This is a genomic window from Paenibacillus tepidiphilus (genome assembly GCF_008635795.1).
GTDB classification, from domain to species: Bacteria; Bacillota; Bacilli; order Paenibacillales; family Paenibacillaceae; genus Paenibacillus_AQ; species Paenibacillus_AQ tepidiphilus.
The window spans coordinates 1-57,671 of the sequence record NZ_VWRQ01000018.1; the positions used below are offsets into that span (position 1 = coordinate 1).

The 57,671-nt window shown below is 53.8% G+C and carries 50 protein-coding genes and 1 pseudogene (1 of these 51 running past the window's edge); 41 read left to right on the plus strand and 10 right to left on the minus strand.

Going from position 1 to position 57,671, the window contains the following annotated elements:
* Nucleotides 1–603 precede the first annotated feature (603 nt).
* Entirely contained in the window at nt 604–2,010 is a 1,407-nt protein-coding gene (locus F1379_RS20935) for a transposase (RefSeq protein ID WP_150273566.1), read from the plus strand.
* A 547-nt stretch (nt 2,011–2,557) separates the two neighbouring features.
* On the opposite strand, the gene F1379_RS20940 is transcribed toward F1379_RS20935, so the two are convergent.
* On the minus strand, nt 2,558–3,427 hold the full coding sequence (locus F1379_RS20940; RefSeq protein ID WP_150273568.1) for a YitT family protein: 870 nt from the start codon (nt 3,425–3,427) through the stop codon (nt 2,558–2,560).
* Between the two features lie 158 nt (nt 3,428–3,585).
* Between F1379_RS20940 and F1379_RS20945 the strand changes: the two genes are divergently transcribed.
* The 23 genes and pseudogenes from F1379_RS20945 to F1379_RS21060 all read left to right on the plus strand — a co-directional run bounded on the left by F1379_RS20945 (nt 3,586) and on the right by F1379_RS21060 (nt 26,749).
* A complete protein-coding gene (locus F1379_RS20945) occupies nt 3,586–3,915 on the plus strand; it encodes a nucleotide pyrophosphohydrolase (protein WP_150273570.1) in 330 nt (109 codons plus the stop codon).
* A gap of 59 nt (nt 3,916–3,974) precedes the next feature.
* Nucleotides 3,975–4,502, plus strand: coding sequence for a tetratricopeptide repeat protein (locus F1379_RS20950; protein ID WP_150273572.1), 528 nt, complete (start codon nt 3,975–3,977; stop codon nt 4,500–4,502).
* A gap of 32 nt (nt 4,503–4,534) precedes the next feature.
* Nucleotides 4,535–5,338 carry a 4-hydroxy-tetrahydrodipicolinate reductase gene (gene dapB, locus F1379_RS20955; protein WP_150273574.1) on the plus strand — a complete coding sequence of 268 codons (804 nt, stop codon included), beginning with the start codon at nt 4,535–4,537 and terminating at the stop codon, nt 5,336–5,338.
* A gap of 16 nt (nt 5,339–5,354) precedes the next feature.
* Entirely contained in the window at nt 5,355–5,780 is a 426-nt protein-coding gene (gene mgsA / locus F1379_RS20960; protein WP_150273577.1) for a methylglyoxal synthase, read from the plus strand.
* Nucleotides 5,777–6,472, plus strand: coding sequence for a bacillithiol biosynthesis deacetylase BshB1 (gene bshB1, locus F1379_RS20965; RefSeq protein WP_150273580.1), 696 nt, complete (start codon nt 5,777–5,779; stop codon nt 6,470–6,472). The genes mgsA and bshB1 overlap by 4 nt, the downstream gene beginning before the upstream one ends.
* 194 nt (nt 6,473–6,666) lie before the next feature.
* A complete protein-coding gene (gene bshA, locus F1379_RS20970; protein ID WP_150273581.1) occupies nt 6,667–7,824 on the plus strand; it encodes an N-acetyl-alpha-D-glucosaminyl L-malate synthase BshA in 1,158 nt (385 codons plus the stop codon).
* Nucleotides 7,825–7,838: 14 nt separating this feature from the next.
* A complete protein-coding gene (locus tag F1379_RS20975) occupies nt 7,839–9,170 on the plus strand; it encodes a CCA tRNA nucleotidyltransferase (RefSeq protein WP_150273583.1) in 1,332 nt (443 codons plus the stop codon).
* Nucleotides 9,157–9,948: a biotin--[acetyl-CoA-carboxylase] ligase gene (locus tag F1379_RS20980; RefSeq protein ID WP_150273585.1), complete on the plus strand. Its 792-nt coding sequence runs from the start codon at nt 9,157–9,159 to the stop codon at nt 9,946–9,948. Before F1379_RS20975 ends, F1379_RS20980 begins: the two co-directional genes overlap by 14 nt.
* A gap of 352 nt (nt 9,949–10,300) precedes the next feature.
* Entirely contained in the window at nt 10,301–11,167 is an 867-nt protein-coding gene (panB, locus tag F1379_RS20985; RefSeq protein ID WP_150273588.1) for a 3-methyl-2-oxobutanoate hydroxymethyltransferase, read from the plus strand.
* A gap of 1 nt (nt 11,168) precedes the next feature.
* Nucleotides 11,169–12,059, plus strand: coding sequence for a pantoate--beta-alanine ligase (panC, locus tag F1379_RS20990; RefSeq protein WP_150273590.1), 891 nt, complete (start codon nt 11,169–11,171; stop codon nt 12,057–12,059).
* On the plus strand, nt 12,052–12,435 hold the full coding sequence (gene panD, locus F1379_RS20995) for an aspartate 1-decarboxylase (RefSeq protein ID WP_150273592.1): 384 nt from the start codon (nt 12,052–12,054) through the stop codon (nt 12,433–12,435). Before panC ends, panD begins: the two co-directional genes overlap by 8 nt.
* Before the next feature lie 112 nt (nt 12,436–12,547).
* Nucleotides 12,548–13,195, plus strand: a complete 648-nt coding sequence (locus tag F1379_RS21000; protein ID WP_150273594.1) for a hypothetical protein — start codon at nt 12,548–12,550, stop codon at nt 13,193–13,195.
* Nucleotides 13,196–13,305: 110 nt separating this feature from the next.
* A pseudogene (dinG, locus tag F1379_RS21005) lies at nt 13,306–16,166 on the plus strand (ATP-dependent DNA helicase DinG).
* Between the two features lie 136 nt (nt 16,167–16,302).
* Nucleotides 16,303–16,968, plus strand: a complete 666-nt coding sequence (locus tag F1379_RS21010; RefSeq protein WP_150273597.1) for a redox-sensing transcriptional repressor Rex — start codon at nt 16,303–16,305, stop codon at nt 16,966–16,968.
* Complete coding sequence (locus F1379_RS21015) at nt 16,943–18,244, plus strand: amidohydrolase (RefSeq protein WP_150273599.1); 1,302 nt, start codon at nt 16,943–16,945, stop codon at nt 18,242–18,244. Before F1379_RS21010 ends, F1379_RS21015 begins: the two co-directional genes overlap by 26 nt.
* A 93-nt stretch (nt 18,245–18,337) precedes the next feature.
* Nucleotides 18,338–18,856 carry a cell wall elongation regulator TseB-like domain-containing protein gene (locus tag F1379_RS21020; RefSeq protein ID WP_150273601.1) on the plus strand — a complete coding sequence of 173 codons (519 nt, stop codon included), beginning with the start codon at nt 18,338–18,340 and terminating at the stop codon, nt 18,854–18,856.
* A 212-nt stretch (nt 18,857–19,068) separates the two neighbouring features.
* Nucleotides 19,069–19,845 (plus strand): aminoglycoside adenylyltransferase domain-containing protein, encoded by a 777-nt coding sequence (locus F1379_RS21025; RefSeq protein ID WP_150273604.1) that lies wholly within the window; start codon nt 19,069–19,071, stop codon nt 19,843–19,845.
* A 569-nt stretch (nt 19,846–20,414) separates the two neighbouring features.
* Nucleotides 20,415–20,957 carry a hypothetical protein gene (locus F1379_RS21035; RefSeq protein ID WP_150273606.1) on the plus strand — a complete coding sequence of 181 codons (543 nt, stop codon included), beginning with the start codon at nt 20,415–20,417 and terminating at the stop codon, nt 20,955–20,957.
* Nucleotides 20,950–22,452 carry an AAA family ATPase gene (locus tag F1379_RS21040; RefSeq protein ID WP_150273609.1) on the plus strand — a complete coding sequence of 501 codons (1,503 nt, stop codon included), beginning with the start codon at nt 20,950–20,952 and terminating at the stop codon, nt 22,450–22,452. Before F1379_RS21035 ends, F1379_RS21040 begins: the two co-directional genes overlap by 8 nt.
* A gap of 132 nt (nt 22,453–22,584) precedes the next feature.
* Entirely contained in the window at nt 22,585–23,457 is an 873-nt protein-coding gene (locus tag F1379_RS21045) for a 3-hydroxyacyl-CoA dehydrogenase family protein (protein WP_150273611.1), read from the plus strand.
* On the plus strand, nt 23,454–24,662 hold the full coding sequence (locus tag F1379_RS21050; RefSeq protein ID WP_150273613.1) for an acetate/propionate family kinase: 1,209 nt from the start codon (nt 23,454–23,456) through the stop codon (nt 24,660–24,662). Before F1379_RS21045 ends, F1379_RS21050 begins: the two co-directional genes overlap by 4 nt.
* A 24-nt stretch (nt 24,663–24,686) precedes the next feature.
* Nucleotides 24,687–25,982, plus strand: coding sequence for an asparagine--tRNA ligase (gene asnS, locus F1379_RS21055; protein WP_150273615.1), 1,296 nt, complete (start codon nt 24,687–24,689; stop codon nt 25,980–25,982).
* Between the two features lie 20 nt (nt 25,983–26,002).
* Nucleotides 26,003–26,749, plus strand: coding sequence for a DnaD domain-containing protein (locus tag F1379_RS21060; RefSeq protein ID WP_150273617.1), 747 nt, complete (start codon nt 26,003–26,005; stop codon nt 26,747–26,749).
* A 139-nt stretch (nt 26,750–26,888) separates the two neighbouring features.
* Here F1379_RS21060 and proC read toward each other — a convergent pair whose 3' ends face one another.
* The 3 genes from proC to proB are packed head-to-tail and all read right to left on the minus strand — an operon-like array spanning nt 26,889 to nt 30,195.
* Nucleotides 26,889–27,749, minus strand: coding sequence for a pyrroline-5-carboxylate reductase (gene proC, locus F1379_RS21065; protein WP_275262630.1), 861 nt, complete (start codon nt 27,747–27,749; stop codon nt 26,889–26,891).
* 16 nt (nt 27,750–27,765) lie between these two features.
* Complete coding sequence (locus tag F1379_RS21070) at nt 27,766–29,013, minus strand: glutamate-5-semialdehyde dehydrogenase (protein WP_150273619.1); 1,248 nt, start codon at nt 29,011–29,013, stop codon at nt 27,766–27,768.
* A 33-nt stretch (nt 29,014–29,046) separates the two neighbouring features.
* The gene (gene proB / locus F1379_RS21075) at nt 29,047–30,195 is read right to left on the minus strand and encodes a glutamate 5-kinase (RefSeq protein WP_150273621.1); all 1,149 of its coding nucleotides are present in this window, start codon (nt 30,193–30,195) and stop codon (nt 29,047–29,049) included.
* 423 nt (nt 30,196–30,618) lie between these two features.
* On the opposite strand from proB, the gene F1379_RS21080 reads away from it, so the two are divergent.
* On the plus strand, nt 30,619–30,819 hold the full coding sequence (locus tag F1379_RS21080; RefSeq protein ID WP_150273623.1) for a hypothetical protein: 201 nt from the start codon (nt 30,619–30,621) through the stop codon (nt 30,817–30,819).
* Between the two features lie 137 nt (nt 30,820–30,956).
* Here F1379_RS21080 and F1379_RS21085 read toward each other — a convergent pair whose 3' ends face one another.
* Entirely contained in the window at nt 30,957–31,862 is a 906-nt protein-coding gene (locus F1379_RS21085) for a LysR family transcriptional regulator (protein WP_150273625.1), read from the minus strand.
* A gap of 167 nt (nt 31,863–32,029) precedes the next feature.
* Here F1379_RS21085 and F1379_RS21090 point away from each other — a divergent pair, with 167 nt between their 5' ends.
* Complete coding sequence (locus tag F1379_RS21090; RefSeq protein WP_150273628.1) at nt 32,030–32,752, plus strand: hypothetical protein; 723 nt, start codon at nt 32,030–32,032, stop codon at nt 32,750–32,752.
* Between the two features lie 143 nt (nt 32,753–32,895).
* Here the strand turns inward: F1379_RS21090 and F1379_RS30705 are convergent, their stop codons facing one another.
* Nucleotides 32,896–33,186, minus strand: a complete 291-nt coding sequence (locus F1379_RS30705) for a DUF5316 family protein (protein WP_162551230.1) — start codon at nt 33,184–33,186, stop codon at nt 32,896–32,898.
* Between the two features lie 204 nt (nt 33,187–33,390).
* On the minus strand, nt 33,391–34,584 hold the full coding sequence (locus tag F1379_RS21095) for a site-specific integrase (protein ID WP_150273642.1): 1,194 nt from the start codon (nt 34,582–34,584) through the stop codon (nt 33,391–33,393).
* 249 nt (nt 34,585–34,833) lie between these two features.
* Between F1379_RS21095 and F1379_RS21100 the strand changes: the two genes are divergently transcribed.
* The 3 genes from F1379_RS21100 to F1379_RS21110 all read left to right on the plus strand — a co-directional run bounded on the left by F1379_RS21100 (nt 34,834) and on the right by F1379_RS21110 (nt 37,512).
* A complete protein-coding gene (locus F1379_RS21100) occupies nt 34,834–36,054 on the plus strand; it encodes an IS701 family transposase (protein ID WP_150273644.1) in 1,221 nt (406 codons plus the stop codon).
* Nucleotides 36,055–36,258: 204 nt separating this feature from the next.
* Nucleotides 36,259–37,161, plus strand: a complete 903-nt coding sequence (locus F1379_RS21105; RefSeq protein ID WP_150273646.1) for a hypothetical protein — start codon at nt 36,259–36,261, stop codon at nt 37,159–37,161.
* Nucleotides 37,162–37,248: 87 nt separating this feature from the next.
* Nucleotides 37,249–37,512 (plus strand): hypothetical protein, encoded by a 264-nt coding sequence (locus tag F1379_RS21110; protein WP_150273648.1) that lies wholly within the window; start codon nt 37,249–37,251, stop codon nt 37,510–37,512.
* 226 nt (nt 37,513–37,738) lie between these two features.
* On the opposite strand, the gene F1379_RS21115 is transcribed toward F1379_RS21110, so the two are convergent.
* The 3 genes from F1379_RS21115 to F1379_RS21125 all read right to left on the minus strand — a co-directional run bounded on the left by F1379_RS21115 (nt 37,739) and on the right by F1379_RS21125 (nt 38,849).
* On the minus strand, nt 37,739–38,161 hold the full coding sequence (locus F1379_RS21115; RefSeq protein ID WP_150273650.1) for a type II toxin-antitoxin system HicB family antitoxin: 423 nt from the start codon (nt 38,159–38,161) through the stop codon (nt 37,739–37,741).
* A gap of 51 nt (nt 38,162–38,212) precedes the next feature.
* A complete protein-coding gene (locus tag F1379_RS21120; protein WP_150273652.1) occupies nt 38,213–38,410 on the minus strand; it encodes a type II toxin-antitoxin system HicA family toxin in 198 nt (65 codons plus the stop codon).
* An 88-nt stretch (nt 38,411–38,498) separates the two neighbouring features.
* Nucleotides 38,499–38,849, minus strand: a complete 351-nt coding sequence (locus F1379_RS21125; RefSeq protein WP_150273654.1) for a hypothetical protein — start codon at nt 38,847–38,849, stop codon at nt 38,499–38,501.
* A 500-nt stretch (nt 38,850–39,349) separates the two neighbouring features.
* On the opposite strand from F1379_RS21125, the gene leuC reads away from it, so the two are divergent.
* From leuC to F1379_RS21185, 12 genes are all read left to right on the plus strand, one after another.
* The gene (leuC, locus tag F1379_RS21130; RefSeq protein WP_150273656.1) at nt 39,350–40,774 is read left to right on the plus strand and encodes a 3-isopropylmalate dehydratase large subunit; all 1,425 of its coding nucleotides are present in this window, start codon (nt 39,350–39,352) and stop codon (nt 40,772–40,774) included.
* A 28-nt stretch (nt 40,775–40,802) separates the two neighbouring features.
* Nucleotides 40,803–41,405, plus strand: coding sequence for a 3-isopropylmalate dehydratase small subunit (gene leuD, locus F1379_RS21135; RefSeq protein WP_150273658.1), 603 nt, complete (start codon nt 40,803–40,805; stop codon nt 41,403–41,405).
* Nucleotides 41,406–41,579: 174 nt separating this feature from the next.
* On the plus strand, nt 41,580–43,130 hold the full coding sequence (locus F1379_RS21140) for an N-acetylmuramoyl-L-alanine amidase family protein (RefSeq protein ID WP_150273660.1): 1,551 nt from the start codon (nt 41,580–41,582) through the stop codon (nt 43,128–43,130).
* A gap of 161 nt (nt 43,131–43,291) precedes the next feature.
* On the plus strand, nt 43,292–44,725 hold the full coding sequence (locus F1379_RS21145) for an N-acetylmuramoyl-L-alanine amidase family protein (RefSeq protein WP_150273662.1): 1,434 nt from the start codon (nt 43,292–43,294) through the stop codon (nt 44,723–44,725).
* 113 nt (nt 44,726–44,838) lie between these two features.
* Nucleotides 44,839–45,507 (plus strand): GerMN domain-containing protein, encoded by a 669-nt coding sequence (locus F1379_RS21150; protein WP_150273664.1) that lies wholly within the window; start codon nt 44,839–44,841, stop codon nt 45,505–45,507.
* 78 nt (nt 45,508–45,585) lie between these two features.
* The gene (locus F1379_RS21155; RefSeq protein WP_150273666.1) at nt 45,586–48,345 is read left to right on the plus strand and encodes an S-layer homology domain-containing protein; all 2,760 of its coding nucleotides are present in this window, start codon (nt 45,586–45,588) and stop codon (nt 48,343–48,345) included.
* A 136-nt stretch (nt 48,346–48,481) separates the two neighbouring features.
* Nucleotides 48,482–49,192, plus strand: coding sequence for an endonuclease III (gene nth, locus F1379_RS21160; protein ID WP_150273668.1), 711 nt, complete (start codon nt 48,482–48,484; stop codon nt 49,190–49,192).
* Nucleotides 49,193–49,194: 2 nt separating this feature from the next.
* Nucleotides 49,195–49,461 (plus strand): NAD/NADP transhydrogenase alpha subunit, encoded by a 267-nt coding sequence (locus F1379_RS21165; RefSeq protein WP_150273670.1) that lies wholly within the window; start codon nt 49,195–49,197, stop codon nt 49,459–49,461.
* A gap of 2,040 nt (nt 49,462–51,501) precedes the next feature.
* The gene (locus tag F1379_RS21170; RefSeq protein ID WP_150273672.1) at nt 51,502–55,161 is read left to right on the plus strand and encodes a dynamin family protein; all 3,660 of its coding nucleotides are present in this window, start codon (nt 51,502–51,504) and stop codon (nt 55,159–55,161) included.
* Nucleotides 55,162–55,365: 204 nt separating this feature from the next.
* Complete coding sequence (gene purT, locus F1379_RS21175; protein WP_150273771.1) at nt 55,366–56,550, plus strand: formate-dependent phosphoribosylglycinamide formyltransferase; 1,185 nt, start codon at nt 55,366–55,368, stop codon at nt 56,548–56,550.
* Nucleotides 56,547–57,011, plus strand: a complete 465-nt coding sequence (locus tag F1379_RS21180) for a GNAT family N-acetyltransferase (RefSeq protein WP_150273674.1) — start codon at nt 56,547–56,549, stop codon at nt 57,009–57,011. The genes purT and F1379_RS21180 overlap by 4 nt, the downstream gene beginning before the upstream one ends.
* 273 nt (nt 57,012–57,284) lie before the next feature.
* A protein-coding gene (locus tag F1379_RS21185; protein ID WP_150273676.1) for a response regulator crosses the window boundary here: on the plus strand, nt 57,285–57,671 show its beginning. 1,263 nt of this gene lie beyond the right edge of the window; 387 of the gene's 1,650 nt are visible here — the first part of the coding sequence; its start codon is at nt 57,285–57,287; the stop codon falls past the right edge of the window.

The following is a 57,671-nucleotide window of genomic DNA, read 5'->3' on the forward strand; positions in this document are numbered from 1 at the left end:
TATCCTACACAGTCTGCTGAATAACTCTTGGTGGGGGAGGCCTCCCCCACCAAGAGAACCATCTCACCGATGTCCCAGAAGAATACTTTTACTCTATTACACAAACTTCTTGACGCTACCGTAATGGTCAACAAACAGCCATATTAAGTGTCAATTTTCCAACTAGACCTGTAAAAATCATCAAATAGGCGAAATTAGGTTGCGATTTTCCAACTATGTTGAGCTGGCTTTAGCAAGCTATGCCGCAGGCAGCGGTAATATCAGTAATCCGGGATCAGCCAGCAACTAAGGCGAGCATTTTAAGGAATTCACTTTCCGGCCTGATCTGGTAGAACATAAGCTTTATTTCAAAAAAGGCTTAGTTGCACTTTCTGCAACTAAACCCTTCAATAATTACACAATTGAGTATATAGCTGCATTTTGGAGACAATTTCATAATTCAAAACCCTTGCTATACCTGGTTTTTTTGAGCATAGAAAAAGGAGTACCTCCCCAAATTCTCGAAGTTATAGGCGACGAAACCAACACCCGAGAAGAAAAGAGGTAATCCCTATCTATTCTATTCGACAAGAAGAACTGTTTTCCTTTGAGGAATTGCTCCAAATGAGTCCGGAAGATAAATACAGCCAAATCTTTGAACACTTAAATGTAGCTCCAGTTCTGTTCGCACTGGGGAAAAAGAGCCATCGCGGACGGCCTGAAACATTAAACGTACCTGCCATGATCTACTCGCTGCTGATTGCCAAAATGGAGAACATCGAGTTTATCTCTGCCTTGGTCCGGCGACTGATTCATAGCAACGAATTTCGAGCACAGTGCCGGTTTACGGGCTCGGACAAAATTCCAAGCCAGTCCTCCTATTCTCGTTTGATTCATGCACTAGAGCAAACGGGAATGCTTGAACAACTTCAGGATCGTCTAGTAACGTCTGCCCTAGAAGAAGGCTTTGTGCGCGGCACTCATCTTGCTGTCGATTCCTCCATGGTCGAGGCGTGGGATTGCCAATTTAGCGAATCGGCCTCCAAACGCCGCGCGGCTCGCCGGGGGCAAAAGAAAAGCGAAGCTCCGGTGGCCGAACAACTTCAGCTCGAACATCCCGAGCCTGAGCCTAAGACGGTGAACCAGCCGCTGAAGAAACCCAGGTACAGCAAGCGAGGTCGTCCTTCCCAGGCGGAAAAGGAATGTCGGCGCGAGGAAATGGAAGCCTATGAACAAAGTCTCGGACCGTTCCAAAAAACCATTGAAGCGATGTTGCCTTACACGTACGATGAACTGCTGACCGCGTTGCCCCGGCAAGCCGCGCGTTGTGACAAGAAAAATACGAAGGGCCGAATGACCAGCTATTACGGGTTCAAGGCGAATCTGCTTGTCGACACGGATAGTCAGTATATCCTCAGCGGCCTCTTTAGTTCGGCAAATCCAAATGACCAGCGTATGGCGGTCGTCCTTCTCAAAGGCCTACTCCTGAAGTTTCCTGGGCTTAAGGTCAAGCATATCTTGGGCGACAAAGGATACGACTGCGCGGCCATCTACCAGTTGATTCATTCGCTCGGCGCCTATCCTGCAATTCCCCTGATTCACCACAAGGATCCGCCACCGGGAATGAACCTGGATTACACTCCGGTGTGCACTCAAGGGCATGCGTACCGTTACGACAGCTGGGATGCCAAGTATGAGACCCTAAAGTACACCCGGCCTAGCGAATGCAAAGGCTGTGCGCTTTCCGGTTCCGATTGCCAAAAAGTGTTTAAAATTCGCATACAAACGGATTTACGTTTGCACACCTATCCCGCGAGAGGCAGCGAAAGGTTTACCACGCTGTACAACAAGCGTACGGCAGTGGAGCGTGTGTTTGCCTATCTCAAAGAGTATTTCGGGATGAAACGCACACGTCACCGTGGTGTCCGGGCAAGCGTCGATTTCCAGCTCAGTACGCTAGCGTACAATTTGAGTAAGTTTGCGTTAGACAAGTTGAACCAGCAGTTGAGAACCTCCCAGCAAATCGCTTAATCTTTTTTAAAATATGACCTTAGATTTTGGCCCAATCTTGCTATTTAACAAATTGAATTATGAAATTGTCTCTTTTGTACAACTATAAACCTTCATTTCCTGCTGCACCCTGCTTTAACGGAGTTTTAGTTGCATAGAGTGCAGCTATTCCATATAAACGGCATATTTACTCGAAAATAGATGTACGGAATGCAGTTATGTCCATTGACCGTGAATTCTGATGAGCCGTCGAGCCACCGAGCTGCTAGGCCAAGGGGCTGCCAAGCCATCGAGCGGTTGAGCTGCAGATCCACCATGCGACCGACGGCTGTACCATGGAGTTGCCAGGGCACAAACTGTCGATACATCGAACAACTAGCTGCAGAGTTGCAGGCCACAAACTGCCGAGACATCGAACCACAGAGGCGCTGAGCTGCCAAACCAGCGAGTTGCCAAACCAGCGAGTTGCCAAGCCACGAGCCACGAAGGGCCGAGGCCCCACCCCGCCTTCTTCCCCCAAAAAGACAGCCATAAATTCAGCCAACGCTTTTTAAAGGAACATCTACAATTAGCCTTCCCGGAAGCCTTCGCCGTGGACGTCGTGGACATCGCTGATAATAACGAATGCCCGGGGATCGACGGATTTGACCAGCTGGCTCAGACGGCGGATTTCCTGGCGTGAGACGATGCAATATACCATATGCTTCGCCTGCTTGGAATAGGCGCCGATGGCCGGAATCAATGTGACTCCGCGTTCCATCTCCACGGTAATGAGGTCGGCGATCTTGGGCGCCTCGTCACTGATGATGGTGAAGGCTTTGGCGGCGTACGCCCCCTCCTGAATGAAATCAATCATTTTGGAGGCGATGAATACCGCGACCAGGGTGTACAAAATCTTTTCGCGGGGAATATAGAGCAGGGAGACTCCGATAATAATGAAGTCGGCGGCCAAAATAACCTGGCCCATGCTCCAGCCAAATTTGCGGCCGAGGATTCTCGCTACAATATCAATCCCGCCGGTTGTTCCGCCGAAACGGAAGACGATGCCAAGGCCGAGGCCAAGCGTGACCCCTGCATAGAGCGATGCCAGGATAAAGTCATGCTCTGTGCTAAAGGGCGTAATCCAGCCGGAGGCGATCAGCTGCTCAAATACCCAGAGAAAAAAGGTCAGTGACCCGATGCCAACACCGGTATAGGCAATTTGTCTCGACCCGAGCATTTTCCAGCCGAGCAGGAAAAGCGGAAGATTAAGCACCAGATTGGATAGGAAGATCGGGACATCGAACGCATAGTTTAAAAGAATGGTAATCCCGGTAACTCCGCCCTCCATTAACTGGTTCGGTACAATGAAGTACAGCAGGCCGAAGGCATAAACGGCTGTACCCAGCAGGATGGCGGCGAAAACTTTGCCGTTGTTAAACAGTTTGGATGAATTCATGTTATCCCTCACCTGTGCCCCGAATGGGCCGAATATAAGAAGATTGTTTTGCCCGGCGAAGCCGCCGTCTGCAAAAAAGATTTGTCTTCAAAACGTCTTTACGATAACATAGGGGCAAACAGAAGGCAAGAACTCACAGGGGGCGAAGAACACAAAAAATGGATAAAAGTCTTGGCGATATTCAGCGTGAAGTCGACGAATATATCTCGCAGTTTAAAGAAGGATACTTCGGCCCGTTGTCCATGATGGCCCGGATGTCCGAGGAAGTGGGAGAGCTCGCTCGCGAAGTCAATCACCGGTTCGGTGAGAAGCCGAAAAAAGCCGATGAAGCGGAAAATTCAATCGAGCTTGAATTGGGTGATATTCTCTTCATTACTGTATGCTTTGCCAATTCCCTTGGCATCGACCTGACGGAAGCGCATAATAAGGTAATGCATAAATTCAATACACGCGACGCTGGCAGGTGGACACCCAAAAACACCGATTAGGCTTCATTATCATATGCTGTACCAAACTAACGGAATTTAGCCGTGGGGATGGTGTGCAGATGAATCCTAACGAACAGAACGAATACGTCAAGGCGGCGTACCGCTCCATACTGCGCAGTGATTTTGCCGAAGCAATCAAGTATTTCGAAGCGGCGATAGCGGCAAGCCCGGACGATGCTGAAGTCAGGTACCGCTGCTCCATCACCTATGCCCGCAGCGGGATGCTCGACAAGGCGCTTGAGCATGCACTGGCGGCGGTGAAGCTGGAGGAGAAGCCGGAATACCGGCTGCACCTGCAGCATTTGCAGGCGCTCCGGCTCGTACAGGAGGCTAAACGTCTGCTCGAAGACGAGCAGGAGGGGAAGCATAATCCGTATCGGCCGATTACCTTGCTGCGTGAGGCCATTGTGCTGGACCCTTTGTATGGAGACGCCTATGTGTGGCTTGCCATTGCGCACAGCCGGATGAATGAGCATCTGCAGGCGATATCCGCCCTAAAAGAGGTTATCGCACTGCATCCCGATGATGCCGGACTGCGGCAATTGATGAAAGACCTGCAACGGTCATTGCAGAAATATATCCAATAACGTATGAACCAGGACATAGAGGAGGAACCAAGGTGAGCGACAAGATCAGAGTGATCGTCTCCGGTGCAGGAGGCAGAATGGGCAAGGAAGTAGTTAAGCTGGTGCTGGAAGACGACAGCCTGGAGCTGGCGGCAGCGGTAGACCGTTCCGCCGGCGGAATGGATGCCGGACGGCTGGTAGGGCTTGAAGAATGCGGAGTTACCGTTACCTCCGATCTGGAAGCAGCCTTGAGCGAGCGCGGCGGAGATGTGCTGGTTGATTTCACCATCCCGCAGTCTGCCTATGACAACACTGCCCTGGCGGTCAAATACGGGGTGCGTCCGGTGATCGGGACAACCGGTTTTACACCGGAGCAAATTCAAGATCTGGACAAGCAATGCCGGGAACAGGGGATCGGCGGGCTCATTGCGCCCAATTTCTCCATCGGGGCGATTCTGCTGATGAAATTCGCTGCACAGGCGGCCAAGTACTTCCCGCATCTGGAGATTATCGAATATCACGGCGACCAGAAGCTCGATGCGCCGTCGGGGACGGCGATCAAGACGGCCGAGATGATTTCTGAGGCACGTGAAGAGCTGCGCCAGGGGAACCCTGAAGAAGAAGAAGTGATTGAAGGAGCACGCGGCGGCTATTACAATGGCTTCCGGATTCACAGCGTCCGTCTGCCGGGTGTATTCGCCCAGGAGGAGGTTGTATTCGGAGGGTTCGGCCAGTCGCTCAAAATAAGGCATGATTCGTATGAACGCGCCGGATATATGCCGGGCGTAAAGCTCGGAATCCAGAAGGTTATGGGGTATACGGGGCTGATTTACGGCTTCGAGCATTTTATAGAATAGACGGGGGAGAAACAGGATGTTACAAATTGCTTTTATCGCGCATGACCGCAAGAAAGATGAAATGGTTAATTTCGTAACGGCTTATGAACATGTATTCGACGGACACGAGCTGTATTCCACTGGAACAACCGGACAGCGGATTATGGAGGCCACGAGCTTGACCATTCACCGTTATATGTCCGGACCGCTGGGCGGGGATCAGCAGATCGGGTCGATGGTGGCGCAGGATGAGCTGGATCTGATTATATTTTTGCGCGATCCGCTGATGGCGCAGCCGCATGAACCGGACATTACGGCTCTGCTGCGGCTCTGCGATGTATACGGGATTCCGGTGGCTACCAATATCGCTACTGCGGAAATTCTCGTAAAGGCCATTGACCGCGGCGATTTCGGCTGGCGGGAGCTGGTACATAAATACAAACCGGGTGTTGATACACAATGAAGCTGGATATTCTGGTGTTCGGCGCACATGCCGACGACGCCGAAATCGGCATGGCTGGAACGATTGCCAAGCATACGGCAGCGGGCAAGCAGGTGGGAATCTGTGATTTGACAGAAGCCGAGATGTCCTCCAACGGTACGGTGGAGCGGCGCAAGCAGGAGGCGCAGGCGGCTGCGGAGGTGCTTGGAGTCTCGATGCGGAGCAATCTCGGTCTGCCGGACCGCGGCCTGTATGGTGACGAACGGCAGCTGGCGGCAGTGACGGCAGAAATCCGCCGCTATGCCCCCGATATCGTCTTCGCTCCATACTGGGAGGATCGCCATCCCGACCATATTGCCGCCAGCAAGCTGGTGGAAGCAGCCGTATTCAACAGCAAGCTGCGCAAATATATGCCGGAGCTGCCGGCGGTGGCTGCGCCGCTGCTTTATTTTTACTTCATCAATGATCTGGGCCGTACGGATCTCATCGTTGATGTGACGCAGCAGTATGCCGCCAAGGAACAGTCGCTGGGCTGCTACCGCTCGCAGTTTGAGAAGGCGCCGGGTGAAGATGTCGTCTCTACGCCGCTCAATGAGGGCTATATCGAACGTGTCCGGGCACGGGACATGCTCCTGGGGCAGCGGAAGCTGATTCCTTTTGCCGAAGCATTCGCCTGCCGGGTGCCGCATACGGTCGATTTGTTTGAAAAATAATAGTGAATAGAGAGAAACGGTTGCTTAGCCAGTATGGGACATGAGCGGCCGTTTCTTCTTCTCTTGCCGTAAACCTGCTTCCTTGGGCAGAACGAGTGTTGCCACCGCTTTATTATTGGGTAAGGAACCACTATAATAAATTCATGTCATTACATGAAGTAATAATAATTTGTAAGAGGTAAGGGGACGGAGCTATGCAACGCTTAAAAATCGGCATCACCTGTTATCCGTCTCTCGGCGGCTCGGGCGTTGTGGCGACAGAGCTTGGCAAACTGCTGGCCGAGAAAGGCCATGAAGTCCATTTCATTACACACAGCATCCCGTTCCGGCTCGGAACGTTTCAGAAGAACATTTTTTATCATGAGGTAGAGGTCAACGATTATTATGTGTTCCGCTATCCGCCGTACGATCTGGCCCTGGCAACAAAGATGGCCCATGTAGCCAAAATGCAGAACCTGGATCTGTTCCATGTCCATTATGCGGTGCCGCATGCCGTCTGCGCTTATCTGGCGAAGCAGATGCTCGGTAACGATATCAAGGTAGTCACCACGCTCCACGGTACCGATATCACAGTTCTGGGGCAGGATGAATCACTTAAGGACCTGATCCGTCTGGGCATTAACGAAAGTGACGCAGTCACTGCGGTGTCGGAGGATCTGATCCGGGAGACGCGGCGGGCGCTTGATATTACGCGGGATATTGACCTGACGTATAATTTTATTGATAAAAGAGTGTATTATCCGCGTGATGTGTCGGATTGGCGGGGTGATTTTGCGGCTCCGCACGAGAAAATCCTGATGCATATCAGCAATTTCCGTCCGGTCAAGCGGGTCGGCGATGTCGTGGACATCTTCGCCCGGGTGAACCGTGAGGTGCCTTCGCGGCTGCTCCTGGTCGGCGAAGGACCGGAGCTGCCGAAGATTCAGGCCAAGATCGGCGAGCTGGGCCTGGAGGACCGGGTGCGCTTCCTCGGCAAGCAGGATGAAATCGCCCAGGTGATCTCCCTGGCCGATCTGCTGCTGCTCCCGTCCGAGAAGGAAAGCTTCGGACTCGTGGCTCTGGAGGCGATGGCCTGCGGCGTGCCGACGATCGGCTCGCTAACCGGAGGCATGCCGGAGCTGATTGTGCACGGCAAGACCGGCTTCCTGGCTCCGATCGGCGATACCGCTGCGATGGCCAAGCACGCGGTGCGGCTGCTGTCGGACGATCATCTGGCCGAACAGTTCCGCAAGGCCTGTCTGGAGCGTGCCTGTGAAGGCTTCAGCCGGGACCGGATCACCAACCAGTATGAGGATATTTATTATCGTGTACTCGGTCAAAAGGTCCTCGGGCTGGACAAAATCCGGGGTTAAAGGGGCGGCTTCATATGAAATGGAATATGGCGCCTGCCGGAATGGCCGCCGCCGGGGATCAGGTGATGGCCGTACTGGCCGCCAGCGGCCGCGAAGCTTATTTCGTGGGCGGCTGTATCCGCGACGAGCTGCTGGGCCGGCCGGTGCATGATATCGACCTGACCACTTCCGCGCTGCCGGAGGAGATTATGGAGGCTTTTCCGCGTTGTGTGCCGACCGGTCTGGCCCACGGAACGGTCACGGTGCTGCAGGGCGGCTTCAGCTTTGAAGTGACTACATACCGGACGGAAAGCGGCTACGCCGATCACCGGCGGCCGGAGCATGTCGCCTTCGTGAGCGATGTGAAGGAGGACCTGCGCCGCCGTGACTTTACCATCAACGCGATCTGCTGCGGCATCGACGGCCGGCTGCTGGACCCGTTCGGCGGGGCAGAGGATCTGCAGCGCCGGCTGGTCCGCTGTGTCGGCGCTGCCGAGGAGCGCTTCGACGAGGATGCGCTGCGCATGCTGCGCTGCCTGCGGTTCGCGGCGGTGCTGGATTTCCGCATCGCCAAGAACACCTGGCGCGGCCTGCTGCGCCAGCGGGACAAGCTGGCGCACATTGCAGTGGAGCGTATGCGCTCCGAAGTCGAGCGCATCGTGGAGGGGCCGCATCCGGGGCGCGGCCTGGCCCTGATTGCGCGCAGCGGCCTGCTGCCGCGCGGCAAAGCCCCGTTCCCCTGGACCGGCGCAGAGCTGGCGGCAGCCGCCGCCCAGCTGGCCGGGATCGGGGAACTGCAGAGCGCCCACCTCAGGTGGGCGCTGCTGCTCCATGCCCTGGAGCAATCGGCCGCTTCGGCCGATGAGCTGCTGCGGGCATGGACGTTCCCGGGGGCGACGCGCAGCGCCGTCGCCGGGGTGCTGCGCGCCCGCGAGGCGTGGCACGCGGCGCTGGCGGAGGTGCCGCCGGGCCCGGGCGGCACGGAGCAGCTGCGGCGGCGGTGGATCGCCGCCGTGCTGGGCATAGGCCGCGCAGCCGCCGAAGGGTGGCTGGCGGTGGCCGATGCGTCTGCGGCTGAGTCCGCCGCAGACGTGGCCGGGCAGCCCGGCGATGCAGCCGGTAGTGCATACGCACCGCCGGACACCGCATGCCTGCGCGCCTGGATCGCGGCTATGCCGGTGTATACGCTGGCCGAGCTTGCGGTGACGGGCGGAGAGCTGGCCTCGGCGCTGGAGAAACGGCCGGGGCCGTGGGTCGGCGAGGCGCTGAAGCGTCTGCTGCTTGAGGTGGCGGCGGGCACGCTGGATAATGACCCGCAAATACTGCTGGAGCAAGCGCAAAGGATGGTTGGACATGAAGAGCAATGAGGCAACGCCGCACCTGCACCTGGAGTACAAGGAACCTGAGTGGCCGGAACGCCTCCGGCGGCTGGGTACCGTACTCTCCACGCAAGAGGAAGCCAGGAAGCTCGCCGAATGCGATGCCCCTGAAGGCACCACCGTCATGGCGGAAGAACAGACCGGCGGCCGGGGCCGGATGGGCCGCAAGTGGCACTCACCGGCCGGCAAAGGCATCTGGATGAGCATCGTGCTGCGGCCCGAGCTGCCGCTGGCGGCGACCCCGCAGCTGACCTTGCTTGCCGGCGTGGCCGTATGCACGGCTATCCGCCGGGAGACCGGAGTGGAGGCCGGAATCAAGTGGCCTAACGATCTGCTGGCCGGCGGGCGCAAAATTTGCGGCATCCTGGTGGAATCGGCTCTCCGTGAAGGCGGATTGCATTACGCCATCGCCGGTATCGGCATCTCGGCGAATCTGGCTGTAGACGATTACCCGGAGGAGCTGCGCAGTGTCGCCACTTCTCTGCTGATTGAGAGCGGGAAGCAAGTCGACCGCACGCGGCTGGCGGAAGCTGTACTGGCTGAACTGGAAGCCTGGTACAGGCTCTACCTGCGGGAGGGGTTCGCACCTGTGCGCGAAGCCTGGCAGTCGCTTTCGGTGACGCTGGGACGGCGGATTCTGTGCGGAACACCGGAGAACCGGGGGGAAGGCCTGGCCGTGGGACTCGACGAGAATGGTGCTTTACTGCTGCAGAATGAAGATGGAGAGATCGTCAGCGTGCTGTCCGGAGAAATCAAGATCATCTAGATATTCAAGATAATTATCAGTTTGTCGTTTACCGAATCCGATTCATGATTGCATTACTGTGTGACAGGGCCTCCATGCCTTGTCACATTTTTGTGGTGTAATTAAGCGTTGAATTTGTTATACTAGGGCAGAAGACGGTATCGGGAACCGAACTGTACTTCGCCAGCTTTACCTTCATAACTGGATTGACGGTTACGTTGGATTCTGCTCTGAGCCGTAAGGACCGAGACAGAAGGGACGATCGCAAGTGACTCTTTTTTGCCCTTCGGACCTTTTTAGCGGACATGCTAAAGGGTTTTTTTGTTTGCGCATTTTTGGCGCAAAGACTAACACGAAAAGGGGAACGGGAGCAATGGGAAGCAAACAGCCACTCAACATTGTAAAAATGAAAAAAATGAAAGGTGACCGGGTCCCGCTGAGCATGGTGACCGCCTATGATTATCCCTCGGCCATGCTGGCCGAGGAAGCCGGTGTCGACATGATATTGGTCGGTGATTCACTCGGCAATGTGGTGCTCGGATACGACACCACTCTGCCGGTGACGATTGACGATATGGTCTATCACACCCGCTCGGTGGTACGCGGAGCACCGAATACGTTCGTCGTGGCGGATATGCCGTTCATGACGTATCACGGAAGCATTGACGAGACGCTGCGCGGCGTGCGCCGCCTGATGCAGGAAGGCCGGGCCCACGCTGTAAAGATGGAAGGCGGGCTGGAAATCTGTGAAGCCGTCAAGACGGTGGTTGGCGCCGGCGTGCCGGTTCTCGGCCATATCGGCCTGACGCCGCAATCGGTCAACATGATCGGCGGCTACCGCATCCAGGGCAAAGATGCCAAGGATGCCGAGCGCCTGCTGGAGCAGGCCAAGGCGCTGGAAGCCGCCGGCGCCTTTGGTGTCGTACTGGAGCTGGTCACTGAAGAAGTGGCCGCTGAAATTTCCAAGGCCCTTACCATTCCGACTATCGGAATCGGGGCCGGGCGGCATTGCGACGGCCAGGTGCTGGTCTTCCACGATGTGCTGCGCTATGACGCGAATTACCGGGAGAAGCGGTTCGTCAAATCGTATGCAGATGTGGGCAGCCTGATCCGCGAGGGCATCAGCAGCTATGTGCGCGAGGTTAAGGAGCGCAGCTTCCCGGCGGAAGAGCATGTGTTTAAAGCAGATGAAAGCGTGCTGGCCAACCTGTACGGCGGCGCCGGAAAAGGAGTGGAGTAAAATGAGAGTCATCAGAACCATTGAGCAATTACGCGAAGCGCTGGAATATTTGCGCGGCGGAGGCCACACACCGATCGGCTTTGTTCCGACGATGGGTTATTTACACGAGGGGCACGCGAGCCTGCTGCGCCGCGCCGCCGAACAGTCCGGCACCGTAGTGATGAGTATTTTTGTCAATCCGCTGCAGTTCGGGCCGAACGAGGATTTCGCCGCTTATCCGCGGGATGAAGCGCGTGACCTGGCCCTGGCGGAACGCGAAGGCGCGGACATCGTATTTATGCCCTCCGTCGAGGAGATGTATCCGCAGGCGATTCGCACCACCGTGTCTGTCTCGGTGCTGACCGATCGGCTGTGCGGCGCTTCCCGTCCCGGCCATTTCGAGGGGGTGGCGACGGTGGTCAGCAAGCTGTTCGGCATCGTGCAGCCGGACTATGCCTACTTTGGATTAAAGGACGCCCAGCAGGTGGCTGTGCTGCGCCGGATGGTCTCCGATCTCAATATGAATGTGAAGATAGTCGCCTGTCCGATTGTCCGTGAGAACGACGGGCTTGCCCTCAGCTCGCGCAACGTTTATCTGAGCGAAGAGGAACGCCGCCAGGCACTGGTGCTTTCACGCTCCCTGCGCGAAGTACGCGCGGCTCTTGAGGAAGGCAAGGTGCGGACGGTTAATGAAGCCAAAGCAATGCTGCAATCGGTCATTTCCTCCTCCCCGCTCGCTGTAATTGATTATGCGGAAATCCTGACGTTCCCGGCACTGGAGCCGCTGGAAGGAAACTCCCGCTTGCTGGAAGCGGACGGAGAGCTTATAATCGCTCTTGCCGTGAAGTTCGGCAGAACACGCTTGATCGACAATAACGTATTTACAGCCAAGGAGGTACACGCCCTTGTTTAGACATATGATGAAATCGAAGATTCACCGCGCTACGGTGACGGAAGCGAACCTGAATTATGTCGGCAGCATTACAATTGATGAGGATCTGATGGAAGCCGCCGACCTGCTTGAGAATGAAAAGGTCCAGATCGTCGACAACAACAACGGCTCCCGGCTGGAGACCTATGTCATTCCGGGTCCGCGGGGCAGCGGAGTGATTTGCCTCAACGGAGCGGCCGCCCGCCTGGTGCAGCCAGGGGATACGGTGATTATTATTTCCTACGCCATGCTCTCGTCGGAAGAGCTTGCCGGACATAAGCCAACCGTCGTGTTTGTGGACGAAGGCAACAAGCCGGTCAAGCTGGCGGATCATGAGATCCATGCCACCATTGCCTGAGCCTTGCGGCATCAGGCAAGCAATCAATGGCAGGGATGAACTATCCCCCGTCTGCGAACAATGAAGTCAGGCAAGCGATGCTGATTTCATTTTCAGTGGGGAGGGAGTTCCCGTGTTTCAACATTTATTTGCTGAAATGAACAAAATGCTGCTGGAAATCTCCGCCGATTTCCCGGCTTCCGAGGGTAGCCGCCGGAATGACCTGTTATGCAAGTACAATATGCTGCACAGGCTGAGCGATGAGATCATGGACGAATGGCTCGCATTTGCGGAACGCTTGAGCGCATTCCGCGAGAGCGCGGATTTCACAGACCCTCCAGGCCTGGAGAAGCCGCAGGAGCCGGAAGCGGCGCCGGAGCTGGCTATGGACAGCTTTGTCAGGGGACAGGGGTACTACAAGCTGTTCATGTACAGCAAATGCATCGAGCAGTTTAATGAAGTGATCTCCCGGTATCCCGACAGTCTCGCCGGCCGCCTGTATCTGGGAATGGCCCATTTGCAGAATGGAAACGCGGAGTCAGCATGGCAGAACCTGGAGCATATGCTGGGTCTGACCCGGGAGCGTCAGCTTAAGGCCATGCTGCTTAACGCGCTGGGCTGTATCCGGGCTTCCCAGAAGCGGTTCGGCGAAGCCCGTGAGCTGTTCGCCCTCTCGCTCATGCACGATCCGAACCTGAAGGAGCCGAATCTCAACCTTGAGGTCTGCGCCGGGGGCGAAGGCGAGCTACAGTTCAGCAATCAGCTTGTTTCGCTGTTGTAATCATAGCCCATTTTCAAGCGATGCATGCTCCACCGGGGTGTGCATCGCCTTTTTTCGTAACTTCTGTTATGCTGATAAAGAGTCTCAAGTGAAAGGGAATAGAGTGGAACATGAAATTTGCCGTGCTTGATTTTGAAACGACAGGAACCCAATCTGTGGGTGAGATTATTCAGGTTGGCCTTGCCATCATAGAGGAAGACCGGTCCATCTCCAGGGTGTATGGCTCCTTGGTCAAGCCCGGAACGCCGATTCCGCCTTTTATTACAGGCCTTACCGGTATAACCGACGAGATGGTACAGGATGCGCCTGAACTGGACGATATGATGATGGAGCTCGTACCGCTCCTTGACGACGTGGTGCTGGTGGGGCACAACGTCGCGTTTGACTTTCATTTTCTGCAGAATGCGCTGGACCGCTGCGGCTACCTGCCGTTTCAGGGCCGCATTCTGGATACGATTGATTTTCTCAAAATATGCTTTCCATCGCTGACCACCTATCAGCTCGGTGCAGTCAGCAGCCATTTCGGGCTTCAGCATGACCGTCCGCATCAGGCGGACAGCGATGCGCTCGCCACGGCGCTCGTTCTGCTGGAATGTCTGGAGGAGCTCTACAGCCTGCCGCTCATTACAATCCAGCGTCTGGCCGAGCTGTTCGCCGGCGAGGACAGCGATCTGGCCTGGTACTTCGACGGGCTGCAGCGCGAGCGTGAGCTGGAGCCGTTCCAGCCAGAAGGCGAGCTTACGTTTCACCGGCAGCTTGCGCTGGCCGTCTCGGATTGGACCGAACTTCTTCCCCCTCGGGAAGAAGGGGACAGCAATCCTTTGGAGAATATATCCTTTACGGAATATATAGCGGAAGTTACCCGCAGGCTTAAAGACACGTTGCCGCAATATGAGACCCGTGAAGCCCAGGATATAATGATCGGTGAGGTGATGACGGCGCTTTCGGAGGACAAGCATCTGTTGATTGAGGCGGGAACGGGCACCGGCAAATCGCTGGGGTACCTGCTGCCTGCGATCTATCAGAGTGTAAAGACCGGACAGAAGGTAATGGTCAGCACGCATACCATCAATCTTCAGGATCAGCTGCGGGAACGCGACGTCCCCCTCTTGACCAGCGTCGTGCCATCCCGTTCAAGGCCGCGGTCTTTAAGGGAAGAGGACACTATTTGTGTCTGCGCAAGTTTGAACAAAGAATTAATCATAAAGACTTTATCTCGCCGCGGGAAGAGGCGCTGACAGCCGCCCAGATGCTGGTCTGGCTGACCCAGACCACCTCCGGGGACGATGAGGAGCTGAACCTCGGCGGGCGCGGCGGCGATTTCTGGGAGACTGTGGCCAGTGACACCGACTCCTGTCTGGGCCGTGCCTGTCCATGGTTCCGCAAATGCTACTATCACCGGGCCAAGCATGAGGCCGGCATTGCCGATGTGGTTATCACGAATCACTCCAAGCTGTTCTCGGATGTGAAGGCCGGACACCAGCTGCTGCCAGCTTACGAGCATCTGGTCATCGACGAGGCGCATCATCTGGAGGATGTGGCCGGCAAGCACCTCGGCATGCAGATGAAGTATTTCACTGTAGCCCACACGCTTACCCGCCTGTACAAAGACAGCCGGAACGGCCAGCTTCCCGCCCTGCGGCAAATATTGCAAAGCTCCGGCAGCGAGCAGGCCGCGGAATGGAGTGCGGTTATTGACCGGATTTATCCGGACCTGTTAACCGTCAAGGAACTTTGGGACGGCCTCAGCGATAGGCTGTACGGCCTGCTCCCCGAGCGCAGCGATGCTGCTGCAGGGGAAGCCGGGCAGCTGGTGTCCCGCATTCTGCCCGGGCGCAAGCCTAAGGAATGGGATGAGCTGGCCGAGCTGGAGCGCAAGCTGCATTTGACCCTGAGCGAGATTATCCGCAGAGGCGACAAGATGCTCGGCGAAATGCGCGAGACGGAGAGCGAATCGTCCTCTGACTCGCTTGTAACCGATATCGGGGGCTTGTTCAAGGACCTGGCGTCGATCCGTGAGCAGATCCATTTCTTTATGGGTCTGGAAGATGAGAACATCGTGTACTGGATGGAGGGCAGCGGGAATTTCCGCGGCAAATCGCTGCAGATGTATGCCGTTCCCGTTGATGTCAGTGCCCAGCTGAAGGATCTGTTCTTCGATAAAAAGCGGAGCGTGGTGCTGACCTCGGCGACTTTGTCCGTCGATAAGTCCTTCCAGTTCATGATCGACAATCTCGGGCTCGGCGAGGCGCAGGAGCAGGGACGCCTGATGACAGCCATGCTGCCTTCACCGTTCCGGTACCGGGAGCAGGCGCTGCTGGTGATTCCGCGCGACTTCCCCAGCGTAAAGGGAAGCGTTGGCGATGCGCGATTTGTTGATAAGCTGGTCCATTCACTGGCCGAGGCCGCAGTGGTCACGAGAGGCCGGATGCTGGTGCTGTTTACATCCTACCGGATGCTGCGTCAGGTGTATGATCCGCTGAAGGAAGCTTTAAGCACACAGGACATTAACGTGCTCGCCCAAGGGGTAGAGGGCGGAAGCCGCAACAAGCTGATCCGCCGCTTCCAGGAGAGCAGCGCTTCTGTGCTGCTGGGAACCAGCAGCTTCTGGGAGGGGGTTGACATCCCGGGAGAGGCGCTGACCTGTCTCGCCATCGTTCGCCTGCCATTCCAGCCGCCGAACCATCCGCTTGCGGAAGCCAAGTCGGAGCTGCTGCAGGCGCAGAAGAAGAACCCGTTCATGAAGCTGTCAGTACCGCAGGCGGTGATCCGCTTCAAGCAGGGCTTTGGGCGTCTGGTGCGCACGGCGCAGGACCGGGGCATCGTCATCGTTTATGATACTCGCGTAATCGAATCCTATTACGGCAAATATTTCTTATATTCACTGCCAGGGCCTAAGATGGAGCATATGCTGACGGACCAGATGGTTCCGCGGATTGCCGAGTGGCTTGACGAGGGCAGCGTTTCGTGAACTCCCTAATGTGTGAATATGCCTTATAATATGCTGTTCTTAACCTAAATCCGGTAAGGGCGGTCAGCGGTTTGCAATAAGCCGGACGCCCTCCGGAATTCTTATAGCTTGTATCACATAATCAGGAGGAGAGTACATGAAATCGGAAAAAATATCTGAAGCCGTTGTACGCAGGCTCCCTGTGTACCTGCGGTTCCTCAATGATCTTCAAAAGCGTGAAATTCTGACAGTCTCTTCGCAGGAGCTGGGGCAGAAGCTCGATCTGAATCCGGCCCAAATCCGTAAGGACCTGGCATACTTCGGTGATTTCGGCAGAAAGGGCATCGGCTACGACGTCTCTTATCTGATCGAAAAAATCCGCCACATCCTGAAGCTGGACCAGCAGATCAACGTGGCTCTGGTGGGAGCCGGTAATCTGGGACATGCCTTGTCCAATTACAATGCTTACTTGAAGGATACCATGAAGATCACGGCGGTATTCGATTCGTACCCGCCCAAGATCGGTCAGAAGATCAACTCTTTGGTTGTACAGCCCATGGAGGAACTGGAGCGGACTATCCGTGAACAGGGTATCCGGATCGGGATTATTACCGTTCCTGACCATGAAGCCCAGAATGTTGCCGATATTCTCGTCGCGTCGGGAATTGAAGCCATCCTGAATTTTGCGCCTGTTATTTTGAAGACGCCGTCGGACATCCGTGTACATGGCGCCGATTTCACCACAGACCTTCAAAGTCTGGCTTACTACTTGCGTGACGGAAAGGAAGAAGCGGCAGATGAACAGCCACAGAACCTTAATTGAGAATGGACGTTTTCTGATCCCGGGCGGGGATAAGCCTGTCCTGGAAGGATATATGCTGATTGAGAATGATCTGATCACATACATAGGGGAAGAGAGACCCGAACCTGCGGATGGAACCGTTTCGGTAGACGGCAGCAGACTGCTCTTTATGCCGGGCCTTGTCAACACACATGGCCATGCGGCAATGTCGCTCCTTCGCGGGTACGGCGATGATATGGTGCTCCAGTCGTGGCTGCAGGACAAGATGTGGCCCATGGAAGCCAAATTTACCGGTGACGATGTATACTGGGGGACGGCCTTGTCCGTACTGGAGATGCTGAAGGGCGGCACGACCACCTTCCTGGATATGTACGACCATATGGACCGGGTCGCGGAAGTGACGGAGCGTTCCGGGATACGGGCGGTGTTGATGCGCGGCGTTATCGGTCTCTGTCCGGAGGATGTGCAGAACGCCAAGCTGGCGGAGGCCGTCCAGTTTGCCCGTGATTGGCACGGTAAGGCTGACGGCAGAATCACCGCAATGATCTCGCCGCATGCCCCATACACCTGCCCTCCGGATTATTTCATGAAATTTGTGCAGGCGGCGCATGATCTGGATCTGCCGATGCACACGCACATGTCGGAGACGCGTCATGAAGTGGAGCAGAATGCCGCTGATTACGGTCTGCGGCCGGTTGCCCATCTGGAGAAGCTGGGGATGTTCACACGTCCTTCCCTGGTGGCGCACGGTGTGCATCTGAATGATGAGGAAATCGCTATTCTGGCCCGCCACAATGTCGGCGTTTCGCACAATCCCGGCAGCAACCTGAAGCTGGCCAGCGGAGTAGCCCGGGTACCGGAGCTGCTGAAGGCAGGGGTCAAGGTCTCACTGGGCACCGACGGGGCAGCAAGCAACAACAACCTGGATATGTTCGAGGAGATGCGTCTGGCTGCCCTCATCCACAAAGGGGTTAGCGGCGATCCCACTGCTGTTCCTGCGCCGAAAGCGCTGCTCATGGCTACACAGTACGGAGCGGAATCCGTGTTCCTGGATAAAGTCGGACGCCTGGCTGCCGGCATGAAGGCGGATTTTATCGCCATAGATATTGATCAGCCGCATTTGCTGCCGCGTACGGACCTGCTGTCCCATGCCGTCTATTCGGCGAATGCAGCCGATGTTAAGCATGTATGGGTCGATGGCAAGCAGGTGGTCAAGGATAGGGTCTGCCTCACCCTTGACGAGGAAGAAATCCGCCGCAAGGCACAGGAGACCTTTGAGAATCTGCTGAAGCGCTGATGGACGGAGAATAGGCATATAGTCTAGCGTAATCTTTTCCGGGTGCGGCCTGTGGCTGTTTGGGTTAAATTTTTCAAGGAGAGGGAACTGCACTTGAGAAAAAGAAAGAAATGGATCCTGCTGGGGATTGCCGCCTTTTTGCTGATTGTGCTCGGGCTCAGCCGGTTCTATGTCTATATTATGAAAGACCAGTGGAATGAGCGCAGCGCTGCCGAGGAAGTCGCGAAGTCGAAAGCGGGCCTGGCCGAGATCACGAAATCGCAGAAGTCGGTCTGGGACGAGAACTCCATCTACTGGGTCATGACGGGCAAGAATGAAGCGGGTACGGATATGATGGTCTGGGTAAGGTTTACCGGCGACGGCCAGCCTGCCGGAGGCGTCAATGACATTTATGCCACCAATACGGACAGCGGAACCTCTGAGAAGCAGATCCGCGCCATTATTGCCGAGAGGCTCCCGGGAATCGAGATCAAGCGTCTGTTGCCGGGCGTGTTCAACGGCGAGTACGCCTGGCAGCTCTTTTATGAGCAGGACGGCCGGTATTATTACCGCTTCTTCCGGTTCTCCGACGGCTCGGAGATTGGGGAAGGGTATGATTTGCCGAATAGCTAGCTCTATTTACACTGTGACAGGCGGCCCAATGGGCCGCCTGTTTGTGCAGAAGGATAATTTAGATTTAATTATTCTTGTCCTTCATTTCCGCTCTGGCTGATGATATGTTATAGAAAGTTTGATGCGGAAAGTTATATCAAAGCAGATAGATTAACTATATACAATCTCTCCGGCTGATTCTGCGGAAGGCTGGGGGTAATGGAGGAGTTATTTTGGAAATACAACCGGTTTTAGACGAGTCGGTACGCCTGTTTCAGGAGGAATTGGCTGATAATCTGGTCGGCGTTTATTTGCATGGCTCGTTGGCTATGGGGAGCTTTCATCCGGCTCAAAGCGATATTGATTTGCTGATCGTTGTCTTCCATCCGCTGAGTCCGGATGTGCTGAAACGTCTCGCCCGGCGGGTAGTATTGCTGCATGAGAGCATACCGACACCGCGCGGCATTGAGCTCAGCATTGTACTTAGCCGTTATTTGCGTGAATTCGAGCATCCGGCGCCCTTTGAGTTTCATTTCTCCGATGGCCATCTTACCAGGTACAAGGAAGACGAGAATTACATCTGCGGCGGATTTGGAGACGCGGATCTGGCGGCACATTTCACGGTCGTCTATCATCGGGGGATTGCCCTGTACGGTGCGGAGCCCAAAGAGGCTTTTAGTCCTGTAGATAAAGGGTGGTATGTCCAGTCGATTGTATCGGATATTGAGAATGCAGTAGAAGAGATTGCCAAGCAGCCGGTGTATTACACCTTGAATCTGTGCCGGGTGCTTGGATATTTGCGGGACGGAGTTGTACTCTCCAAGCAGGAAGGCGGGGTATGGGGGCTTAATACCTTGCCTGTGCTCTATCACGAGCTAGTGCAGTATGCTCTCGACAGATATGCGGGGAACGATGCCGGAAGAACAGTGGATGAAGAAGAGCTGACAGGGTTTGCCCGCTATATGCTGGGTGAGATTCACCAGGCGATGGCGCAAGCAGTCGAAGGGTAAACCAATCCAAGGAGACAGTCCCCAAAGTAGTATTTACAACATTGAATGCCAAACTTTAGAACAATAAATTAGCCGAGCAGTTATTCTCCCTTTAGTGGAGGATCGCTGCCCGGCGTTTTTAGTTTACAGTGGCCCCGGAACCCCCGGACTCCCCGGACTCCCCGGACTCCCCGGACTCCCCGGACTCCCCGGACTCCCCGGACTCCCCGGACTCCCCGGACTCCCCGGACTCCCCGGTTATTCTGAACTTCTCCAGACACACTGGGGCAGATGAACCGACCGAGCTGTTGCGAACGGACCGGACCGTATAGCTCTTATTTCAGCGATATTCCTGGTTTTGCGACCTAACGATTCATCTCCCTGAAAAGAATGCAACCGCCAGAAATTAGAATCAAAAAATTTTAAATATTTTCACACTTTTATACCAAATCGTATATACACCTATGATATACTACTACTTGTACCGAGACATGCTAAAGAACATGTCAGTCCTTAAGCGGTCTACCAACATGTTTATAATTTAAAGAATAAATATATATTTGTTTTTCATTTTGAGAGGAGGACGTTTCTTGAAGCTGCGTCTTATGCCTGTACTGCTAACGTCTGTTGTATCTGCCCTGCTGCTATTCGGCGGTTGGTATGTCTACCGTCAATACGCAGTGCAGGAGCCGCTGAAGCAAATTGTGTCGGATTATGAAGGTGTTCAGGAATCACATATATCTATTAACCGCAACGAGGTTACTTTGAAACTTGATTTGGCTCCAGGTACAAAATTGCGTGAGCTGGTGCAATATGTGTCTGCCGAAGGCAAGTCGGCGATTGGCAGCCGGGCGCTGAAGCTGGATGTCGAACAGAAATCAAGCGAGCTGCTGGACGGTTATTGGGATCAGGCGATGTTTTCGGTGGCCGAGGCTATGGAGAGCGGTAAATATACGCTGATTCCGGCCAAGCTGGACAGTCTCAAGGGACAGAACGACCAGTATAAAGATATAACGGCGACAACGGAAATTGACGACAACAATGTCTACGTCAGCCTGAGCAACGGTTCGGACAGCAAGTTTATCATTCTGCCGCGGGTTCCGGCAAAGATTGGAGTGTGGAACAATGCCTAAATGGTGGAAGGAAGCGCTGATCGGATTTGCTCCGGTGCTGCTTATATTTATGGCTTTTGTCGGGATTAACATTCTGCCACTTGTGATTGCAGCCGGAATGGTTGCTGCACTTCTGTTAATTACCCATATGCGCGGAGGGCTTGCGGTAGGCGCAAGTGCCGACAAGAAGCGCAAGAAGAGCGGTCCGGCCAAGCTGACCTTTGAAGAAATCGGCGGCCAGGACAATGCCAAGCAGGAGCTGCGCGAGGCGCTGGACTTTCTGATCCGTCATGAGGAAATCAAGAAATTCGGTATCCGGCCGCTCAAGGGTATTCTGCTGACAGGGCCCCCGGGAACCGGCAAGACGCTGATGGCTAAGGCTGCAGCGCATTACACTAATTCTGTCTTCGTTGCCGCATCGGGCAGTGAATTCGTAGAGATGTACGTCGGCGTAGGCGCGGGCCGTATCCGTGATTTGTTCAAGGATGCCCGTAACCGTGCGCAGAAAGAGAACAAGCAAAGTGCGATTATTTTTATCGATGAAATTGATGTGATCGGCGGCAAGCGCGAAGGCGGACAGCAGCGTGAATACGATCAGACGCTCAATCAGCTGCTGACGGAAATGGACGGCATTTACAATAACGATACTCCGCGTATTCTGCTCATCGCCGCAACGAACCGCAAGGAAATGCTGGACTCGGCGCTGCTGCGCCCCGGCCGCTTCGACCGCCATATTCAGGTCGATATGCCGGACAAGAAAGGCCGCAAGTCGATTCTGGAGCTGCACGCCAAGAATAAGCCGCTGCATCCGGATGTAAACATCGACAAGATTGCGGAGGAAGCCTATGGCTTCTCCGGCGCCCAGCTTGAAAGTGTGATGAACGAAGCCGCCATCTACATGATGCGCGAGAATCTGTCGCAGGTGGAGCAGCGGCATTTGTCGATGGCGATCGACAAGGTCATGATGGGCGAGAAGACGGACCGTGAGACCAATCAGGAAGAGAAGAAGCGTGTTGCCATACATGAACTTGGACATGCGATTATGGCCGAACTGCTGCGCCCGGGAAGCGTCAGCCAGGTAACGCTGACACCTCGCGGACAGGCTCTGGGGTATGTGCGTCACAATCCGCAAGCCGAGCAGTATTTGTACACCAAGGATTTCCTGGAGCAGCAAATCATGATCGCCCTCGGCGGAGCCGCTTCGGAAGAGATTTTCTATGGCGGACGGAGTACCGGCTCGCGCGGTGACTTTGATCAGGCGCTGAATATCGTAGAGACGATGATGAAATCCGGATTGACCTCGCTGGGTATCGCTAACCTGCAGATGGTGACGACGGAAGAGCTGATGAAAGAGAACAGCAAAATCCTGGACGAGCTGATGATCCGCACGCGGGAGCTGCTTGAAAATCAGCGGCATGTATTTGATTACTCCATTGACATTTTAATGAAGGAAGAAGTTCTTTCCGGAGAGCAATTTCGTTGTCAATTTCGTGACAGTGTAAAATTACCGGCATAAATATTTATGCCGGTTATTTTTTTTTACTTTTGAGACATGCTAAGATATTATTATATGTCGGGCTTATTAATTTTTTTCGACAGAAAAGGTACAATACTAAGGTATAGATACCGAAAGGATGGAGACTTTGTTATGAAGTTTAAGAAAATTGGTGTCATCGGCGGTGGCACAATGGGTCAGGGGATTGCCGAAATGCTGGCAGCCAAGGGCCTGGATGTTATGCTGGTGGAGAAAACCGTAGAAAGACTGGACTATTCTTATGAAATGATCGAGACCAGTCTCGACAAGCAACTGGAGAAATGGGCGATTACCCAAGCCGAGAAGAAGCTGATTCTCAGCCGTATCCAGAAAGTGACACATTTCGCCGAGCTGAGCTCCTGCGATATGGTCATCGAAACCATTACTGAAGATTTAGAAGAAAAACAAAAGGTATTCAATCAGCTTGATCAGGTGTGTCCGAACCATATCATTCTGGCCAGCAACACGTCGACGCTTAGCTTGACTGAGCTTGCCAGCTCGACGCTGTACCCGGAACGCGTAATCGGCATGCATTTCATACATCCTGTAGGTAAAGTTGACCTTGTCGAAATCGTACGCGGCCTGAAGACTTCCGATTCGACCTTCGAGAACACCAAAGCCTTTGTTGACGAAATCGTCGAGAAGAAAGGCGTAATGATTTACGAATCCCCGGGATTTGTAACTTCACGCCTTATTTGCCTGTTCATCAACGAAGCTATGCATGTGCTCCAGGAGGGCGTTGCTTCGCCTGAAGACATCGATGATGCTATGCGTATCGGCTACCAGTTCCAGAATGGACCGCTGGAGATGGCCGACCGTTTCGGCCTTGACTCCGTTCTGGCTGCCCTCGAGAATATGTTCCGCGAGTACGGCGAGCTGAAATACCGTCCGTCGACCATTCTCAAGAAGATGGTGCGTGCAGGACAGCTCGGAACGAAATCTGGCGAAGGCTTCTTCAAGTATGACAAGGATGGTGACCGGATATGAATGTACTCGTAATTAACTCGGGGAGCTCTTCCCTCAAATACCAGCTTTACAATATGACTGACGAATCCGTATTGGCCAAAGGCCTGGTGGAGCGCATCGGGATGGACTCCTCGATCCTGACCCACAAACCAACCGGCAAGCCGGAAGTGACTGAAGTCAGCGAAATTCTGGAACATAATACAGCGATCCGCAAAGTGTTGGCCTGTCTGACCGACAGCGAGCACGGCGTGATTGCCTCCATCGAAGAAATCAACGCCGTCGGACATCGTGTCGTACATGGCGGTGAATTCTTTAATGAATCCGTACTGGTGGAAGGCGAAGTGAAGCACAAAATCCGCCAATTGTTCGACCTTGCTCCGCTGCACAATCCGGCGGGCGTTATGGGCATCACTGCAACGGAAATTAATATGCCGGGCGTGCCGCAGGTTGCCGTATTTGATACTGCCTTCCATCAGACGATGCCTGAGAAGGCTTATATGTACGCTATTCCGCGCGTGCTGTACAACAAATATAAAGTCCGCCGTTACGGCGCACACGGTACTTCCCATGATTTCGTAAGCAAAGCTGCTGCCGAATATCTGGACCGTCCACTCGAAGACCTGAAGATTATCACCTGCCACATCGGCAACGGCGCCAGCGTAACGGCTGTTGACGGCGGCGTTTCCGTGGACACCTCCATGGGGATGACTCCGCTGGAAGGCCTGATGATGGGTACACGCAGCGGTGACATTGACCCGGCTGTCGTTCCTTATGTGATGAACAAGGAAGAGCTGTCTGTAGGCGAAGTGAACTCCATGCTCAACAAACACAGCGGCCTTCTGGCTATCTCTGGCGTAAGCAGTGACATGCGTGATATTATTGATGGTGCGGAAAAGGGCGAGCCTAACTCCACGCTTGCTTTTGAAATGTATGAATACCGCCTGCGCAAATATATCGGTTCTTATGCGGCTGCCATGAACGGCGTCGATGTTATTGTATTTACCGCCGGTGTCGGCGAGAACGCATCGCTGCTGCGCGAGAAAGTGCTGAACCAGCTGACCTTCCTGGGCATCCAGCTCGATGTGGAAGCCAACAAGGTCCGCTCCGGCGATCCGCGCCGCATCTCTACAGCCGATTCGAAGGTACAGGTGCTGGTTGTACCGACGAACGAAGAACTTGTGATTGCACGCGATACGTATCGTATTGTGCAGGGAGTTAACGGCTAAATTCAGAGGAGAGATTAAGTAGGCATGGCTAACAAGACTGTAATCAAACGCGTGAATGAGCATGTCGGGGAAACGGTTGTCATCGGTTCATGGGTGAACAACAAACGCTCCAGCGGCAAAATCCAGTTCCTGCAGCTTCGGGACGGCACCGGCTATATCCAGGGTGTTGTCGTGAAATCCGAAGTGCCGGAAGAAGTCTGGGAAGCCGCCAAGAGCCTTACCCAGGAAAGCTCACTGTATGTGACCGGTATCATCCGTGAAGAACCCCGTAGCCAGTCCGGCTATGAAATGACGGTTACCGGCATTGAAATTTTGCATCTTACCGAGAATTATCCGATCACCCCGAAGGAGCACGGCATCGATTATTTGATGGATCACCGCCATCTCTGGCTGCGCTCCAACAAGCAGCGGGCAATTCTGGTCATTCGCGCCGAAATTATCCGGGCGATTCAGCAGTTCTTCAACGAGAGCGGGTTCACCAAGGTTGACCCTCCGATTCTGACCCCGACGTCGGCGGAAGGCACAACCAACCTGTTCCATACCAAATATTTCGACGAGGATGCCTATCTGACACAGAGCGGCCAGCTTTATATGGAAGCTGCTGCCATGGCGCTCGGCCGGGTGTACTCCTTCGGTCCGACCTTCCGTGCGGAGAAATCGAAGACCCGCCGTCACTTGATCGAGTTCTGGATGATCGAGCCGGAGATGGCCTTCACCGACCACGAAGAGAGCTTGCGTGTGCAGGAGGAATTTATCAGCTTCATCGTACAGTCCGTCGTGCAGAACTGCCGTGCGGAGCTGGAGACGATCGGCCGCGATATTTCCAAGCTGGAGAACATCAAGGCTCCGTTCCCGCGCATTACGTATGACGAAGCGGTCAAATTCCTGAACGACAACGGTCATGAATTCACTTGGGGCGATGATTTCGGAGCACCGCATGAGACGGCGATTGCCGAAGCGCATGACAAGCCGGTATTCATCACCCATTATCCGGCGTCCTTCAAAGCCTTCTACATGAAACCGGACCCGAACCGTCCGGAGGTCGTGCTGTGTGCGGATATGATCGCGCCGGAGGGCTATGGGGAGATTATCGGGGGTTCCCAGCGTATTGATGATCCTGAGCTGCTGCAGCAGCGGTTCGAGGAGCACAATCTGTCCATGGACGCCTATAAATGGTATATGGATCTGCGCACCTACGGAACCGTGCCGCACTCCGGCTTCGGCCTGGGGCTGGAACGTACAGTGGCCTGGATCTGCGGACTGGACCATGTGCGTGAGACCATTCCATTCCCTCGTACGCTGTACCGTCTCTACCCGTAACAGTGTTGAGGGGGAGTTCTATGGACGGCAAAAGATGGACAACCTGGGGCGAAGGCGTGTCTTTCGGCCTGGAGAACGGAATGGCCGTCATTCCCTATGCGTTATTGAAGCATTACCGCAAGCTGGGGCTTACCGGCAGCGAAGCGATGCTGCTGATCCATCTGCTGGCCTTCCGGCAGGTGGAAGCCGTGGATTTTCCTTCGCTGGAGGAGCTGCAGGCCGTTACCGGCCGCAGCGCAGCTGCGATATCCGGGGAGCTGCAGAAGCTCATGAAGGATGGCTTCCTCAGTATCGACGAGGATATCGACGATCTGCGGGGCATCCACTATGAGCGCTACAATTTCTCCGGACTGTATGGCAAGCTGGGCGCCTATCTGGCGGATCTTGAGTCAGAGGCGTCGCCGGGTGGACTGAGAGACCGCTCTCCCGCCGGCAATCCGGCGGGAGGAGCCCGCAGCGACGGCTATTATTCCGCCGCAGCGGCAGCAGGCGCTGAGCCGGAGGAGAGCCGCAGCCTGTTCGGAATCTTCGAGAAGGAATTCGGCCGTCCGCTCTCGCCGATGGAATGCGAGACCATCTCCGGCTGGGTGGACCAGGACCGCTATCCGGAGGACCTGATCCTGCTCGCTTTGAAGGAGTCGGTATTCGCGGGCAAGGTACATTTCCGCTACATCGACCGGATTCTGCTGGAATGGTCGCGTAACCGGGTGAAGACGGCGGAGGACGCCAAAGCGTACACCCAGCGCTTCCGCACCGGCGGACGGTAGTGTCATAGTCGGGCCCCAGGCTTCTATTAACGAAGCCTGGGGTCCGTTTATTTTGGTAACACAAAAAGGCATTATCACAGCTGTGGCCAATGGCGACGGCAGTGATAATGCCTTAATATTTTATTGCAATATAGTTGATCTATTGGAGGGCCTTACGGACTTCTTCACCCATCTCACGTGAACGCTCTGCCGCCCGGAGCACTGCGGCTTTGACATGCTCCGTAAAATTGCCGTCGGACAATACTTGAATGGCCGCCTGGGTAGATCCGTTCGGTGAGGTAATAGCCTTGCGGAGTAACGCCGGGTCTTCCTTCGTTTCACGCATCATCATGACAGCACCCAGCACGGTCTGCTCCGTCAGAGTACGGGATTGTTCAGGAGACAATCCGCCCTCCACGCCGGCTGCAATCATCGCTTCCATCATGTAATAGATGTAAGCCGGACCCGATCCGGATACTCCGGTCAGGATCTCCTGCTGCTGCTCTTCTATCACCGCTACTGCACCTACCGATTCAAAGAAGGCGACAGTTGTACGCTGCTGTTCCTCGCTTACTTCCGGCGAGAAAGAAATGCCGGTCATCCCCTGGCCGATGGAGGAGGAGGTATTCGGCATCGCCCGGGCCACGGGCAGGTTCCGGCCCAGCAGCTGCTGGATCGTGGCGACCGAGAGGCCGGCAATAAACGAAATGATCAGCTGATGATCGGATACCAGCGGCCGCATCCGGCTAATCGCCTCACCGGCATCCTTGGGCTTCATTGCCAGACAGATGATAGAAGCCTCGCGTAGCATTTCGTCCTTGTCTGCCTGCGCGGCGGCTGTCCGCACACCATAGCTGCCGGACAGAAATTCCAACCGTTCCTGGTTGCTGCGGTTGAACATGGCAATTTGGACCGGCTGCGCCACTTGACGGGCAATCACTCCCCGGACAATGGCTTCCGCCATCGAGCCTGCGCCATAAAATGTGATCTTCTCATTACTCTGCAAAGGCGAGAAATTCAAATTGATAACCTCCCTGTTAAGGCCGGACTTGGCCGTTACCTTGGATCGTATATTTGGTGGATGTTAAAGCCGGCAGTCCCATCGGTCCCCGGGCATGCAGCTTCTGGGTACTGATTCCAATCTCCGCCCCGAAGCCGAATTCAAATCCGTCGGTGAAGCGGGTGGATACATTGTGGTAGACCGCTGCGGCATCCACCTCTTGTAAAAATATTGATGCATGCTGTTCATTTGTGGTCACTATACATTCGGAATGCTTAGTTCCGAAGCGGGTAATGTGCGCTATAGCTTCATCTAGATTAGCTACAATTTTCACATTAAGGATGTAGTCATTATACTCGGTAGCGTAATCCTGCTCAGTGGCTTCCTTCGCCCAGGAGATAAGCTCCTGGGTCCGTGCACAGCCTCTAAGCTCCACCTTTTCTTCCCGGAAGGCTTCGGCAAGTTGAAGCAAATACTGTTCTGCAAACCGTTCATGCACCAGCAGCGTCTCCATTGAATTACATACGGAGGGGCGCTGAACCTTGGCATTCAGGGCAATGGCCAGCGCCATCTGGAGACCGGCAGATTCATCGAGATACGTATGGCAGATGCCGGCTCCCGTCTCTATGACAGGCACGGTAGCGTTCTTGACGACATGCTGGATCAGCGCACTGCCGCCGCGCGGAATGACGACATCCAGCAGCCCGTTCGCTGTCAGCATCTCATCCACGGAGCGCCGGTCGGTATCTTCAATCAGCTGCAATGCCTCCGCCGGAACGTCAGACTTGGCAAGAGCGTCATGAATGAGCTCGACAATTTTGCGGTTGGAGCTGATGGCGGAAGAGCCGCCGCGCAGGACAACGGCATTGCCGGTCTTAATACACAAGCCGAAGGCGTCGACGGTGACATTTGGACGGGCTTCATAGATAATGCCGATCACGCCCAGCGGAACCCGCTTCTTCGTGATTAGCATGCCGTTGGGCCGCTCCAGCGTATCCAGGACTTCGCCGACCGGATCGGGCAGGTCCACGATCTGCCGCAAGCCCTCGGCAATGCCGGCAATCCGTGATTCGTTAAGCGCCAGACGGTCGAGCAGGGACTCCGAGGTGCCGTTTATCCGTCCGCGCTGTAAATCCTCTTCATTCGCTGCTATGATAGCTGCGGTACCCGCCAAGAGGGCGTCTGCCGCAGCCAGCAGCGCTGCGTCTTTCTGGGCGGTGCTAAGGCGGTTAAGGACAATGGCGGCTTGGCCGGAAAGCTGTGCTTTCTGAATAACTTCGCTCATAAGAATATTCAACCTCCATTTAGATGGGATTTATCAGGATTTCAAAGAAATCCATTCGTCGCGGTGGATAACCTCCAGCCGGTGTGGAATGCCGATCTTTCGGGCCGCTTCGGTGCTGGGCAGTCCATAAATTTCACTGAGCTGCTCGTGGTCATAATTAATAATTCCCCGTCCCAGAAGCTCGCCGCCCCGATTCAGCACCTCGACCACGTCCCCGCTGCGGAATTGGCCTTGGGCACTGCGGACTCCAACGGGCAGCAGGCTTTTGCCGCCGTGCAGCAGAGCTTCCTCGGCTCCGGGATCGACGGTCAGCGAGCCAAGCGGGGTGGAGAGAAAGCCCAGCCACTGCTTCTTGCGTGGCAGGGCGGAGAGCCTGGTGTTGAAATAGGTACCCCGCCCGCTGCCGGAAGCCGCTGCAAGCAATTCACCGGTCTTCTGCGCTTTGCCGACGAACACAGAGATGCCGCCGCGTACGGCAATTTTGGCTGCATCGAGCTTGGAACGCATCCCGCCTGTACCGACGGCGGTGCCGGCGCCGCCAGCCAAGGCGTAGATCTGTTCTGTAATTTCCTCTACGGAGGCAATGTGCACGGCATCGGCATGGTAACGGGGGTCCTTGGTATAGAGTCCGGGGGTATCTGTCAGAATGAGCAGCCGGTCGGCTTTGATCAGATTGGCTACCAGCGCAGACAGTGTATCGTTGTCGCCAAATTTCAGCTCATCTATAGAGACCGTGTCATTCTCGTTAATAATCGGCACAGCGCCTTGCTTCAGCAGCTCTTCGACAGCCATACTGGCATTGCCCATCCGTTTCCGGCTGTGAAAATCAGCCCGTGTCAGCAGCACCTGTGCTGCGGCAATACCGAAGCCGGCGAATGCCTCGCGGTAGGCCTGCATAAGCAGCGCCTGTCCGACCGCAGCGGCAGCCTGCTTCTCATGCAGCAGCTTGGGCCGCTCGGCATAGCCGATTTCACGAAATCCGGCGGCCACAGCACCGGAGGTGACGAGCAGCACCTCATAACCGGCAGTGCGCAGATTCGATAACTCGGCAGCAAAATAATGTACAGCTTCACGATCCAGCCCGCCGACCGGCGAGGTCAACGAGCTGCTGCCGATTTTAACGACGATTCGCCGTTCCACAGCAATTCCCCCTTTATTCTGGTAAAATAAAAAAACTTTCATCCTTTATGCAACAATATGCAAAAAGGACGAAAGTTTCACTTCCGCGGTACCACCTTCATTAATGGCCTGGAGCCATCCAACTTCAAGCCCGGTAACAGGGGCGTGCTGTCCGGTTTAAGTCGCCGGCCGTTCGGGGATAGGTTTCGGAAAGGGCAGGCGGTAAATTCTCGCAGCCGGTGGAATTTACTCTCTGATACGCCGCATCGCCTTCGTACTGGTCCCGTCATCACGTTTCTATGTAAGCTCTCGCTTTAATTATTGTATAGAATAACACGCAAACTTGCGCATTGCAAAGGAAAAACAATAATTGGATGGTTGCACTGGAAAATACGGAGCGGGCGGTGTTGTTAAGGAATTAGCGGTGTTTATCCGCCCTGTGAACGGGTAAAGTATTTATACCCTGTTGACAGGAGGTGGAAGCCAATGAGCAAGCATACCGATGATATTCAAACGGAGGAAGCGCTCAATTCTGCGGAAGCTGCGGAGTTCCAAAGTCAGAAGATCCGTGAGTTTGTTGCAGAGGAAGCGCCGGATAGCCGGACGCCGGGTCCTGTGGATGAGCATACCGCCCGTGTGCCCGACCAGCAGAACCGGATGATTTCGCAGCATAATTTGCGTAAGTAGGAATGGACGAGGCGTGAAGCCGAGGTAAAATAGAAGCTGTATCAACACAAAATGCCCTTATGGCTCTTAAATAGAGCGGTAAGGGCATTTTGTGTGGGAGGGAGAGGATTGCTGCCTCTCCTTATTCAGCCAGCCTGCTATTGCAGCCCGGCGACTACCGACTTAAACGTCTCGATAAAAGCCTCTGCCGCCTTGGACATATACCGTCCCTTCCGGTAAGCGATGACCAGTGTCCGGCTCGGTACAGGCTCCGCGAGCGGCAGATAGACCGGAACGAATTCGCTGCGGGGCGCGCGGGCGATAAAATGCGGCACCAGCGTGACGCCCATACCGGCGGCCACCAGAGACTGCACCGTCTCCATATTGTTGCTCTCGAACACAATTCGCGGTTCAAATCCCGCTGCCTGACAGAGCTCCATCGTCATGGTCCGGAAGCCTTGTCCTTCTTTGAGGACGATGAACGGCTCGTCCTTCAACTCCTCGAGCTTCGTGCGTTCGCCGGAGGACTGTCTTACAGAGAGCGGATGCTCGGCGGGCACAGCCAGGTCGATCCGTTCTTCCCCCAGCACCTCATAGGTCAGCGCAGGCATATCCAGCGGCAGCGAGAGCAGGCTGAGGTCCGTCTGGCCGCCTGCCGTCAGCTTCTCCAGGTTCATCGACGTATCTTCGAGCAGCGTGATTTCCACATCGGCATATTTGCGCTTGAAGACGGGCAGCACATGGGGGAGAAGATGTGCACCTGTGATCGGCATGCTCCCGACCACCACGCTGCCGGTACGCAGCTGCGAGATATCGGACATCTCCTGGCGCAGCAGTTCTACAGCGCTCAGGATCGACCCGGCCTTCTCGACGAATACCTGGCCGGCATAGGTCAGCTCCACGGAACTGGTGTTACGCTGAAACAGTACAACTCCCAGCTCCTTCTCCAGCTTCGAGAGCTGCTGGCTGAGCGAGGGCTGGGCGATATGCAGTTTGTCGGCGGCGCGCGAGAAGTTGCGCTCCGCTGCGATTTGCAGTGCGTACTGCAGTTGTCTGAATTCCATTGCGGCACTCCTTGTAAATAAACGTTACTTATAAGTATAGCCTACGGGAAGCGCTTTTTGTATCGTGCTTACATTAGAGTGCGTTACGGCGGGTTATCCGAAGTTTCATACATATTTGTTCAGAAATATGGGTAATGATCTATATTCAGCTAAGGAGGTCTATGACGATGAAGAAATCACTGCTACCGATAACAGCAACCTGCATTCTGCTGCCTGCCTTAATTCTGGGGGCGTGCAGCAACAATGATGCGGTTAACGAAACGGGGCCTGCGGCCACTGCTACGGCCTCAACTCCGGTTACTGAAGCTACAGCTTCGCCTGAGCCGATGCAAACTCCCGAAGAAACAGGAGCACAGGCTTCGGCCAGCCCGGAGGGTAACGGCGGGCGGTCGTCTGCAAGCCCTGAAGGAAGCGGAACGCATACGGGGAACCGCCCTGCTACGCAATCCTTTGATGCCTTAGAGGGAGGGGTGCCAGCGCAAACAGGCACACTTACACAAGGTGATGGATATTCGCTGTATGTATTTGACGGGTTTACCTTGGATGCGGCGGCAAGCCGGCTTTCATTGACTGAAGATCCCGGATATTATGCGGAGATAGAACCGCTGCCTTCCGGATATGACCTCGCCGCATTGAAGCAGCAAGGCCAGGAAGAACTGTCTGCCGCCGGAACACCTCAGGATTACAGCGGAGATCTGATTGAGCATCCTATGCGCTACGCAGAGCTTTACCTGCAGGTCAGCGGCGCAGAAGACTTGACGGACTATATGGTCTGGAAGAATCAGGCCGGGGACGCGTACCTTTTCCGCATTTACAACCCGAAGGGCGAGGTGTCCAGCGGCTTTGCGCCGTGGTTGACGGTGTCTTTGTCGACGGTTGAGGGAGAATAGGGCATCCACCATAATATGTACAATAAGCAGAATTGCGTTTCTCTGGTTAAGAGATCGCAGCTCTGCTTATTTCGGTGGCTTGGAGTTTTCTCATAGGAGTTAACGTTGTGAGTGGAGTTAAGGGGCTTTGTCTGGCTTTTAAGTTAAAGAAAGTACAAAAGAATACATAATGCTAAACTGGGGACTCCCAGCTTTAGAAAAGTCCCGGTGACCTCAAAACGCACATTTCGTTCTTCGTTACTTTCTCTGCTGTAGTTTGCCCTTAATCTGTCACCGCTGTTTAGTGATCCTGAGAAGATCATGGCAAGTATTAAAAGTCCGCCGCCCAAAAAACCGGAAATGGTTATAGCTAATTTTGGGTCAAACCAAGAAATGATAAAAATAATGAATGCGAACGAAAATCCATAAAATAGAGATTTATAAAAGAGCCTCATATAATCCACCTCCTATCCGTCATTCATATACCATATAACAGAATATATTATAATATATGGATTTGGTCGAGTGAAAGGGAATCACATCATCCCCTTATAGGCCACACCTATCAGAGCTATAGATATTATGTAGGGCAAACCCCTTGTGTATCAAGGGTTTGGAGTAGTCGTATTTATGAATGGGAACATATTGGGGACGGGAAATCACTTGCTGCTTTTGGTGCGAAGCATTGAATCGAAAACTTCTGCAGCTGCATGTTCAGCTTCTTCGAATACGTGGCCGTAAGTATTCATGGTGATCCGAATGTCTGAGTGACCAAGGCGATCAGATACAACTTTTGAATGAACGCCGCTGTTTATCAGCAATGAAGCACTGGTGTGTCGTAACTCATGAAATTTGATGTAGCGCAATCCACTATCCTTGATGAATTCAATCCATCGGTTGGAAATATAGGTTGCTCTATAGGGTGAGCCTATCGCCGTTGTGAAGACGTGCAAACGGTCATCGCCTTTCCATTCGCTGCCTAACTTTTCGCGCTCCCGAATACTCTGTTTTCGCAATTCCTTCAGTAAGTCCACAACAAGCTGAGGGATGGAGACAAGGCGATTAGCGTCTTGAGTTTTAGGGTCCGTAATGGTGTGGCCAGTCTTCTTGGTGTAAACCATTTGTTGCTCAATAGTGATCGTTCCCTTATCCAGATTAATGTGTCTCCACTCAAGGCCGGCAATTTCTCCTCTGCGTAAGCCAGTAGTGATTGCAAGAACGATAATAACCTTAAAAGCAAGGGGTTCTTTATCAAGTAGGACCGTCAACTGCTGGGCTTCTTGCTTGTTATAACAATTCGCTTTAGTTTTTTTGCGCTTTGGGTACTTCAGTCCATCCATGGGTGAAGAGGTAATGACTTTCCATGCAACCGCTACTTCAAAGATGTTCTTCAATAGCCGATGTAGAGATATCATTGTTGATTGAGCAAGCGGCTTCTTCTTTTTGCTTTTTCTGAATTTCGGATACGGAATCTTATTCATAAAGCTGACAATATGCATTGTTTTGAAATCATATAATTTGAAATGACCCAGGTGGGGGAGAAAGAGATTATCCAGCAGATATTCATTCATTTCCTCGGTCTTCACCGCATATAAGCCCTTGGCGTGCTTGGTCTTCCATTCCTCTACGAATGCAGAGAAGACCATTTTTTCTGGGGCGATATATGCGCCGGCTTCAACCTCTGCTTTAAATTTGTGCCACTCCGCATCCAACCAGTCTTTCTGCTTCTTTGGTGAAAGGCCCTCCGGCACCTTGACGGTCTTTAGTTCCCGGCCACGCTTTTGGTTTATGCCAGCTTCGGTTTCCACGGTAAGGCGGTATGAGTTCTTTCCCCGGTGCTCATAAGATGGCATCCTGTTTTCCTCCCTTCTACTTAGATCAAAGCGCTAGTCCTCTCTTCCATCACCTCCTTAATGAAGTGTAAAAATTTATAATAATTACTTTAGTCTTGTAAAAAACATGCTGTCGAACAAATGGAATTAAAGTCAAAAGGGTAGAGCTTTTATCGAATAGGCAGACAGAAGAAGGACATCCAGCTTTGTTGGAGAAATTGTTGTTCACCACAAACCACAATTCCCAGATAAAGGAGATGTCCCATTCATATGGTAACCCTCTACCTGCCCATCGTCAAGTTCATTTTGTCCCTCCATTTGCAGATGTCAAAGCCGCAGCTGGGCCATTTGTTTACGCTCGGTCAAGGCATTATTCTTTGTGCCGGGCGGAAGAATATCACTCAAATTCAGCATGCAGCCAAGGGCGATCGTCACTTAAGCAGCACGACGAATTTCCTGAATCATTCGCCGTGGTGTGTAAATCGCATGCAGCGTCGACGCATGGAAAGGATCATCAAACGAATTTCGGCTAAAGCTGGCGATACGTGTGCTCCCGTGTTTCTCATCGTGGACGACACGTGTTGTACGAAAGATAAGTCGACTCGCAAAATGGAGGGGCTCAGCTTTCAGTATGCTCACGAAGCCGGAAAAACGGTGTGGTGCCACTGCCTGGTCACTACACATGTGGTTGCTGCAGAGGGTTCATATGCCTGGGATTATCGGCCCTATTATTCCGAAAAGTATTGCCAGGCTCAGCGTCTACCTTTTAAGAGTAAAAATGATTTGGCGTTAGAGATGGTCGAGGCGTTCCCCATTCCCACAAATGAACGGGTCTACGTTCTCATGGATAGCTGGTATACCAGCGAAAAAGTGGTTAACGCGTGTAACCGCAAAGGATTTCATGTCATTGCCGCCGTCAAAACTAATCGCCGGATTCGTCCGGCAGGGATTAGCCTTCCTTTGGATGATTTTGCTCAGCAGTACATTCGCAAGTCTGACCTCCACTCCGTTATGGTAGAGGATCAGGGGAGGTACTGGGTCTACCCTTACGAGGGACCGGTGAGTGACATCGAAAATGTCAAACTGCTCTTGTCCTGGAAGGACGAATACACCGCTTCGAGCAAACCGCAGGTTTGTCTCCTATGCACGGATCTGTCTCTGGATCTCGTTACCATCCAAAGGTACTATCACGTGCGCTGGAATATCGAGACGGGGTATCGATACTTCAAGGAACTGCTTGGCTTTGACCACTATCAATTGCTATCACTTCAGGGCATTGAGCGCTTTTGGGCGATTCAGTTCTTGACGCAGAACTTCTTGGAGTGTCAGCGGCAAGAGTGGATGAAGCAGACGCCAAATCTTACGCTGGGTGATGTGGTGCGCCGCATTCGAGAAGAGCATTTCGGGCAAATGATCGTCTATGTGTATCAGCAAGCCCTGGAAAAGAAGCCTCTTTTCGACATTCTCAAACTGCTTCGACTCTCTGCCTAAAGCGCCTGAACTACCTAACACACTACAGCTCTGTCTTTTTCATGACATTCAAGTCGATTTCGCAACAATCAAGTAAAAATATGTATAAAAAATCACAAAATAAAAAAATAAAATAATTAATTAAATAAGGAAATGGTATTTACAAATGTAAAAAAAAGTTATAGAATTATATGGAAACACAATACATATTTTAGGAGGATTTAAATGAAAGTAATGAGAAAAACCGTGCTTTTGTTGTTTACTTCTGTGATGTTAATTAGTGGTTCGGCTTATGCTGCTGAAGAAAGTGTGGACAGTTCGCCTGCAGAAGTAAAGATCAGTAACCCATTCACCGAAAAGGTCCTTAGTGCTCCAAAAACTGTAGATGTCTTAGAGTCTTCTATTGTTTTCAATGAAGGAGCACCTACTTCAGAAAAGCTTCTTAGAGTAGAGAAAGTTGATTTAGATGGCATTGATGAAGTTACAGGTAAGATCGTGGACAAGAAAGCATTAAAAGAATCCTTAAGTAAGTCTTATAAATCAGGCACAAACGTTGAAGGTATATTCAACAAGATTATTGAAACAGAAGCAACAAAAGGAAGCGATTCTCTTATTTCTCCAATGAGTTATTACGAAGGGCAAGTCGTTTTGCAAGATTGGACTAAAGGACCTTATCTTGATTCCCAGAATTATATGGTTCGCTACAACACCACATGGCTTTCTGAAGATAACTATAGATCATCTGTACCGATTACAATCAACTATACAAAAACTCAAAAAGTCTCCCTTACCATAAACTGGACTGGTTCTGATGAAATTAAAAAGAAATTTGGATTTACTGTAGGTGGCTCAGCAGAACAGCAAACCTCAATTTCACAAGGAGCTGCTATTCCTGCTTGGACTGTTTGGGGCACTAGACCATACATCCATTACAGAAATGATAACTACTCCGGAGAATACTGCTTGACAATATGGGCCGGTGGGGCTTTGAATAATTATTATTATACAAAAACTGGAACTAATACTATTGTGATTTCAAAAGCCAATGAGTACTGGTCAAGAGTGAATGAATCTAAAAATTTAAATGCGACTACTCCGACATTTCCAACTACAGCCCCCAATGTTTAACAGAAAGCAACAAAAAATGTCCTCGAACAAAAATTCGAGGACATTTTTGTTTCAAGTGTGCAATAATTTAAAAAGGAGGAGGTACTTATGAAAAAAACACTAATTGGAGCAATATTTTTATTTTCTGGGATGGTCACATGTCTGACTATTATTATCCTAGCAGCTAACGTTCTACCTTCAATAGACACTTATACTGGAACAAAAATATGGTTTGCAATTTTTGGTGCGTCTGGCTATGAAATCTATAGTTTGAACTTGGGGGTCCCTTTTATAATTGGAATAATCTTTGTGACGCTTGGTTTTATTATATTAGTTAAAGAGTTACTGGCAGATTATTTTACTAAAAGGTAGTCAAGTAACCTTAAGTTATGGGACATATTTTAAAGTGGTTATTCGTTTTTATTGGTCTACTGACATAATCGGTAGGCTTTTTTCCATGAAATAATATATGCAAAATATATGAAGGTCAGCCCGGCCGGCCAATTCATGGCGAATATCCGCGACCATCCCGGCAGCCTGCCGGTAGGTTTCGGCCGGTTTCCATCCGGCCATCATCAGGCAGACAGATCGAATGCCATTAAATACGTTGCTTATTATCCTGGAGCCCGAGAGCGTCCTTCAAACCTGTTTGCAAGACCTGGGAGAAGTTTAATCCGGCTTCGTCTGCGGCATTGCGCAGCCACTTCGGGAGGGTGCAATTTTTCGTTACGGCCTTGTTCGCTGCAGCATCCCGATACGGTGGCATATAGACTTCAACGAAGACAATACGATCGCTTGCGTCATAAAGCTCGATCTGTTCCGGCTCAGAAGGATCAGGCAAAGACTGTCCGGATTCCTCTAATTCTTGTGCACGAAAGGCCAACAACTCTTTGGCACGCGATAACCCCTCTGTAAGCTCGACAGCTGTGACGGCAGTCCCGGGAAAGTCGGGAAAGTACATACTCAAATTCGTTTCGGCACGCTCAACAACGATAGGATAGATGTAATGGGTTTTCAACATTTTCACGCTCCTTTGATACACAGGTGGTCATAGGTGGAGAAACAGCCGGGGTTAGAATGTAACCCCGGAAGTCCGTTCGATGCTTTTTAGTGTACCCTTTGCTAATGTATCGCCCATGCTGTGAATAGCAACGTCGGCGTATTTAGTAGGGTCTTGCGGGTTTATGTATCGCTGATGTCTTGTTCCTTTACCGTGATTCGGCGATTTGATAAACCCGGCTTGCTTTAAGGCTTGAATCACCTCGTGCACCGTTCGTTGTTTCCCCTCCTATGACCTCCTTTCTATACCTTTATTATACACGCATAAATTACACGCGTCAATATAAAATACGCATAATTTATGCGTGTTTACCTGCCTGCAAATCCTCACTGTTCAACCTCACTCTACAGTATAATCCCGCATATCCCGGCCAGCCTTCGGCAGTCACCGCCGCCAGCGCCTGGTCGGCCGTCAAATGTTGGTACTGATCGCCGTTACGTATTTCGATGTGGTGCTGGTCTCTCAACAGCAATAAGCTGCCGTCGTCATGCTGCAGGCTGACCGATCCGGCCGCTAAATCCACCACCAGCCGGCCTACGGTGTAGCCCGCAATGATATCGGCCGTTTCCCTCATGTGTTCACTAAGCATCGTATCCCACCCCTCGGCGGCATTCAGGCTGTGTCTGAATATAAAGGACCGGCTGGCCATAAGCCGAATCCTCATTGTCCCAGCGCTTGATATCTGCGTATCGGCTTACAGCGATGGCATAGGGGATTTTAACGGGATACCATTGCGCAACTTCTTTGGCACGCCGAGACGTCAACTTCGGACGCTCATAGGAACGCCAGCGGGAAGGATGCTCTGGGTCGAAAAAAAGGTCAGTGAATTGCTGAAGAGTCATGGATTGTTCGGACATCGACATTGTTCCTTTCACTAATAATGTCATTGTCCCCATGGGGACAAATTGGGGACGAAATGTTTAGTATCTGTCCCCAACAGACCCCGAACTAGCATAAACACGATTTTGATAAACCCTTATGTAGCAAGGCGTTTACCAGCCTACCCCAACCCACCTTATAGGCCACACCTATCAGAGCTATAGATATCATATCTTGGAATTATAAACGGGGCGATGTTATATTTAGAGCATTCAAGGGAGACTCCACTCTCTCTTCCCGTGAACGATTCTATTCTATGAGGTGAAAATAATGAGCAACAAGACTATGTTTGAGAAAATCTGGGACAATCACGTAATCCATCAGGAAGAAGGAAAACCAAGCATTCTGTACATCGACCTGCACCTGGTCCATGAGGTCACTTCGCCGCAGGCGTTTGAGGGACTGCGATTGAGCGGCCGCAAGGTGCGCCGTCCGGAATTGACTTTTGCGACAATGGATCACAATGTTCCGACCAAAGACCGCTATAACATTACCGATCCGATCTCCAAGCAGCAGATTGATACGCTGTCCAAGAACTGCCAGGACTTTGGCGTGCGGTTGTTCGATCTGAACGATATCGACCAGGGCGTTGTCCACGTTATGGGACCGGAAATCGGCTTGACCCATCCGGGTAAAACGATTGTCTGCGGCGACAGCCATACCTCTACACACGGCGCCTTCGGCGCACTGGCTTTCGGTATCGGAACAAGTGAGGTTGAGCATGTACTGGCTACCCAGTGCCTGCAGCAGTCCAAAGCCAAGACGATGGAGGTCCGCTTCGTCGGGAAACGCAATCCCGGCGTCACCGCCAAGGATATGATTCTCGGCGTTATCGCCAAGTACGGTACAGATTTTGCTACCGGCTATGTTATCGAGTATACAGGCGAGGCTATTCGCGAGCTGTCGATGGAAGAGCGCATGACCGTGTGCAACATGTCGATCGAGGGCGGAGCCAGAGCCGGCCTGATTGCACCGGATGAGACGACCTTCAATTACCTGCGCGGCCGGCAATATGTGCCGCAAGGCGAGGCCTATGATGCATTCGTAGAGTCCTGGAAACAGCTGGTGAGCGACGAAGGCGCACAGTACGACACTGTGGTGGAATTCGATGTAGAAACACTGATTCCGCAGGTAACCTGGGGAACAAGCCCGGGCATGGGCACCGACATCAGCTCAAGCGTGCCGAATCCGGCCGATCTGCCTACCGAAAATGAACGCAAAGCCGCCGAAAAGGCGCTGGAATATATGGACCTCAAGCCGGGTACACCGATGGCCGAAATCGACATCGATTATGTCTTCATCGGCTCCTGTACGAACGGGCGGATCGAGGATTTGCGCGCAGCGGCCCAGGTAGCGAAGGGGCATAAAGTATCCGATAAAGTCACAGCCATCGTGGTACCGGGCTCCGGACGCGTGAAGCTGCAGGCGGAGAAGGAAGGGCTTGACCGGATCTTTACGGAAGCCGGGTTTGAATGGCGCGAAGCGGGCTGCAGTATGTGTCTGGCAATGAATCCGGATGTTCTGCAGCCGGGTCAGCGCTGCGCATCGACCTCCAACCGCAACTTTGAAGGCCGTCAGGGACGCGGCGGACGTACGCATCTCGTATCTCCGGCTATGGCCGCTGCCGCTGCCATCAAAGGCCGCTTCACCGATGTGCGCGACTGGAACTACAAGACGGAAGCCGTCAACGCCTAGAACCTTGAGAGAATCGGAGGAATAACCAATGGAAGCTTTTAAGAAATTAACAGGAATTGTTGCCCCGGTGGACCGGGTTAATGTGGATACGGATGCGATCATCCCCAAGCAGTTTTTGAAGCGGATTGAACGGACCGGCTTCGGCCAGTTTCTGTTCTATGAATGGCGTTTTGATGAAGCGGGTCAGGATAACCCTGCTTTTGAGATGAACAAACCGCGCTATCAGGGCGCCTCTGTGCTGATCTCGCGGGCCAACTTCGGCTGCGGCTCCTCGCGTGAGCATGCGCCGTGGGCGATTATGGATTACGGGTTCCGGGCCGTAATCGCGCCTTCTTTTGCCGATATCTTCTATAATAACTGCTTCAAGAACGGCATTCTGCCGCTCAAGCTGACGGAAGAGCAGGTTGAAGATCTGTTCAAGCGCACCGCAGCACATGAAGGCTATCAGTTGACGGTGGATCTGGAGAACAACAAGATCAGCGATGAATACGGTCTGGAGATCAAATTCGAGCTTGACGAGCACCGCCGCCAGTTCCTGCTGCTCGGACTTGACGACATTGGCCTGACGCTGCAGCATGCCGATGCCATCTCTGCTTATGAGGACCAGCACGCAGCCAAGCTGTTTGCCTGAAATAGCTGATCCGCAGTGTATATTAAATTTACACAAAACTTCTATTTCCGGTGTCGGAAATAGAAGTTTTTTTGCTATAATCGAGATATTCTTGCCGGAGCAGGCAACTTTTGGAGATTTCTGTCGTCTATATGTTAACTATGATTCTATCAAGTGCCGAAGGAGAGGAAAGGGATGAAGAGAGCCGGACAACGGGTGCTATTCCTGTTGCTGCTGCCGCTGTTGCTACTGTCATTCGCCGGCCACGAGGCTGCCGCTGCGGGAAGCGGCGCTGGAAAGATTGTGATGGACAGCAAGGAGCTGACGCTGCCGAAGGGAATCAGTCTTGAAAATGTGAATGGAAGCGTTATGATTCCGATCCGCGTCGTTGTGGAGAACCTGGGATTCGAGGTCCTGTGGGAACAGCAGTCACGTACGGTTACTGTGCAGCAGGACGGAAAGAAAGTTCAACTGGCGGTCGGGAGCAAGAAAGCCGAAGCCGACGGCGTGGCACTGGAGTTAAATGCCGCTCCGAAGCAAACGGGAGGAACGGTGCTGGTGCCGATCCGGTTTGTAAGCGAACAATTCGGTCTCAAGGTTGGCTGGGACAATACGGATAAGACGGTATACATAAGCGGTGGAATAGCCGTACCCGAGCCTACTGCAGCGCCGCTGCCCTCCGCGACTCCTCTGCCTGTTATTAGTCCGTCCGCGCCGGCGGCGACAGCTGCTCCAGACGCGGCTTCGCCTGCACCGGCCGCCACCCCGGTACCGACAGTTACACCGGCTACGCAGGGCACGGCTCTTCCGGCGGTCATGGGCGCAGTATTCAGCGAGAATCGCCTGATGATCGCCGTTTCCGGCGGCATCAAGCCAAGCGTCCAGAAGCTGACGGGACCTGACCGTATTGTTGTTGACTTCCAGGGAGCGGGCTTCTCGGCGGATTTCGCGCAGAATCTTCCTATGCTAGCCGCGAGCGGCACGCCGCAAGGCAAGCTGGATGTGTCCGGGTATCCGCTGGTAACGGAAATCAGATATGCGATGTTCAGCGTCAGTCCTCCGACCGCCCGGTTCGTGATCCAGACGGTCGGCAGCCAGGCTTATCAGTTAACCACGGATGATGTCACTGGCCTTGTGACCATCGACCTTAACGCTCTTCCGAACAGCGGTACAGGCATTCCGGTCATTGGCGGTGCCAAGCCGATAGTAGTGCTGGATGCCGGTCATGGCGGAACAGATCCGGGTGCCTCCAGCCTTACAGGGAAACGGGAAAAGGATATGAACCTATCGGTTGTAATGAAACTGGGGGCGCTGTTAACCCAGGAAGGATTGGTTGATGTTGTATATACGCGAGGGGCAGACACAACGATCGGACTCAAAGACCGGGTGAAGGTTGCCGAGACCGCCGGCGCCGATCTCTTCATCTCGGTTCACGGCAATTCGCTGGATAAGGATTACCCTAACCGCGAGAAGATCAATGGCAGTGAAACCTACTATACGCGCAGTTCAAGCCTGCCGTTGGCCGAAGTGCTGCATAAGCATTTGCTGGCGGCAACCGGCTTCAAGGATAACGGAATCCGCAGTAAAAGCCTTCATGTGACCCGGGAAACGACGATGCCGGCCGTGCTGCTGGAAGTGGGTTATCTGACCAATCCGGGAAATGAGGCGGCTATGTACAGCGAGGCTCTGCAGGACAATCTGGCCCGGGAGCTGGCAGCCGGGATCAAAGAATATTTAGGTCTGTAACGAAGAGGACAGCTGTGCCGTTGCCGGCATAGGGCGGTTACCATGGAAGATATTCGCAACTTTTAAGGAAAAGCGGCGTCTATACAATGTCGAGGGTTGTCAGTGGCTGTATCATCACGAACGCCTAACTCGGGCGGAATACTAGATTTTTGAGGTGAAGAATGAAGAAATTTGCTTTTACCCTGTTGCTGCTGCTCTTTGTAATTGTATTGCCGGAACACGGACAAGCTGCCTCCGGAACCAGTAAGATCATTCTCGACGGCAAAGAAATAACTGCCGGCCAGAACGCTCCGGTGGAGAATGTTAACGGTACGGTAATGGTGCCTCTCCGAATGATTGCCGAGAATCTGGGCTACAAGGTGGACTGGAACCAGACGACCAAGACGGTCACCATCGAACAGCAGGGCAAAAGCCTGAAGCTGGTTGTGAATCAAACCTCGGCCTCCGTCGACGACAAAACGGTTATCCTGCCGGTAGCTCCGCTGCTGCGCTCGGATACGACGCTGGTGCCGCTGCGCTTCATTGCGGAGCAGTTCGGCCTGTCTGTCGATTGGGACAACACACAGAAGATCGTAACACTTATTACCCCGCAGATCCCGGATAGTAACACCGGTAGCGGCTCCGGGAGCGGAGGGACAGGCGTGGTCACCCCGCCGTCGGGTAATACAAGCGGACTGACAATGATTAACGGCGTCAGCTTCAGCGAGAACCGCTTGATTATCGCTATGGAAGGATCGTCCGTACCGAAGATCTCCAAGATGAGCGGGCCAGAGCGGATTGTAATTGATCTGCCTGGAGCCACCTTCTCTGATCTGTTCGGAAGCGGCCAGGAGCTTGACCCTAATCTGAACGGCAAGCTGGCCGTGACAGATTATCCGGATGTGTCCGGAGTGCGTTACTCCTTATTCAGCACTGATCCTTATACGGTTCGCTTTGTGATTGATTTGAATCATGCCAAGAATTACAGCATGGAGGTAACCGGAGACACGTCGAAGCTGGTTATCGTTGATCTTAATGCGCAGAGCACGGAGGATACAGCTACACTTCCGGGTGCAAGCGGGCGTAAGCTTGTTGTGCTGGACGCAGGGCACGGGGCGAAGGATTCCGGCGCCGTAGGCGTCACAGGCAAATACGAGAAGAACTTCAATCTGGCAATCGTCCTCAAGACGGCGGAATTGCTGAAGAAAGAGAGCAATATCGACGTTGTGCTGACCCGCAGCGACGATACGTTCCTCGAGCTCAAGGACCGGGCGGCCATGGCCAACAATCTTAACGCCGACATGTTCATCTCTGTACACGCCAACGCAAACTCGTCCTCGGCGGCGAGCGGAACGGAGACGTATTACCAGCGGGAAGCAAGCAAGGCTTTGGCCAATGTGATGCATAAATATCTGGTGCAAGCAACCGGTCTCAAGGACCGCGGCGTCAGATACGGCAATTTCCATGTCATTCGTGAGACGAAAATGCCGGCTGTATTGCTGGAGGCTGGTTATCTGAGCAATAAAGGCGATGAGGCGGCCCTCTTTACAGAGGCTCTGCAGAATAAGGTAGCCGCAGGCATCGTCAGCGGAATAAAGGAATACTTCGGGTTATAACAGCAGCCAAGCGGCAGATCGGGGCCGCAAAGTCAACTTTTGATCCGGCAGACCCGGATAAGCAGGCTTTGCGGCTCTGCCCTGCCTATATTCATCTAGAGGGGGTAATGTTCATGAACAAAAAATTGACGCAAGCAGGCATTGCCGCACTTCTTCTGCTGGTAATAGCAGGCTGCGGCGAGAAGCCGACAGCGGCGCCGGCCGAGAATGCGGGAGTAACCGATCCGGCGGTCGTGAATGGCTCGGCAGGAAGCGACGCGGGCAACGGCAGCGCCGGCAACACCGGCAGCGGGAATGCACCGGCAACGGCGCAGCCTTCCGTGCAGCCTTCAACAGAGCCATCTGCCCCGGCGGCCACCGAAGCCCCGGTACCGGAGAAGCAAAGTGAAAGCATCAAAGTGTATTATACCGATCCCGAGCAGCTGGAGCTGGTTGCGTCGGAAGCAACTGTAGCTTTTGCCGATCAGGCGGAGAAATATACAGAGGCCTTCAAGGCGCTGCAGAACAGCGGACAAGAGAGCCTTGTCCCGTTGTGGTCCAAGATTGAGCTGAAATCACTGGAGTTCAAGGACGGGCTAATCACGATGGATATTCATAAGCCGCAGGAAGCCCAGCTTGGAGCGGGTGGTGAGGCGATGGCGATCAGCGCGCTTGCCCAGACTCTGTTCCAATTCACTGAGGTGCAGAGCGTGGAGCTGCTGGTTGACGGGGAGCAAGTCGAGAGCCTGATGGGGCATGTTGACCTCGAGCATCCGATGACCCGAGAGAACAGCGGCTTATAATGGCCGGATATCTCCTAATTACATCTTTGAATTTCCGAACTTCCTAACTATTATGTATCTCAGAGAGGGGTAATCCGCTTGTCCGGTCAAAAGAAACTTAAACCCACACTAAAATCCTACACCTCTAAAGTGGCTTCCGCCGCACTGGCGGGAGCTATGGTATTCGGCGGAGCCGGAGCGGCATTTGCGGATACGGCGGCCGCCGCCCAGACTTCACAGACTGCCCAGTCCACGCAGACGACTACAACGGCCGCGCCTGCCGGGGCCTTCAGCGATGTCAAAACCGGATTTTGGGCCGAGAAGCATATTTACAAGCTCGCTGCCCAGGGCATTGTCGTCGGCAATAACGGATTATTCCGTCCGGGCGATTCCGTAACCCAGCAGGAAGCTGTGCTGATGGCGCTGCGGTTTATGAAGCTCACCGGCAACGTGGATACGTCGACCAATGTGGTGCTGCCGGCCAATTTCGAGGTATCCAATTATTACAAGCCTTATGTTGTACTGGCTCTCCAGCAAGGCTTGCTCGACAAGTCGACGGAAATGGCCGAGAGCAACCTGAAGACAGCCTGGGGTACACGCAAGGCCTCCCGTGAATGGGTCGCTGAGCTGCTCGTGCGCAGCCTGGGTAAGACTGCAGATGCCTCCTCAGTGGCTACATTGCCTACCGGCTTCGCCGATGACGCGAAAGTATCTGCCAGCAAACGCGGTTACATTAACACTGCCGTGAAGCTTGGCCTGGCCAACGGTCTGGACGGCAACCGGTTCGATCCCCAGGGAGCCGTTACGCGGGCCCAGTTGGCGACCTTCCTCAGCCGTGCCGAAGCCCAGCATAGCATAGTGTATGACAATACGGTCAGCGGTACCATCAGCTCCCTTCAGGGGAATCAGATGAAGGTCTACCATAACGGTGCTGAATCCACATTTAACCTGGGTGCCGGAACAGCTTATTTCACCAGTGCGTCGGAAACCAGAATTAGCCTGGGCGATCTTAAGCCTTACACCAAAGTAACCGTCATCGGCGCGACATATAATGCGGCGTACGTCGAGGTTACGGACGGGACGGTGCAGCTTGAGACGCTGGAGGGCACTTTTGCCAAAATCGCCCAAGGCACTATCTGGCTGGATACCCCAGCGGGCTACGATCAATATGTCTATGATGCCAATACAGTGTTCGTCGATGTAAACGGTGCAACAATTACTCCGGTCTCGATTGCAGCGGACAGCAAGGTTTCCCTGCAGCGTGAGACTTACAGCGGAGACCGCAAGCTGGTCAAGGTTCAGGTCACCTCCGGAATCGTCAACAAGACAGCGGCGGGAACAATCCAGAGCATTGATCTGGCCACGAAGAGCCTGACCTTCAAGACCGCTTCAGGAACCAGTGAAACGTTCAAATGGGAGGATGGAGCCGCCATCTTCAAAGCACAGTCCTCGGTCCTGCAGGCTTCCGATTTGAAGGTAGGCGCAGCGGTCAACTATACCATCAAGAATAATATGATTCTTTCGGTGGATGTTACTTCCGGTACAGAGCGCGTGGTTGAAGGACTGCTCAATGAAGTTACCAATTCCAGTCTTGTCTACAAAAAAGCGGATGGTACCCGTGAAGCTAAGCTGCTGGCTAATCTTCCGGCAGTTGTCATTCCCGAGATAACCGGTGCAACGATCAACGATCTGATGGCCGATGCGAAGAGCGGCGACACTGTACGGCTTACCTTGAACAGCAGCGATCAGGTTACCCGGATTGAAGTCATTGCCCGTAAAGTAGTACAGCATACAGGCGCTTCGGTGCTGTCTTACAATAGCAAGACACTGATGCTGACCTACATGGACAGCGCGGGCAAGGCGCATCTGGTGCAGCTGGATAAGGATACCAAGCTTGCGTATGACGGGGTGGCGGCACCCTCCCTTGAGGGGATTGCTACCCGGTTGACTGAAGGACGCAAGGTGAATGTGACGGCCTTGGAAGAACGGGCCCAGCTTGTGGAGATTTCTACTCAGTACACCGGCACCTTGACTTCCAGCAGTGTTCCGACCAATACTTTTGTGCTGAAGCTGGCCGGAAATCAGTCGCTTACGCTGCCGCTGCCGCAAAGTGTGGATCTGTTCGGCAAAAAAACAGCCACCATCAGCGATATCCCGGTCGGCAGCCAGGTTACAGCCTATCTTGGCGGGAACCAGTCAATCGTTACAATTGTACGGGCTGTTTCGTCCGCACAATTGCAGATTACGGCCGTCAATGCAGCGAACAACCAGCTTACTGTTACCGGAACGGCAGGGAATTTCGTGTTCAATACGCTGGCGGTGAAGCTGTTAAATGAAGCTGGCCAGTCTATAACGCTCAGTGACCTCAAAGCCGGAGATTATATCAATGTTAATTTCCTCGGCAGCAACCCTACTTCGATTCAAGCGGTAAAGGTGTCTGCCGGTGCGGTGACAGCGGTTGATGCGGCGGCGGGTACATTGACGGTTAAAGACTATGCAGGCGCTACCCAGACATTGAGCGTCGGAACAGCTGTTAAGATTGTCCGCGACGGTGCTACGGCAACATCGCTCAGCAGTCTGACCACAGCAGACCGCGTCGAAGTCCGCAAGGATGTTGATGGTTCAACAACGATCCGGGTATTTGCACAGCAAAGCAAGGTGTTCTGGAAGATGGACGGCTCTTCGCTGCTGCTGGCCAAACGCTCCAGCGCCAGCGATACGAATTACCAGTTCACGCTTTCGCCAAATGTATATATTCATCAAGGAGACACGACATTATCCGTGCAATCTTTGAAAGAAAATGATAATATTATAATGTATCTTCACAACAATGTTGTGGTTGAAATTGTGAAACAATAACGGCACTGGTGGACTTCCGTGTGAAACACCGTCTTGACGCAGGCCTGACTTGCGTCAAGACGTTTTTTTTGAACCAGAAGAAGGTTGAATGCTGATCTGAATCTGCCAGTGAACCGGCTTGCGTGGAGGGAACGCTATGAAGGTCGCAGAGGTTCGCCACATCCTGGATACCATCGGCGGCATGTTTCCTGAAGCCCACTGCGAGCTGAATCACAGCAACGCCTTTGAATTGACCATTGCGGTGCTGCTGTCGGCGCAGTGTACAGATGCGACAGTAAACAAAGTCACCGAGAATCTGTTCCAGAAATACAAGACTCCGCTCGATTACATCTCCGTTCCTCTGGAAGAGCTGGAGGGGGATATCCGCCGAATCGGACTCTACCGCAACAAGGCCAAGCACATTCAGAACCTGTGCCGAATTCTGATCGAACAGTACGGGGGAGAGGTGCCGCAGGCGCACGATCAGTTGGTAACCCTGCCGGGAGTCGGCCGGAAGACCGCTAATGTGGTGGTTTCGAACGCTTTTGGCGTTCCGGCGATTGCGGTGGATACGCATGTGGAGCGTGTTGCCAAACGGCTCGCGCTGGCCGGATGGAATGACTCCGTGCTGGAGGTGGAGAAGAAGCTGATGAAGGCCGTTCCGCGCGAGGAGTGGACGCTGACGCATCATCGGCTGATCTTTTTTGGACGGTATCATTGCAAAGCGCAAAATCCGGGATGTCAGGTTTGTCCGCTGCTGGATGTATGCCGCGAAGGCAAGAAACGTATGAAAACCTCGGTAATCAGAAAGAATAATGAGGGCCGGGGAACAAGCAAATTGTCAGAGACGAAGAAGAGGATGGGATAGAGATGAAATGCATTTCTGTGTATACCGATAATTTTGAGACATTTTCCGATATTTTCGACCGTGTGGTGGAAAGCCCGCTGCAAGAGAACGAAGAGCAGGAAGTGGAAGGCATCACAATCAGCCACTCCGGCGATGTACCTGAGCATTACCTGGAGCGGATGTCCCAGAAGCCGGAAGTCGTAGTGATGAAGGACAAGTCCCGCGGCTTGACCATTCTGCAGCACGGCAAAGTATTCGAAATTCTGCTGCCTGTACTGGAAACAGCCTAAGCGGCTGCATGCAGGACAAGTCCCGCAGATTATACATTGACTGAAGATGAAGAGCTGGCCTTGGGGCCGGCTTTTTTGCTTAGCTGAGAAGGAGGGACGTTCAGCAGAGCAAAGCTTACCGCAAATAATCCGGGATTGGCGAAATTGGGCGGTTGCGACCGATATAAGATAGCTTGGGGGAAGTGCAGAAGCTTACGGATTTGTAAGGAATTATAGCGTTTTTTGTAAAGGGAAAGCATTGATTTGTCCATAGCCGATGCTACAATGGAGGTAGCTTTGGCTATATAGAGCATAATAAACTGAGCAATCAATGCTCAAGAAATGCTCAAATAAGCAGCAGTGAACGAGATGCGTGATAGATGGAAGTAGCAATGGGTCGTAAAAGTAGTAGCAGATCGGGTAAGCGGCAATAGATCGTAAAAGTAGCAAAGATCGTAGTAAGCTGCGATAGATCGTAAAAGTAACAAAGATCGTGTAAGCAGCAATAGATTGTAAATACATCAATAGATCGTATTACAGCAATAGATCATAAATGTAGCTTCAGCTTTCATGTCGGCCTTTATTTTTATCTTAAGATATATTATTTTAATATAAATGAAGTGAATAAACCACTGAGATGTGGAGAATAGAAATAGAGACAAGGGAATAGGGAGAGAAACTAGGAAATTGGGACAAGGGAACAGGAACAGAAGCTAGGAAACAGGGACAAGGAACAAGAAACAAGGAACAACGAATAAGAACTGGATCAAAGGAACAAGTAACAAGGGAACAAGGGAACAAAAACTAGAAACTAGTACCTTGACCTCACCAATTGTAGTTATGCACCATCTATTTGCAAGTAAGGCTGGGAAGTCCGCACCTACATCCCTATCCCGTGAACAAGCCCACAAACAGCACAGTCAGGCTAATCAATCCTATTGTAGGCGAAAAATCGACTATAATGGGCTACCGTGAAGGTAAATAGGGCAAACGTAGGCGAAAAATCGACCACAATGTCTTGCCGTGGAGGAAAATAGACCCATTGTAGTCGAAAAATCGACCACAATGTCTTGCTGTGGAGGAAAACAGACCCATTGTAGTCGAAAAATCGACCATAATGAGCTACCGTGAAGGTAAATAAGGCATACGTAGGCGAAAAACCGACCACAATCCATAAACCAAGCTCACCTATTGAAAAGCAGGACAGTACCTTAAAGTTCTCAGGTTGCTCTTTTTCAGGGTTAGTGGAAAGTCGCTACCTAGTTTCATCTGTACGTTAGTGTTTGCATCGCCGAATTGGCTGCTTAGAACGGCTCCAGCAAGAAGTGACTGTGTGGGAAGCGACACGAAACCAGGGACAGAAATCGGTGTAATGGCACTTTACAACCAAGCAAGCTAGAGGGGAATTAAAGCACTTATACCCTGGAATTTGAATGGGTCAAGGTAGGTACTAGACCACCTGGCACATACAAATTGATCAACTGCTTGCTTAAACGATTGCAGGTTTTGGCAAAGGCAGAGGCATGCTGTTGTAAATTTGAAACCGGTTACTTTGGCCCGTCTATGTTGCTTACGGATCTTACAGGCTTTATTTCTCGGAAAGTCGATGTTTGGTTAGAGGAAGGGACTACAGTCCGCTTATTTTAGCAGTATAGACAAATGTATGCGTTGTCACATTAAAATAAGGCCTGTGGTGTCGATACGCTCTCCACAAGTTACAAAAGTGAAGAGGCGGTGTAAGTGGTAGTGAAGGTAGCACTGTGAGTGGTGGTGAAAGTGGCGCTGTGAGTGGCAGTGAAATTGGTAATTGAATGGTAATAATAATTTCAACAGCAGCGCGAGAGGATACACCGACAGTGAAGTGTGCGGAAATCAGAGTAACAGCAGCGTAGGGTAGCTTTTGAGATATAGCGATTGATTAGTGTCGACGTTACTGAGACGCTACAGAAAGGCTAATGTCGTAAGTAAGTCAGGCAGCCTGTGAATTTCCACTGTGAATAGCAGGAAGGACCATGAAATACTTATAAAGCAAATAAGGATACGGCAGTGGAGGGATGACGGATGGCTGCGGAACGGGCGAAAAAGGAAGTAATGCAGGAAGCTATGCCGCTCAAGGCGCTGGAGCAGCTGCTGGAGAGCTGGGGAGCATACGAGGAGTGTCAGATGGTGGCTGATCTTCAAGCCAAGCTGCTATCTGAGGAGCTGACCCTGGCTTTCTGCGGGCATTTCTCTGCAGGGAAGTCGTCGATGATCAACCGGCTGTGCGGGAGCAGTGTGTTGCCTTCCGGACCTGTGCCGACAAGTGCAAACGTTGTCGCGATCCGCAGCGGCCCGCCGCGCGTCATGCTGTACCCCCGGGAGGGTCAGGCTGCAGAACCCGTGGAGACGACACCGGATCTGCTGCATGAGTACTGCCGCAGCGGCGAACAGTATGAGAGTATCGCGATCTGGACGGAAGCGCCGCTGCTGCGAGCCCATGGCGTGCTGCTGGATACACCCGGGGTCGACTCGACCGATGACGGACACCAGGCGGCGACGCACTCGGCGCTGCATCTGGCGGATGTGGTGTTCTATGTGATGGACTATAATCATGTGCAGTCCGAGAATAATCTGGCTTTTGCCAAAACCTTAAGCGATTGGGGCAAGCCTCTGTATCTGCTTGTCAATCAGATCGATAAACACCGGGAACGGGAAATTCCACTGGCGGAATACCGGGAGCAGGTGGAGAGTGCATTTGCTCATTGGGGGGTACAGTATGCGGGAATTCTGTTCACCTCGCTTAAAGCACCCGAGCATCCGCTCAATCAGTGGAATGCGCTGACCGACTTGATCGGGGGGCTGCTGCAGCAGAGGGAGGGTCTGCTGCGCCATAGTGTGTCGGCTTCGGCGCAGCATGCCGCAGACGCTGCTCTGAAGGCATACCGCGACAGCCAGGAGGAGGCGCGGCAGGAGCAGCTGGCGCTGCTGGCAGGTGCGGATGCCGTCCAGGTGCAGCGGCAGCTGGACGATATGGCTGCGGAAGCACAAGCCTTGGCTGCGCTGCCGGAAGAAGCGAAGCTGAAGCTGCGCGCCGCGCTGGATAAGGCACTGGCGGGCAGCAATCTGATGCCTGCCGATGTGCGGGACGCGGCGGCGGCCTATCTGGAGAGCGCCGCGCCCGGGTTCCGCCCGGGGCTCTTCTCCGGCCCGGCGAAGCGGGAGAAGGAGCGCGGGAAGCGGCTGGATGCCTGGCATCAGCTGCTGAGCCGCGAGATTGCCGCCCAGCTGGACCGGCATCTGCTGCAGCTGGTACGGGAGTGGGCCGGGAGCCTGGACCTGTGGAGCGATGAAGCGGAAGCAGTGCTCATCAAGGCGTACCCGGCCATCACCAGAGAGTGGCTGGCGGCATACGTGCAGCCGGGCACCGGATTCACCGGCGAGGCGCTGCTGAATTTCTGCCGCGGCCTGGCGGCAGAAATCAAGGCGCTCTACCGCCGGGCGACGCTTTCGCTCGGCGACGAGCTGCTGGCACAGCTGCCGCCGCTGCTAGAGGAGCGGCGCGCCGACCTCGCGCGCCGCGAAGCGGCCCTGGCGCGCCAGGCCCAGGCGCTGGCTGCGCTGGCCGCCCTGGACCGCGCGGCGGCTGCCCGCGCGGAGTTGCTCGCGGCGCAGCTGCCGCCGCGAGCAACCCTCACCCCCGGCCTGTTGCCGGGGGTGCCCGGGGCCGCGCCCGCAGCCGGCGCGGCGCCGCAGGCCGCCCAGCCGCTGCGCCGCGCGGCTGGAAGCTCCGCCGCCGCAGGCTGGGCGGCGGAGCCGGTATCGCCGGCGGGCGGACGCCGCCGGCTGGGTGCGGCCGCGGCGGCGCTGAACGCCGCGGCGCAGCTGCTGCGCGCCGAGCCGGCCATGGGCTCGGCGGCGCGCGGCCTGGCGACCCGGGCGCAGGCGCTCGACGCCGGCCGGTTCACGCTGGCGCTGTTCGGGGCGTTCAGCGCGGGTAAATCCTCCTTCGCCAACGCCCTGCTCGGCGAAGAGGTGCTGCCCGTGTCGCCGCATCCCGCCACGGCCGCGGTGAACCGCATTCTTGCGCCGGACGGAACCACGGCCCACGGCCAGGCGGTCGTGACCATGAAGACGGCGGAGGAGATCTGGGAGGATATCCTCCACTCCTTCAGCGTGCTGCAGCTGCCGCCGCCGGCCCGGGAGTTGTGGACGGACACCGCTGCCGGGCTTACGGCATCCGGCCGGCATCCGGCCGCCCTGCCGCATGCCGGATTCCTGCGGGCTGCTGCCTCCGGCTGGAAGGAAGCGGAGGGTCTACTTGGCAGCGTACGGACGGTGGACCTGGCAGAGTACCGCAGCCTGGTGGCTGAAGAGACGCGCGCCTGCTTCGTGCGGGGCATCGACCTGTATTATGACTGCCCGCTGACCGCCGCCGGGATCGTGCTCGTCGATACTCCCGGAGCGGATTCGCTGCATGCCCGGCATACCGGTGTGACCTTTAATTACATGAAGAACGCCGATGCGATTCTCTTCCTGACCTACTATAACCATGCTTTCTCCAAAGCGGACCGCAGCCTGCTAGCCCAGCTCGGCCGAATCAAGGACAGCTTCGCCCTCGACAAAATGTTCTTCATCATCAACGCCTCCGATCTGGCAGGCGATGAAGCCGAGCTTGCCGAAGTGGAGCGGCATGTGGCCGATAACCTGCGTGCGGCGGGCCTGACGGCTCCGCGTATCTTCGCCCTCTCCAGCCTGCATGCGCTGGAGAGCAAGCTGGCCGGCGACCGGCAGCGTTATGACGCTTCACGGTTCCGGGCATTTGAACAAGCGCTGGCGGATTTTGCCGGCGAAGAGCTGCCACGGCTGGCGCTGCACTCCGCCGGAGAGTCCCTTGCCGCAGTGCGGCAAAGGGCAGAGGAATGGCGGCAGCTTGCTGCGGCGGAGGCGGGCCGGCGGGAGGAGAATCTGCGGGAATGGCAGCTGCGCAGGCAGCTGGCCGAGACAAGGCTGAACGCTCTTGCCGAAGAGCAGCGGCCGGTGCGCGACCTGCGCCGCGAAGGCGAAGAGCTGGTCTATCATGTGCGCCAGCGGCTGGCGTTCGGCTTCGGCCGTTTCTTCCAGGAATCCTTCCATCCTTCTTTGCTGCGTGAGGATAACGGAAAGCTGAAAGACATCTTCACAGCCTGCGGCAGAGATCTGGAACGCTCTCTGCAACGGGAGCTGGAGCAGGAGCTATGGGCCACTACGCTGCGAATGGAGCAGACCGGGCGCAGGCTGGTACAGGCAGCTGCGCTGGCCGCAGCTGCCGATTTATCCATCCCGGAGCAGGAGCTACTGCTGTTGACGGATGGCGGTGAGGCGTGGGCGGTTCCGGCCAAGCTGGAATGCCGGCTGGCTCCGCTTGACTGGAGCCTGCTATTTGGCCGTTTTAAATCGCCGCGCCACTTCTTTGAAGGTCCAGGGAGGGCCGAGGTACGGGCAGCGGCGGAGCCGTGGCTGAAAGAGGCGATAGCCGGTGCAGCGGCAGGTGCGGAGCAGGTGTTGCTCAGCTATTATACAGAGGCTGCGGAACTGGCACTGGGCCGGGCGGCACAGCTGCTCCGGGACAGCCTGCTGGAACAGGAGAATGCGCTCTCCGGGCTGCTGAAGGGAGGTGATGCCGCCGGTCACTGGGACAGTATCGGACAGCAGTTAGCCAAGCTTGAAGCTGCTTTGGGCGATATTATTAACGGGAAGATGTGAAGTTTGTAGTAAAATGTCGAAGAACACTTGCAAATTCGACGGGAATGGCAGAAAATAAAAGAAGCCTGAAAATTTACAAAACAACAGAGTTGTTTACAGAAATAATGAGGAAACAACGAAGTTCCCGTACCACCGGCGGTATATGCCGCCGCCCTTGTAAGACCGGCAGTTTAAACCCAATGGAAAAAGAGGTTGAAAACGACAATGTGGGGAGCTCCCTTTTCAGCCCATAGCCGCAAGCTGCTGCTGCTTGGCAGCGGTGAACTGGGTAAGGAAGTTATTATTGAAGCTCAGCGCCTTGGCGTAGAGACCGTAGCTGTTGACCGTTATGACCATGCTCCGGCTATGGGCGTTGCCCACCGCTCCCATGTCATCGACATGCTGGATGCGGAGGCGCTGAAGTCGCTCATCCGTGCGGAGAAACCGGATGTCATTGTTCCCGAGATTGAAGCGATCGCAACTCCGGCCCTTCTGGAACTGGAAGCGGAAGGCTTTACGGTGGTGCCGACGGCCCGGGCCACACGGCTCACGATGGACCGCGAAGGCATCCGCCGGCTGGCGGCCGAGGAACTGGGCTTGCCGACCGCAGCCTACCGTTTTGCCGACAGTCTGGACGAGCTGCGCCAGGCGGTAGAGGAAATCGGCACGCCTTGCGTCATCAAGCCGATTATGAGTTCCTCGGGCAAAGGCCAGAGCGTCTGCAGGACATTCGGCGATGTCGAATCATGCTGGAACACGGCTCTGGAAGGCGCGCGTGCCAAGGGCACCCGGGTCATCGTGGAGGCTTTTGTCCGCTTTGAGAGCGAGATTACGTTATTGACCGTACGCACTGTGAACGGTACTGTGTTTTGTCCGCCGATCGGACATATCCAGAAGGACGGCGACTATGTGGAATCATGGCAGCCGCATCCAATGGACGAGAAGGTGCTGGAAGAAGCCAGGGATATTGCCCGGAAAGTGACGGATCAGCTTGGCGGGCTGGGCATTTTTGGGGTGGAGCTGTTTCTGACCCCTGAAGGTGTGCTGTTCAGCGAGGTATCGCCAAGACCGCATGATACCGGTATGGTTACCATGGTGACGCAGGATTTATCGGAATTTGCTTTGCATGTCAGAGCCATTCTTGGCTTTCCGCTGGACTCGGTGCAGCTGTTGACACCGGGGGCATCGGCCACCCTGAAGGCGGAGACGGCAGCCCGGGATTTTGCTGTGACCGGAATCGGCGAAGCGTTATCGCTTCCAAGGACCCAGGTCAGAGTATTCGGCAAGCCGGAGACCCGTGCCGGACGGCGGATGGCCGTGGCGCTCAGCGCCGCGGAAGATGTGGAAATCGCGCGGACTACCGCCAGACAGGCGGCGTCTATGCTAAAAGTGGAGGTAAAATCGAGATGAACAGTAGTACTCAGGAGCAGGTACTGCAAATTCGCAAATGCGGCATGGATGATCTGCAATGTGTGACAGCCCTTTTGCGGGAATTCGGCTATCCGACAACGCTTAGCGTGATGAAAGAGAGAATGGAAGGCATGGAGCAGGATTCATTCCGGCGCACAATGGTCGCTGAACTGAATGATGAAGTAGTGGGTATGATTGAACTTCGGCAGGTGCATTCCTATTACAAGCAAGCGGATTGTATTATGGAAATCACCGCGCTGATCGTAGGAGAGGAACACAGAGGAAGCGGACTCGGCCGGAGACTGGTGTCTGCCGCCGAAGAGTTTGCCCGTGAGCGTGGCTGCAGTCAGGTATTTCTGCGCAGCGGCAACCGGGTGGAGCGCGCACCGGCGCATGCTTTTTACCGCCATGTCGGCTTCGAAATGTCCAGCGGCTACCGTTTCAGCAAGAAACTGAAATAATCCAATACGTATACAATCATTCCCATCCCGGCGATAAGCGGGATGGTTTTTTTTTTGCCGGAGCCTATGGACCTCTGACTTCCCGGATGAACCTCTGTCCTTATCGTGCCTATACCGAAGCGTTATGAAGACGAGAATAAACTAAACCATTATGTAAGACCATTAACCGTTTTGCTTTATGTAGACAATACTAAAATTTAAACATAGATCAGGGGACATGAATCAGCTAAAATAATTTTGTAGTACTTATACGGCTGTCAAAGAGGGATGAATATGTATAAATTGATTCTTGCCGAGGATGAAGAGGATGTAAGAGAAGGCATCGTATCGCAGATTGACTGGGCGGCTTACGGCTTTGAAGTGGTAGAGCAGGCCGAGAACGGGCGCGAGGCGGCCGAGGCGGTCGACCGGCTGCTCCCGGATGTGGTGGTCACCGACATTCAGATGCCGTTCATGAACGGACTGGAGCTGGCCGAATATGTCCGCAGCCGTTATCCCGGCACCAGAGTCATCATTCTGACCGGCTTTGATGAGTTTGAATACGCCCAGAAAGCGATCAAGCTGCAAATTGACGAATATATTTTGAAACCGTTCTCATCGCAGGAGCTGATCGAGGTGCTGCTTAAGGTCAGACGTGCGATGGAAGAGGAGAGTGCCGAG

What these genes read in the sequence shown, in the direction of transcription:
- F1379_RS20935 (WP_150273566.1), top strand. Translation starts at nt 604, where the DNA reads ATGAGTCCGGAAGATAAATACAGCCAAATCTTTGAACACTTAAATGTA.
- F1379_RS20940 (WP_150273568.1), bottom strand. Translation starts at nt 3,427, where the DNA reads ATGAATTCATCCAAACTGTTTAACAACGGCAAAGTTTTCGCCGCCATC.
- F1379_RS20945 (WP_150273570.1), top strand. Translation starts at nt 3,586, where the DNA reads ATGGATAAAAGTCTTGGCGATATTCAGCGTGAAGTCGACGAATATATC.
- F1379_RS20950 (WP_150273572.1), top strand. Translation starts at nt 3,975, where the DNA reads ATGAATCCTAACGAACAGAACGAATACGTCAAGGCGGCGTACCGCTCC.
- mgsA (WP_150273577.1), top strand. Translation starts at nt 5,355, where the DNA reads ATGTTACAAATTGCTTTTATCGCGCATGACCGCAAGAAAGATGAAATG.
- bshB1 (WP_150273580.1), top strand. Translation starts at nt 5,777, where the DNA reads ATGAAGCTGGATATTCTGGTGTTCGGCGCACATGCCGACGACGCCGAA.
- bshA (WP_150273581.1), top strand. Translation starts at nt 6,667, where the DNA reads ATGCAACGCTTAAAAATCGGCATCACCTGTTATCCGTCTCTCGGCGGC.
- F1379_RS20975 (WP_150273583.1), top strand. Translation starts at nt 7,839, where the DNA reads ATGAAATGGAATATGGCGCCTGCCGGAATGGCCGCCGCCGGGGATCAG.
- F1379_RS20980 (WP_150273585.1), top strand. Translation starts at nt 9,157, where the DNA reads ATGAAGAGCAATGAGGCAACGCCGCACCTGCACCTGGAGTACAAGGAA.
- panB (WP_150273588.1), top strand. Translation starts at nt 10,301, where the DNA reads ATGGGAAGCAAACAGCCACTCAACATTGTAAAAATGAAAAAAATGAAA.
- panC (WP_150273590.1), top strand. Translation starts at nt 11,169, where the DNA reads ATGAGAGTCATCAGAACCATTGAGCAATTACGCGAAGCGCTGGAATAT.
- F1379_RS21010 (WP_150273597.1), top strand. Translation starts at nt 16,303, where the DNA reads ATGAAATCGGAAAAAATATCTGAAGCCGTTGTACGCAGGCTCCCTGTG.
- F1379_RS21015 (WP_150273599.1), top strand. Translation starts at nt 16,943, where the DNA reads ATGAACAGCCACAGAACCTTAATTGAGAATGGACGTTTTCTGATCCCG.
- F1379_RS21040 (WP_150273609.1), top strand. Translation starts at nt 20,950, where the DNA reads ATGCCTAAATGGTGGAAGGAAGCGCTGATCGGATTTGCTCCGGTGCTG.
- F1379_RS21045 (WP_150273611.1), top strand. Translation starts at nt 22,585, where the DNA reads ATGAAGTTTAAGAAAATTGGTGTCATCGGCGGTGGCACAATGGGTCAG.
- F1379_RS21050 (WP_150273613.1), top strand. Translation starts at nt 23,454, where the DNA reads ATGAATGTACTCGTAATTAACTCGGGGAGCTCTTCCCTCAAATACCAG.
- asnS (WP_150273615.1), top strand. Translation starts at nt 24,687, where the DNA reads ATGGCTAACAAGACTGTAATCAAACGCGTGAATGAGCATGTCGGGGAA.
- F1379_RS21060 (WP_150273617.1), top strand. Translation starts at nt 26,003, where the DNA reads ATGGACGGCAAAAGATGGACAACCTGGGGCGAAGGCGTGTCTTTCGGC.
- F1379_RS21070 (WP_150273619.1), bottom strand. Translation starts at nt 29,013, where the DNA reads ATGAGCGAAGTTATTCAGAAAGCACAGCTTTCCGGCCAAGCCGCCATT.
- proB (WP_150273621.1), bottom strand. Translation starts at nt 30,195, where the DNA reads ATGAAAGTTTTTTTATTTTACCAGAATAAAGGGGGAATTGCTGTGGAA.
- F1379_RS21080 (WP_150273623.1), top strand. Translation starts at nt 30,619, where the DNA reads ATGAGCAAGCATACCGATGATATTCAAACGGAGGAAGCGCTCAATTCT.
- F1379_RS21085 (WP_150273625.1), bottom strand. Translation starts at nt 31,862, where the DNA reads ATGGAATTCAGACAACTGCAGTACGCACTGCAAATCGCAGCGGAGCGC.
- F1379_RS21090 (WP_150273628.1), top strand. Translation starts at nt 32,030, where the DNA reads ATGAAGAAATCACTGCTACCGATAACAGCAACCTGCATTCTGCTGCCT.
- F1379_RS30705 (WP_162551230.1), bottom strand. Translation starts at nt 33,186, where the DNA reads ATGAGGCTCTTTTATAAATCTCTATTTTATGGATTTTCGTTCGCATTC.
- F1379_RS21095 (WP_150273642.1), bottom strand. Translation starts at nt 34,584, where the DNA reads ATGCCATCTTATGAGCACCGGGGAAAGAACTCATACCGCCTTACCGTG.
- F1379_RS21100 (WP_150273644.1), top strand. Translation starts at nt 34,834, where the DNA reads ATGGTAACCCTCTACCTGCCCATCGTCAAGTTCATTTTGTCCCTCCAT.
- F1379_RS21105 (WP_150273646.1), top strand. Translation starts at nt 36,259, where the DNA reads ATGAAAGTAATGAGAAAAACCGTGCTTTTGTTGTTTACTTCTGTGATG.
- F1379_RS21110 (WP_150273648.1), top strand. Translation starts at nt 37,249, where the DNA reads ATGAAAAAAACACTAATTGGAGCAATATTTTTATTTTCTGGGATGGTC.
- F1379_RS21115 (WP_150273650.1), bottom strand. Translation starts at nt 38,161, where the DNA reads ATGTTGAAAACCCATTACATCTATCCTATCGTTGTTGAGCGTGCCGAA.
- F1379_RS21125 (WP_150273654.1), bottom strand. Translation starts at nt 38,849, where the DNA reads ATGGCCAGCCGGTCCTTTATATTCAGACACAGCCTGAATGCCGCCGAG.
- leuC (WP_150273656.1), top strand. Translation starts at nt 39,350, where the DNA reads ATGAGCAACAAGACTATGTTTGAGAAAATCTGGGACAATCACGTAATC.
- leuD (WP_150273658.1), top strand. Translation starts at nt 40,803, where the DNA reads ATGGAAGCTTTTAAGAAATTAACAGGAATTGTTGCCCCGGTGGACCGG.
- F1379_RS21140 (WP_150273660.1), top strand. Translation starts at nt 41,580, where the DNA reads ATGAAGAGAGCCGGACAACGGGTGCTATTCCTGTTGCTGCTGCCGCTG.
- F1379_RS21145 (WP_150273662.1), top strand. Translation starts at nt 43,292, where the DNA reads ATGAAGAAATTTGCTTTTACCCTGTTGCTGCTGCTCTTTGTAATTGTA.
- F1379_RS21150 (WP_150273664.1), top strand. Translation starts at nt 44,839, where the DNA reads ATGAACAAAAAATTGACGCAAGCAGGCATTGCCGCACTTCTTCTGCTG.
- nth (WP_150273668.1), top strand. Translation starts at nt 48,482, where the DNA reads ATGAAGGTCGCAGAGGTTCGCCACATCCTGGATACCATCGGCGGCATG.
- F1379_RS21165 (WP_150273670.1), top strand. Translation starts at nt 49,195, where the DNA reads ATGAAATGCATTTCTGTGTATACCGATAATTTTGAGACATTTTCCGAT.
- F1379_RS21170 (WP_150273672.1), top strand. Translation starts at nt 51,502, where the DNA reads ATGGCTGCGGAACGGGCGAAAAAGGAAGTAATGCAGGAAGCTATGCCG.
- purT (WP_150273771.1), top strand. Translation starts at nt 55,366, where the DNA reads ATGTGGGGAGCTCCCTTTTCAGCCCATAGCCGCAAGCTGCTGCTGCTT.
- F1379_RS21180 (WP_150273674.1), top strand. Translation starts at nt 56,547, where the DNA reads ATGAACAGTAGTACTCAGGAGCAGGTACTGCAAATTCGCAAATGCGGC.